General features: G+C 63.6%; 45 protein-coding genes and 1 tRNA gene (1 of these 46 only partly in view). 23 read left to right on the top strand and 23 right to left on the bottom strand.

Annotation, left to right across the window (positions count from 1 at the left end):
• The 3 genes from IFT75_RS19375 to IFT75_RS21515 all read right to left on the bottom strand — a co-directional run.
• Positions 1-143: the 5' portion of a DUF1652 domain-containing protein gene (locus IFT75_RS19375; protein ID WP_122477018.1), read on the bottom strand. 127 nt of this gene lie to the left of the window's left edge; the window shows 143 of its 270 coding nt (coding positions 1-143); its start codon is at positions 141-143; its stop codon lies off the left edge, out of view.
• 138 nt (positions 144-281) lie between these two features.
• Positions 282-503, bottom strand: a complete 222-nt coding sequence (locus tag IFT75_RS19370; protein ID WP_192056321.1) for a DUF6021 family protein — start codon at positions 501-503, stop codon at positions 282-284.
• Positions 503-628: a hypothetical protein gene (locus tag IFT75_RS21515; protein ID WP_274605381.1), complete on the bottom strand. Its 126-nt coding sequence runs from the start codon at positions 626-628 to the stop codon at positions 503-505. Before IFT75_RS21515 ends, IFT75_RS19370 begins: the two co-directional genes overlap by 1 nt.
• A gap of 230 nt (positions 629-858) precedes the next feature.
• Here IFT75_RS21515 and IFT75_RS19365 point away from each other — a divergent pair, with 230 nt between their 5' ends.
• Together IFT75_RS19365 and IFT75_RS19360 are read left to right on the top strand one after the other, a co-directional pair.
• Entirely contained in the window at positions 859-2,145 is a 1,287-nt protein-coding gene (locus tag IFT75_RS19365) for a DUF2254 domain-containing protein (RefSeq protein WP_185793411.1), read from the top strand.
• Positions 2,146-2,266: 121 nt separating this feature from the next.
• Positions 2,267-2,800, top strand: a complete 534-nt coding sequence (locus tag IFT75_RS19360) for a hypothetical protein (protein WP_192056311.1) — start codon at positions 2,267-2,269, stop codon at positions 2,798-2,800.
• Between the two features lie 102 nt (positions 2,801-2,902).
• Here the strand turns inward: IFT75_RS19360 and IFT75_RS19355 are convergent, their stop codons facing one another.
• Positions 2,903-3,151, bottom strand: coding sequence for a CsbD family protein (locus IFT75_RS19355; protein WP_122477013.1), 249 nt, complete (start codon positions 3,149-3,151; stop codon positions 2,903-2,905).
• Between the two features lie 158 nt (positions 3,152-3,309).
• Complete coding sequence (locus IFT75_RS19350; protein WP_192056308.1) at positions 3,310-3,984, bottom strand: glycosyltransferase; 675 nt, start codon at positions 3,982-3,984, stop codon at positions 3,310-3,312.
• Between the two features lie 255 nt (positions 3,985-4,239).
• On the opposite strand from IFT75_RS19350, the gene IFT75_RS19345 reads away from it, so the two are divergent.
• On the top strand, positions 4,240-4,890 hold the full coding sequence (locus tag IFT75_RS19345) for a DUF2238 domain-containing protein (RefSeq protein ID WP_192056306.1): 651 nt from the start codon (positions 4,240-4,242) through the stop codon (positions 4,888-4,890).
• A gap of 288 nt (positions 4,891-5,178) precedes the next feature.
• Here IFT75_RS19345 and IFT75_RS19340 read toward each other — a convergent pair.
• Positions 5,179-5,269 (bottom strand) — tRNA-Ser (locus IFT75_RS19340).
• Between the two features lie 143 nt (positions 5,270-5,412).
• On the opposite strand from IFT75_RS19340, the gene IFT75_RS19335 reads away from it, so the two are divergent.
• Positions 5,413-6,084: a Bax inhibitor-1/YccA family protein gene (locus IFT75_RS19335; RefSeq protein WP_043189407.1), complete on the top strand. Its 672-nt coding sequence runs from the start codon at positions 5,413-5,415 to the stop codon at positions 6,082-6,084.
• 179 nt (positions 6,085-6,263) lie between these two features.
• Positions 6,264-7,628: a nucleobase:cation symporter-2 family protein gene (locus tag IFT75_RS19330; RefSeq protein ID WP_122477008.1), complete on the top strand. Its 1,365-nt coding sequence runs from the start codon at positions 6,264-6,266 to the stop codon at positions 7,626-7,628.
• Between the two features lie 33 nt (positions 7,629-7,661).
• On the opposite strand, the gene IFT75_RS19325 is transcribed toward IFT75_RS19330, so the two are convergent.
• Together IFT75_RS19325 and IFT75_RS19320 are read right to left on the bottom strand one after the other, a co-directional pair.
• Positions 7,662-8,612 carry a site-specific integrase gene (locus tag IFT75_RS19325; RefSeq protein WP_192056304.1) on the bottom strand — a complete coding sequence of 317 codons (951 nt, stop codon included), beginning with the start codon at positions 8,610-8,612 and terminating at the stop codon, positions 7,662-7,664.
• A gap of 52 nt (positions 8,613-8,664) precedes the next feature.
• Complete coding sequence (locus IFT75_RS19320) at positions 8,665-9,072, bottom strand: SRPBCC family protein (protein WP_192056302.1); 408 nt, start codon at positions 9,070-9,072, stop codon at positions 8,665-8,667.
• A 221-nt stretch (positions 9,073-9,293) separates the two neighbouring features.
• Between IFT75_RS19320 and IFT75_RS19315 the strand changes: the two genes are divergently transcribed.
• Positions 9,294-10,493 carry a hypothetical protein gene (locus IFT75_RS19315; protein WP_192056300.1) on the top strand — a complete coding sequence of 400 codons (1,200 nt, stop codon included), beginning with the start codon at positions 9,294-9,296 and terminating at the stop codon, positions 10,491-10,493.
• A gap of 19 nt (positions 10,494-10,512) precedes the next feature.
• Here IFT75_RS19315 and IFT75_RS19310 read toward each other — a convergent pair whose 3' ends face one another.
• A complete protein-coding gene (locus IFT75_RS19310; RefSeq protein ID WP_192056298.1) occupies positions 10,513-11,646 on the bottom strand; it encodes a glycerate kinase in 1,134 nt (377 codons plus the stop codon).
• Positions 11,647-12,106: 460 nt separating this feature from the next.
• On the opposite strand from IFT75_RS19310, the gene IFT75_RS19305 reads away from it, so the two are divergent.
• Positions 12,107-14,371: a heavy metal translocating P-type ATPase gene (locus IFT75_RS19305; RefSeq protein ID WP_192056296.1), complete on the top strand. Its 2,265-nt coding sequence runs from the start codon at positions 12,107-12,109 to the stop codon at positions 14,369-14,371.
• Here IFT75_RS19305 and IFT75_RS19300 read toward each other — a convergent pair.
• From IFT75_RS19300 to IFT75_RS19290, 3 genes are all read right to left on the bottom strand, one after another.
• Positions 14,366-15,334: an XdhC family protein gene (locus IFT75_RS19300; protein WP_192056294.1), complete on the bottom strand. Its 969-nt coding sequence runs from the start codon at positions 15,332-15,334 to the stop codon at positions 14,366-14,368. The two genes, IFT75_RS19305 and IFT75_RS19300, sit on opposite strands and share 6 nt — an antisense overlap.
• Positions 15,335-15,468: 134 nt before the next feature.
• Complete coding sequence (gene uraH / locus IFT75_RS19295) at positions 15,469-15,870, bottom strand: hydroxyisourate hydrolase (RefSeq protein WP_122476996.1); 402 nt, start codon at positions 15,868-15,870, stop codon at positions 15,469-15,471.
• Positions 15,871-15,884: 14 nt separating this feature from the next.
• Complete coding sequence (locus IFT75_RS19290; protein ID WP_192056292.1) at positions 15,885-16,352, bottom strand: heme-binding protein; 468 nt, start codon at positions 16,350-16,352, stop codon at positions 15,885-15,887.
• Between the two features lie 134 nt (positions 16,353-16,486).
• Here IFT75_RS19290 and IFT75_RS19285 point away from each other — a divergent pair, with 134 nt between their 5' ends.
• The 3 genes from IFT75_RS19285 to IFT75_RS19275 all read left to right on the top strand — a co-directional run bounded on the left by IFT75_RS19285 (position 16,487) and on the right by IFT75_RS19275 (position 19,204).
• Entirely contained in the window at positions 16,487-17,161 is a 675-nt protein-coding gene (locus IFT75_RS19285) for a heavy metal response regulator transcription factor (protein ID WP_122476993.1), read from the top strand.
• Complete coding sequence (locus IFT75_RS19280) at positions 17,154-18,545, top strand: heavy metal sensor histidine kinase (RefSeq protein WP_122476991.1); 1,392 nt, start codon at positions 17,154-17,156, stop codon at positions 18,543-18,545. Before IFT75_RS19285 ends, IFT75_RS19280 begins: the two co-directional genes overlap by 8 nt.
• 128 nt (positions 18,546-18,673) lie before the next feature.
• Positions 18,674-19,204: a Dps family protein gene (locus IFT75_RS19275; protein ID WP_122476990.1), complete on the top strand. Its 531-nt coding sequence runs from the start codon at positions 18,674-18,676 to the stop codon at positions 19,202-19,204.
• A 47-nt stretch (positions 19,205-19,251) separates the two neighbouring features.
• Here IFT75_RS19275 and IFT75_RS19270 read toward each other — a convergent pair whose 3' ends face one another.
• From IFT75_RS19270 to IFT75_RS19255, 4 genes are all read right to left on the bottom strand, one after another.
• Positions 19,252-19,728, bottom strand: coding sequence for a copper chaperone PCu(A)C (locus IFT75_RS19270; protein ID WP_192056290.1), 477 nt, complete (start codon positions 19,726-19,728; stop codon positions 19,252-19,254).
• Positions 19,728-20,333 (bottom strand): SCO family protein, encoded by a 606-nt coding sequence (locus IFT75_RS19265; RefSeq protein ID WP_122476986.1) that lies wholly within the window; start codon positions 20,331-20,333, stop codon positions 19,728-19,730. Before IFT75_RS19265 ends, IFT75_RS19270 begins: the two co-directional genes overlap by 1 nt.
• A gap of 341 nt (positions 20,334-20,674) precedes the next feature.
• Positions 20,675-21,583, bottom strand: a complete 909-nt coding sequence (gene glsB / locus IFT75_RS19260; protein ID WP_122476984.1) for a glutaminase B — start codon at positions 21,581-21,583, stop codon at positions 20,675-20,677.
• Positions 21,584-21,800: 217 nt separating this feature from the next.
• Positions 21,801-23,612 (bottom strand): ABC transporter ATP-binding protein, encoded by a 1,812-nt coding sequence (locus IFT75_RS19255; protein WP_192056288.1) that lies wholly within the window; start codon positions 23,610-23,612, stop codon positions 21,801-21,803.
• A gap of 118 nt (positions 23,613-23,730) precedes the next feature.
• Between IFT75_RS19255 and IFT75_RS19250 the strand changes: the two genes are divergently transcribed.
• The 4 genes from IFT75_RS19250 to IFT75_RS19235 all read left to right on the top strand — a co-directional run bounded on the left by IFT75_RS19250 (position 23,731) and on the right by IFT75_RS19235 (position 34,924).
• Positions 23,731-24,804 (top strand): FUSC family protein, encoded by a 1,074-nt coding sequence (locus tag IFT75_RS19250; protein ID WP_192056286.1) that lies wholly within the window; start codon positions 23,731-23,733, stop codon positions 24,802-24,804.
• A 126-nt stretch (positions 24,805-24,930) separates the two neighbouring features.
• Positions 24,931-25,236 (top strand): DUF6482 family protein, encoded by a 306-nt coding sequence (locus IFT75_RS19245; protein WP_192056284.1) that lies wholly within the window; start codon positions 24,931-24,933, stop codon positions 25,234-25,236.
• 92 nt (positions 25,237-25,328) lie between these two features.
• Positions 25,329-33,677: a GH36-type glycosyl hydrolase domain-containing protein gene (locus IFT75_RS19240; RefSeq protein ID WP_192056282.1), complete on the top strand. Its 8,349-nt coding sequence runs from the start codon at positions 25,329-25,331 to the stop codon at positions 33,675-33,677.
• Positions 33,678-33,793: 116 nt separating this feature from the next.
• The gene (locus IFT75_RS19235) at positions 33,794-34,924 is read left to right on the top strand and encodes a lactonase family protein (protein WP_192056280.1); all 1,131 of its coding nucleotides are present in this window, start codon (positions 33,794-33,796) and stop codon (positions 34,922-34,924) included.
• Between the two features lie 22 nt (positions 34,925-34,946).
• Here IFT75_RS19235 and pcsA read toward each other — a convergent pair whose 3' ends face one another.
• Positions 34,947-35,666, bottom strand: coding sequence for a phosphatidylcholine synthase (pcsA, locus tag IFT75_RS19230; protein ID WP_240998720.1), 720 nt, complete (start codon positions 35,664-35,666; stop codon positions 34,947-34,949).
• Positions 35,667-36,072: 406 nt separating this feature from the next.
• Here pcsA and ppnN point away from each other — a divergent pair, with 406 nt between their 5' ends.
• From ppnN to IFT75_RS19190, 8 genes are all read left to right on the top strand, one after another.
• Entirely contained in the window at positions 36,073-37,446 is a 1,374-nt protein-coding gene (ppnN, locus tag IFT75_RS19225; protein WP_122476974.1) for a nucleotide 5'-monophosphate nucleosidase PpnN, read from the top strand.
• 536 nt (positions 37,447-37,982) lie between these two features.
• Positions 37,983-38,741: an enoyl-CoA hydratase/isomerase family protein gene (locus IFT75_RS19220; RefSeq protein ID WP_192056278.1), complete on the top strand. Its 759-nt coding sequence runs from the start codon at positions 37,983-37,985 to the stop codon at positions 38,739-38,741.
• 254 nt (positions 38,742-38,995) lie between these two features.
• On the top strand, positions 38,996-40,060 hold the full coding sequence (locus IFT75_RS19215; protein WP_192056276.1) for an ABC transporter substrate-binding protein: 1,065 nt from the start codon (positions 38,996-38,998) through the stop codon (positions 40,058-40,060).
• Between the two features lie 12 nt (positions 40,061-40,072).
• Entirely contained in the window at positions 40,073-41,137 is a 1,065-nt protein-coding gene (locus IFT75_RS19210; protein ID WP_192056274.1) for an ABC transporter ATP-binding protein, read from the top strand.
• The gene (locus tag IFT75_RS19205; RefSeq protein ID WP_192047159.1) at positions 41,134-42,837 is read left to right on the top strand and encodes an ABC transporter permease subunit; all 1,704 of its coding nucleotides are present in this window, start codon (positions 41,134-41,136) and stop codon (positions 42,835-42,837) included. Before IFT75_RS19210 ends, IFT75_RS19205 begins: the two co-directional genes overlap by 4 nt.
• A gap of 3 nt (positions 42,838-42,840) precedes the next feature.
• A complete protein-coding gene (locus tag IFT75_RS19200; RefSeq protein WP_192056272.1) occupies positions 42,841-44,382 on the top strand; it encodes an AMP-binding protein in 1,542 nt (513 codons plus the stop codon).
• 104 nt (positions 44,383-44,486) lie between these two features.
• Positions 44,487-45,284 (top strand): IclR family transcriptional regulator, encoded by a 798-nt coding sequence (locus IFT75_RS19195; protein WP_197975699.1) that lies wholly within the window; start codon positions 44,487-44,489, stop codon positions 45,282-45,284.
• A 183-nt stretch (positions 45,285-45,467) separates the two neighbouring features.
• Entirely contained in the window at positions 45,468-46,790 is a 1,323-nt protein-coding gene (locus tag IFT75_RS19190; protein ID WP_192056270.1) for a substrate-binding domain-containing protein, read from the top strand.
• A gap of 606 nt (positions 46,791-47,396) precedes the next feature.
• Here IFT75_RS19190 and treS read toward each other — a convergent pair.
• Positions 47,397-49,460: a maltose alpha-D-glucosyltransferase gene (gene treS, locus IFT75_RS19185; RefSeq protein WP_122476963.1), complete on the bottom strand. Its 2,064-nt coding sequence runs from the start codon at positions 49,458-49,460 to the stop codon at positions 47,397-47,399.
• 189 nt (positions 49,461-49,649) lie between these two features.
• Here treS and IFT75_RS19180 point away from each other — a divergent pair, with 189 nt between their 5' ends.
• Positions 49,650-49,808, top strand: a complete 159-nt coding sequence (locus IFT75_RS19180) for a hypothetical protein (protein ID WP_163007479.1) — start codon at positions 49,650-49,652, stop codon at positions 49,806-49,808.
• Between the two features lie 129 nt (positions 49,809-49,937).
• On the opposite strand, the gene IFT75_RS19175 is transcribed toward IFT75_RS19180, so the two are convergent.
• From IFT75_RS19175 to IFT75_RS19155, 5 genes are all read right to left on the bottom strand, one after another.
• Positions 49,938-50,957, bottom strand: coding sequence for a branched-chain amino acid aminotransferase (locus tag IFT75_RS19175; protein ID WP_122476961.1), 1,020 nt, complete (start codon positions 50,955-50,957; stop codon positions 49,938-49,940).
• Positions 50,958-51,049: 92 nt separating this feature from the next.
• Positions 51,050-54,130 carry an error-prone DNA polymerase gene (locus IFT75_RS19170; protein ID WP_192056269.1) on the bottom strand — a complete coding sequence of 1,027 codons (3,081 nt, stop codon included), beginning with the start codon at positions 54,128-54,130 and terminating at the stop codon, positions 51,050-51,052.
• The gene (locus IFT75_RS19165) at positions 54,127-55,542 is read right to left on the bottom strand and encodes a Y-family DNA polymerase (protein WP_192056267.1); all 1,416 of its coding nucleotides are present in this window, start codon (positions 55,540-55,542) and stop codon (positions 54,127-54,129) included. The genes IFT75_RS19170 and IFT75_RS19165 overlap by 4 nt, the downstream gene beginning before the upstream one ends.
• Before the next feature lie 7 nt (positions 55,543-55,549).
• Positions 55,550-56,167, bottom strand: coding sequence for a translesion DNA synthesis-associated protein ImuA (gene imuA / locus IFT75_RS19160; protein ID WP_122476956.1), 618 nt, complete (start codon positions 56,165-56,167; stop codon positions 55,550-55,552).
• Positions 56,168-56,316: 149 nt separating this feature from the next.
• The gene (locus IFT75_RS19155) at positions 56,317-57,660 is read right to left on the bottom strand and encodes a putative bifunctional diguanylate cyclase/phosphodiesterase (RefSeq protein WP_185793437.1); all 1,344 of its coding nucleotides are present in this window, start codon (positions 57,658-57,660) and stop codon (positions 56,317-56,319) included.
• Between the last annotated feature and the right edge of the window lie 11 nt (positions 57,661-57,671).

The raw sequence follows: 57,671 nt of genomic DNA, 5'->3' as shown, positions 1-57,671 counted from the left end.
CCTACCATCAGCAGGTCGACCTGACCACTGGCCGGGTCGGACACCTCGACCGTCATGGTGCCCCCCGGATTCAACGTGCAATGGCATTTGAGGGGCGCGAAGCTGGCTTCGACGATGCGGCGCATTTCAGTGGTGGGAATCATCTAGAGCTTCTCCTGGCGATGTCATGGCTGGAGACGTGTCGCAGCGTGAGTACGGCCACTCGGCAGGGCGGCGCGCTCACGCTTTCAGCGTGGTGCGGCAGGCAGGCACCGAGGGCTGCCTGCACAAGGCTACCAGACTCAGTCCTTGGTGCCATAGGGCGGATATTTATCTGCGTCACGGGTTTTTTCCGACGTGTCGCCTTCGGGCTTCTTGGCGGGCCCGATCGGATCGACCTGCGGGTCGGCAAGGTCGGGAGAGTCCGGGTCGAACCCCAGGTCGTTATCGGGCTTGGTCTCGTTGCTCATAAATCCTCCGGTCTTGAATGGGGGGCCATCGGCGCGATAGCGCTGCTCCAGCATCAGGCGACGCCTGGCGGGATGCCGTCCTTGTTGAAATCCTTCAGCCGTTCCTTTTCTTCCGGGGTGGAATGGGCGGGCGTCTGGTCCTCGGTGTCCTCGGGGGGCGGTTGCTTGTCATCGGCCATGATCGGTTCCTTTCAATGAGGGGCTCTACACTGTGAGCCTGCAGACCGATCCGGGGTTCCGTGCAATCGACCCGGCCGCTGTCGTCATGGCCGATACATCGCGTCGCTCCTTTCGCGGCCGATGACCGCTCCTACGGTGGCATGAAACTTTCGTCAGCTCCAGGCACTCAATGTGCAGCCGCGCTCGCATGGCTGCTGGCGGTCCGACTGACAATCCCGAGGAATACACGATGATCGCTCGCTGGCGCTGGGCCCTGGGTCAGATGACCAAACGCTTGTGGTTCCGCGCAAGCCTGTTCTCCCTGACGGGCATCGCCACGGCGCTGATTGCCATCGTCTTCAAGGACTTCGTGCCCGCCGACCTGCCGACGCGGATCGGTGCCGATTCGGTCGACAAGATCCTCGCGATCATCGCGTCGAGCATGCTTGCGGTCACGACCTTCTCGTTGAGCACCATGGTCAGTGCCTATGGCGCCGCCAGCAGCGGCGTAACACCGCGTGCCACCTCACTGGTGATGGAAGACGCCACGACCCAGAACGCGCTGGCAACGTTCATCGGCTCGTTCCTGTTCAGCCTGGTCGGGATCATTGCCCTGAGCACCGGGGCCTACGGCGCTCAAGGGCGGGTGGTGCTGTTCGCGGTGACCATCGTCATGATCATCCTGATCGTCTATACGCTGCTGCGTTGGATCGACCACCTGTCCAAGCTGGGCCGGGTCGGCGAAACCATCGACCGGGTCGAAGCCGCAGCGTTGCAATCCCTGGAAAACCGCGCGCGCTGGCCGTACATGGGCGCGGCGCCCTACCCGCTCGATCTGATGACTCCGCCAACGGCAGCAACCGTGCGCAGCGAGGACACCGGCTACGTGCAGCACATCGATGTCGCCGCCCTTGGCGCGCTGGCCGAGAAGCACGGGCTGCAGATCTACCTGAGCGTACTGCCAGGCGCTTTCCTTCACCTCGGCGCAGATCTGGCCTGGTTTACCGCGGACAGCGACGGCCAGGCGCAGACCCAGGCAGACCTCGCCGCGGAAATCCGCACCGCTGTCACGATCGGCCTGCGCCGTACCTTCGAACAGGACCCACGTTTCGGCATTTCGGTCCTCGCGGAGATCGCTTCGCGCGCCCTGTCGCCGGCCACCAACGACTCGGGCACGGTGATCGACGTGATTGGCCGCGGAGTCAGGTGCTTCACCGCCTGGCATGTACACAGCACTACCGATTCGACATCCCGCGAGATCGATCCACACTGCCGCCGAGTGCACGTTCGCGGCTTGCAGGTGGCCGATCTGTTCGACGACTTCTTCACCTTCGTGGCGCGCGACGGCGCCGGGCTGCTGGAAGTCGACATTCGCATGATCAAGGCGCTGATCAGCCTGAACGAGATCAGCCCGCAAACCTTCGCCGCCCAGTGCCGGCTGCATGCGACGCGCCTGCTGAAACGCGCCGACAGTGCGCTTACCCTGGATGAAGACAAGCAGCGGCTGCGTGAATTGGCCAAACCTCTGCTGGGCTGAACGCCGAGCAGCGGCGCCCGAAGCGTCCACTGGGGCGATGGCGCTGAACTTGTGCAGCTGTCGACGGGCCTGAGTTGACACCTGCACTTGCAGGCAATCACTGCTCAGACGGAAAACGATGATGAACATAGCCTGCCTGGCCTGGGGATCGCTGGTATGGAAGACGGGGGCTTTACCGGTCTGCAGCCCGTGGCACACCGACGGCCCTGCATTACCCGTCGAGCTTTGCAGGGTCGGCGACGGCGGCGAGCTGGCCACGGCGATCTGCCTGAATGCACCTGCTGTGCCATCTCTCTGGGCGTTGCTGGACACCACCTCGCTTGACGACGCCTGTCAGGCACTGCGCGAACGTGAACAGATACCCCATTCGCGCGATGATGGCATCGGCAGTTTCATCTGCAGCGACCGGTCCACCGGGGTCCTTGCCCAATGGGCGCGTGAGCGAGAACTGGATGCAGTCATCTGGACCGCTTTGCCGCCGCGATTCGCGGGTATAGAGGCACGGATACCCACCATCGACGATGTTCTCGACTATCTGCAAAACTTGACGGGTGAAGTGCGAATACATGCGCGGGAATACATTGAACAACTGCCGCAGCAACTAGATACGCCTTACAGAGACGTCATTCGTCGTTCGCTGGGTTGGGGAGGTTGAAGCAGTAGGGGAAGTGCGCGGGGGTTGCTGCACTTCCCTACCGTTCAATTGGCTGAAGGCCAGCAATCGAACGGTTGGGAAGACACTTTAAGCGCAGCAGAATCAGCGACGCAGGAAACGGCTTACCAGTACGAAAATGGCAGCGCCAATGGCCAACGAGGCACCTGGCTTTTCCTTGACGAAGGCAGACACATTGTTCAGCGCGTCGCCGTAGGTCTTGGTCAGTTGGCCAGCCGCTTCGCGACCTGCGCCTTCTGCCTGCAGGGAATGGTCACCGACCAGTTTGCCCACTACACCTTGAGCCTTGCCGGCGATCTTTTCTGCTACGCCTTCGATTTGTTCGCTTTTCATGTTGAGCCTCACTTTGATCATCGTTTTAGTGACAGTACTTGAAGTATGTAAGCCGGAAGCTTCGTACTTGCTGCCTGAACTTAGGGCGTTGCCGGTTGGAAATAGTTCCGATCTTATTTTCAGTGTTCATGTTGGCAAATTCGGACGCTCGGGCACGCTCAACCAACTGCTTCCAGCGGAGCACCGATCGACAGCGAGCGCAGGTAGTCGCCGAAGCCTTCACGGCAGCGACAATCCAGCCGGGCGCTGGTCGTCACGCAGTTGATCGAAGTCCAGGTAATGGACGCCCCGACCTCTTTCAGGTCGGCCACCAGGTGCACGTCCTCGTGGGCCTTGAGCGGCTTGAACCCGCCAACCCGGCGGTAGGCCTGGGCACTGACCCCGATGTTGGCGCCGTGAACATGCTTGTGACCTTCCACCGGGGTATACAGGGCGTCGTAACGGCTGCGAACTTCCTCGGCATGCAGCGACCAGTCATCCACGCGCACCGTGCCGCAGACCGCGTCAGTGCGAAAGCGCAGCTGATCGACCAGCCAGGTGGGCGGCACGAGGGTATCGGCATCGGTGAACGCCAACCAGCGGGCGCCTTGATCCAACAACAGTTGAGCACCCGCGGCGCGCGTACGACCGACGTTGCAGTGCGCCACGGCCACGCTCTGTACGGGGTAGCGGTTGACCACTTGCTGGGTACCGTCGGAACATTCGTCCAGCACGATAACCACCTTGACCTCTTCGCCCGACAGTCCAGGATGCTCACCGGCAATCAGCAACGACTCGATGCATTGAGCGACCACTGCTTCTTCATTATGAGCTGGGACAATGATTCCGATCATGGACGATACCTGTCGAGGAGATGCCGGCATCCGGCGGCTGTAAGTCTCTTGACCTATCTATCGCGCGTTGGTTGCAGATAGATACGACGGGTGGTAGTTCGGCAAATGTTCATTCCAATTTGCAATTCACTTTCTCCCCTCCAGAGGCCCGACGACCCGGACCTGGCTGTCGATCAGCCAGCGCTGCAAGCCTGAACGAATTAATGCAGGGCATGGTGATCAACTGCAGCAGAGGACTTGGCGAGGAGCGTGACAATGGCAACTCGAAGGACAAGCATAGGCTACTGGCACTGGGTGTTGCTGCTGGCGGTGATCGCCTCGGGCTGGCAGCCGCTGGACCGCCAGACCTGGCTGATCGAAAACATTCTGGTGCTGGTGGGCGCCGTGGCCGTGTGGTTCACCCGTGACCATTTCCAGTGGAGCCGACGCGCGTGGGTGATGGTGATCATCTTTCTATGCCTGCATCAGGTGGGCACGCACTTCACCTACCCCCAGGTTCCCTACAACGAAGCGTTGTACCTGATCAGCGGGGTGGACGTGAATGCAGCGCTGGGCTGGGAGCGCAATCAATATGATCGTTTCGTGCACCTGGCCTACGGCCTGCTGCTCAGCCTGCCCTTGCGGGAAATCGTCAGTGAGAAATGCCAGCTCAAGGGTGCGTGGGCATCATTGATCGCCTGGTCGCTCGTGCTGTCGACCTCAATGCTCTATGAACTGATGGAGTGGGCAGGCGCCGCGTACGTAGGCGGTGGCGACTCGGCCTTCGTAGGTGCCCAGGACGATTTCTGGGATGCCCAGAAAGACATGGCCGTAGCGGCGGCTGCCTCGCTGGTGGTGCTGACCTGCCGCGGCCATGCGCTGCGCGCCGGGGTTTCGGCGCTGCGCGGGCGATTGACACCGCACTGAAACGCCCAGCGGCTCAATGCATCCATACCTCAATGCATCAATACATAGCCAAGCATCTGTTTCGCCAGGCGCCACGGCTGCCAAACCGAAAGGTGATCGAAGATCCTCCCGGAATTTCCCATCACCCCCATGACCGTCACGTACACGACGCCTTTCCTGATCAACCTCGATATCTTTTTCTTGCTGTAACGCAACAATCAGGACACCTGCACAAGTGGGTTTCGCGACATGGCACTTCTGCAACGGCGAAAACGAAAAAGCCCCGCCAATGCGGGGCTTTTCGATGTTTGGCGGGAAACCAGGGATTCGAACCCTGGGAACGCTATTAACGTTCGCCGGTTTTCAAGACCGGTGCATTCAACCACTCTGCCAATTTCCCGAATGTCTTGCTGGTTGCTTTGCGGGCGCCATAATACCGGAATGAAACACGCTGTCAAACTCTGGATAGAGCGGCTGGGCAAGGGTCTGATATGATCTTTGCATCTGAACGTTTCAGACGTGTTCAATCAAAGGAGTCTCGCCATGCGCGAACAGGATTATGCAGTTAATCAAGGCTCGCAGGTGCAGCAGCTAGAAGTTAGCCGCGTCCTGCGCAACACCTACGGCTTGCTGGCACTCACCCTGGCTTTCAGTGGCGTGATGGCCTACGTCGCGCAGCAGATGCGCGTCGGCTACCCGAACATCTTCGTCGTGCTGATCGGTTTCTACGGGCTGTTCTTCCTGACCAACAAGCTGCGTGATTCGGCCTGGGGCCTGGTGTCCACCTTCGCCCTGACCGGCTTCATGGGCTTCCTGCTCGGCCCGATCCTCAACCGTTACCTGGGCATGCAGGGCGGCGCCGAAGTGGTCAGCTCGGCCTTCGCCATGACGGCGCTGGTGTTCGGCGGCCTGTCGGCCTATGTGCTCATCACCCGCAAGGACATGAGCTTCCTGGGCGGCTTCATCACCGCAGGCTTCTTCGTGCTGCTGGGCGCGGTGCTGGCCAGCTTCTTCTTCCAGATCGCCGGTCTGCAGTTGGCGATCAGCGCCGGTTTCGTGCTGTTCTCGTCGGTGTGCATCCTGTTCCAGACCAGCGCGATCATCCATGGTGGCGAACGCAACTACATCATGGCGACCATCAGCCTGTACGTGTCGATCTACAATCTGTTCGTGAGCCTGCTGCAGCTGTTCGGCATCATGGGTCGCGACGACTGATTCACCGTTGCCCTGTCGAAGCCCGCCTCGTGCGGGCTTTTTCTTGCCCCTGGTTCGGGTATCTTCGGCAAAAACCGGTTTGCCCTATGGGCGTCGCGCCGTAGAATCGCGCTCCTTTCGATTGAGCCATCGCGCTCTTTTTGCCGGAGCCTTCGCGCTCTTTCTCAGGAGCCCTTGCCATGAGCACCCCACAGCCACCCAGCGACGAATTGATCCTGGGCCTGGAAGACCGCCCTCGCCCACTGCTGGGCATGCTTGCCGCGCTGCAGCACCTGCTTGCGATCATCGTACCGATCGTCACGCCTGGCCTGCTGATCTGCCAGGCACTGGGCGTCAGCGCCCGTGACACCAACATGATCGTTTCCATGTCGCTGGTCATTTCCGGCATTGCCACCTTCGTCCAGTGTCGGCGCATCGGCCCGTTCGGCGCGGGCCTCTTGATCGTGCAGGGCACCAGTTTCAACTTCGTCGGCCCGCTGATTGCCGGGGGTGCGCTGATGGTGCAACAGGGCACACCGGTGGAAGCTGTGATGGCGGCGATCTTCGGCGTGGTCATCGCAGGGTCGTTCGTGGAAATCGGCATTTCGCGAATCCTGCCCTTCGTCAAACGGCTGATCACGCCGCTGGTCACCGGTATCGTCGTACTGATGATCGGCCTGACCCTGATCAAGGTCGGTCTGATCAGCATGGGTGGCGGCTTCGGCGCCATGGCCAATGGCACGTTCGCCAACGGCGAAAACCTCATGCTCTCCGGCCTGGTACTGGCGATCATCGTGGTGCTCAATCGCATTCCGGTGACCTGGATGCGCAGCGCCGCCATCGTCATCGCTCTGGCCATGGGCTACGCGCTGGCCGGTTACCTGGGCCGACTGGACTTCACCGGCATGCACCAGGCCGCGGTATTTCAGGTGCCCGTACCGCTGCACTTCGGCCTCGGTTTCTCCTGGGCGTTGTTCATTCCAATGCTGGTGATCTACCTGGTGACGTCCCTGGAAGCGATCGGTGACGTGACGGCGACCAGCAAGGTGTCACGCCAGCCCGTAGAGGGCCCGCTGTGGATGCAGCGCATCAAGGGCGGCGTGCTGGTCAACGGGACCAACTCGCTGCTGGCCGGTGTCTTCAATACCTTCCCCAGCTCCATCTTCGCGCAGAACAACGGGGTCATTCAGCTCACCGGCATCGCCAGCCGCCACATCGGCGTGTGGATCGCCGGGATGCTGGTTCTGCTCGGTCTGTTCCCGACGGTTGCCGGGGTGATCCAGGCGGTGCCCGAACCGGTACTGGGCGGAGCTGCCATGGTGATGTTCGGCGCGGTGGCCGCATCGGGCATCAATATCCTTGCCAGCGTCGACCTCGATCGTCGGGCGCTGCTGATCATCGCCGTATCGCTCGCCCTCGGCCTGGGTGTGGCTCAGGTGCCGGAGTTCCTCGCGCACATGCCGGGCGCATTGCGCAACGTGCTGGAGTCGGGTGTAGCCACTGGCGGTATCTGCGCGCTGCTGCTGAACTGGTTTTTGCCAGCCGGGCCTGTGGCTCGTCACTGAGCTGGCCCGAGCCTGCGACAAGGGCCTGCAGGCTCAAAGATCGAAGCGGTCCACGGCGCGGCGACGCTCGTTGTCGTCGCGCATGTCGTAGGCCGCAGTGGTCTGGATATTAGTGTGGTGCGCCAGCTTCTGGGCAATCGACAGGTCGTGCTCTTCGATCACTCGGGTGATGAACGAACGTCGGAAATCATGGGGCATGATCTTCACGCCGACCTGGGTGCCGCGTTGTCGGGCGATGTAGTAGATGGCGTGCTTGGTGATACGCTCGCGGGTGATGTGCGCGCCGCGGCGGATGCGATTGAAAAGAAAGTCGTCATCGGCCTGGCCTGCGGGAAGCTGGCTGCGGCGAAACGCCAGCCAGGTTTGCAGATGGGTAAAAGCCCAGCCCGGCGCGTACTTGATCAACTCCTTGTTGCCCTTTCCGGTCACGCGCAGGCTGCGCTCGCTGAAGTCGACCTGGGCCAGGTCGAGGTTGACCGACTCCGACTTGCGCATGCCAGAACCATACAGGATGGCGATGACGGCGGCGTCGCGCAGTCCCTGCGGCCGTGGATCGTTGGCGCAGACCTCCATCAGGTCGCGGATCAGGCTGCGCTTGAGGTTGCGGCCGTTGCCCAGGCGGGTGCCCTGCATGGGCTTGACCGAGCGAATCTTGAGCAGGTGATCCTGGTCGATCAGGCTCAGCCGCCACGCCTCGTTCATGACCCCGCGCACGGCGTTGACGTAAAGCGAGGTGGTGTTGGGGGCGTAGCCATCTTCGCGCAGGGCGGCCACCAGCGAGGTAACGTGCCCGGGTTCGAGACGGTGCCAGGGCACCTCGCGAATGTCGACGTCCTCGAAGCCCAGCCGGTCCGCGGCATCCTGCAATACGTATTGCATGGTCGTGCGGCTGGACGGCATCAGCCGCGCGAGATATTGCAACAGAGGGTTCTGCAGATCAGACAAACCGGGGAATCCTTGAGTGCCAGGGTAGACGCCCGCCATTCTAGCATCCGCGTCGGTGCCTGACCCGTCCGCCCTTACCCGGCCGGTTCGATCAGAAGTTACCGCGCAGCGCCTGCAGGCCACCTTGATAGACACCGTCGAAAATTTCCACCGCCTCGGCGTCACTCATGCCGACCGGGTTGAAGCGACCGCCCCACTCCACTCGGCTGTTGCCGGCGTCCACCTCGATGACCTTGAGCGTCGCCAGGTAATCGCTCACCGGAAAGGGACCTTCGATGATGGAATAGCTGTAGGTGCGCGCGGCGTTGTCGTAAGTCTCCAGACGCTCGATGATGACGGTACCGTCCACCGTGGTCAGGTGGCGCAGCCGGCCATTTTCCTGGGCTTCGCTGTGCTGGATCATGGGCAGCCAGTCGGCCAGGGAGTTGAACCCGGCCACCAGATTCCAGACCTTATCGGCCGATGCCGGAATGTCGATGCTCGCTTGCGTGCTTGCCATGTCATGGCTCCTGTCGGTGGGCTGAGGCTACAACGGTAGCGGTCGTTCGAGTGCGCGGCAAGCCGTTAGTGCATTCGTTATGCGGCCGACACAGCTAGGGCGATCATGCGCTGGCAGTGGGCGCGGGCGCGGCACCAGCAATGGATACATGCTGCGCAAACGTTGTCCCATGGAGGCCAGCCCAGCCTGGATCCGTTCATTGAAGGGGCGTTTGCAGCGTCATGAGAATCATCGAAAAGACCGGCGCGCCAGTACGCGCCCTGACCCCTGCCGAACAGCAGTTGGTGACCGAATTCGTCGAAGGCCGCAGTGAGGGCCCGAAGCTCCTGCAGGCCAACCAGTGGCTGATGAAGGTCCGCACCCAGGGCCAGTGGCTGGCGTGCGATTGCCGGCCCGGTACGCTGCCGGTGATGAACGTGACGCTCAACAGCAGTACCGGCACGCTGTTTTTGAAGAACAACCCCGGCACGGCCGAGCATGCCGAGGGTTGCCCCTTCATCCATGACGAGCGTGACAATACGCCTGGGCGCGAGGATGAAGGGCCACTGCCGGCCGCCTGGTTGCCCCCCGATGTGCCGCTGAAGCTGATTGGCGATTTTCGCGCCCCGGCCATGCCAGGCACGCCTGGCACCGCCGTGGTGGCAAGTCAGCGACGGGAGCAGCACCGGTTGCTCTCGCTGCTGCTGACGTTCATCGAAGCCTCTGGGCTCAATGTGTACGCCACGCACCTGAAGAAGGATCTGACCCGCCAGTTCGCCGACCTGCGCGAAGTGGCCACACGCTACCCGCTGATCGACAGGGTGCCGGCGAGCAATTATCTGGAAACCCGCATCGACATGAAGCACATGATGATGCTCAAGGCACGCCTGAAGGATTCCACCGCCTTCATTGGGCAGCGCCGCTATGGGCTGCTGCTCGACTGCGTGTCCGACGTAGTCGGGCGCAAGGTGCTGACCGAGCGCAGCACCGCCGGCTTCGACTTCCAGGGCCATCATCTGTTGTGGGGTGGCGCGCGCAGCAGTGGGCCGCTGTTGGCCCTGGCCCTGTATTCACCGGCAACCGCCGGCAGCCAATTCTATGAAATGGTGCATGTGGCGACGGTGCCGGTGCTGACCCGCGGGCATCTGTTCCCGGTGTTCCGCGACGAGGAACGCGAGGCGTTGAAGATGCTGGTGTCGCTGATCGACTGGATGGCCAGCAAAGGCGTCAAGGTCGTGATGCGCCGACCGGTGATCGGCGCCATGGTGATGGACGAACTGGTGCTCAGCTCGGACCTGGACCGGGTCCTCTCGGTTTCGCTGATGAAAGAGCCGCTGGGTCCGGAGCCCAGTTCCGAAACCTTCAAGCGCCTGGCCGACTTCAAGAGCCTGGAGACCTTCCGCAAGTACGTGGCGGGCTTCTTCATGCGCGAGCGCGATTGACCCACGGCGCGCTTGCGTCCTAACCGCGCAGCTGCCAAAGCAGGGCGATATCGCGGGCGCGATCGCTGAGCAGCGCACCGGCCTCGGCACACGCCTGCTCCAGGGTCATCGGACCGGACGCAAGGGAGAACGCGGCATCGATGCCATGGGCGTACAGGTCCTGATAGCCTTCGCCCAGCGTGCCGGCCAGCACCACCACCGGGACACCCGCAGCGCGCGCAACGCGGGCCACGCCGAAGGGCGTCTTGCCGCGCAGGGTCTGGGCATCGAAGCGCCCTTCGCCAGTGATCACCAGGTCGGCGCCGATGACGGCATCGGCCAGGCCCACCAGTTGCGCTACCACTTCGACCCCTGGGCGGAACGAGGCACCGAGAAAGGCCTTGGCCGCGAAGCCCATGCCGCCTGCTGCGCCGCAACCAGGCGCGTCACGGCAGTCCTGGCCCAGCACCGCTACGCAGTGATCGGCGAAGTGGTCCAAAGCCTTGTCCAGGGCCAGCACCTGTTCGTGTGTAGCGCCCTTCTGCGGGCCGAAAATGTGCGAGGCGCCGTGGGGACCGCACAGCGGGTTGTCGACGTCTGCGGCGACTTCGAACTGCACATCGGCCAGACGTGGGTCGAGGCCGCTGGCGTCGACCTTGGCTACTTGTGCCAGCGCCAGGCCGCCACGGGGCAATTCACTGCCCTGAGAATCGGTCAGGCGCAGACCGAGCGCGCGGAGCATGCCAGTGCCGGCATCGTTGGTGGCACTGCCGCCGATGGCGAGAATGATGCGTCGTGCGCCGGCCTCCACGGCTGCAGCGATCAATTGGCCAGTGCCATAGGTGCTGCTGTTGCAGGCATCGCGTTGCTGGCGCTGGAGCAGTTGCAGCCCGCTGGCTTCGGCCATTTCGATGACGGCGGTGCGCTCGTCGGGCAGCCAGCCCCAATGGGCCTGAGTGGCTGCGCCCAAAGGGCCGTCGACGACGAGGCTGCGCAGCTCGCCCTGGCAAGCCGCCATGATGGCTTGCATGGTGCCTTCGCCGCCATCGGCCATCGGCCGCTCGACGAGCTGCGCCTCGGGCAGGGCCTGGCGCAGGCCCCGGGCGATGGCTGAAGCAACGTCGGCGGCGCTCAGGCTGTCTTTGAATGAGTCAGGGGCGATGACGATCTTCATGGCAGTTCTCCAGTTCTTGTGCGCCCATGCTGCCATTTTCACCACCTCCGCGCGACTGCCGTCATTGGCAGGAGCGGTCATCGGCCGGGAGATGCTCTGCGCGGAGTGCCTGATGCACCGCGGTGCCCTTTTCGCGGCCACGGACCGCTCCTACATGGGTCGTAGGAGCGGTCATCGGCCGCGAAAGGCTCTGCGCGGAGTGCCTGATGCACCGCGGTGCCCTTTTCGCGGCCACGGACCGCTCCTACAGGATCGGCAAATGCCCTCTTCGCTGCCACAGACTGCTCCTACATGGGTCGTAGGAGCGGTCATCGGCCGCGAAGGGCTTGGCGCGGTGTGCCTGGTGGAACGCGGTGTGGCCTTCGCGGGCAGAGCCCGCTCCCACATGGGAGTGCGGGCTTGACCTTCCCATGGTGGCAAGGGTCACAGTCCAGGCATGGGACGGAAGGAGGAAAACGTCATGGCAGCAAACGAAGGTCTCGTCGAGCTGGGTATCCACGGCATGACCTGCGCGTCGTGCGTGGGTCGGGTCGAGCGAACCCTGCTCAAGGTGCCAGGTGTGACGGCAGCGGCGGTCAACCTGGCCACCGAGCGCGCTCGCGTGGAAGGCCGCGGCGTGGACGCCCAGGCCCTGATCGCCGCCGTCGACAAGGCCGGCTACAGCGCCAGGCCGCTTGAGCACACTCCAGACGCCATGGCCCAGGCCAATCAGGAAAGCCAGCAAGACGCCGCGCGCCTGCGGCGCGACCTGGGTTGGTCGGTGATGCTCTCGCTGCCCGTGGTGATAGTGGAAATGGGTGCGCACCTGATACCGGGCTTCCACGCCTGGATCCAACTGCACCTGAGCCAGCAGGATAACTGGCTGCTGCAGTTCGCCCTGACCACGTTGGTGCTGATCACCTGCGCCAGGCGCTTCTACCTCAAAGGCACCGTGGCGCTGCTGCGCGGCGCGCCAGACATGAATTCGCTGGTGGCGGTGGGCACCCTCGCCGCCTACGGTTTTTCCCTGGTGTCCACGTTCGCCCCGCAGCTGCTACCCAGCGCTACGGCCACCGTGTATTACGAAGCGGTGTGCGTGATCATCTGCCTGATCCTGCTGGGCCGCACGCTCGAAGCACGCGCCAGGGGCCGCACGTCCCAAGCCATCAAGCGCCTGCTCAGGCTCCAGCCACAGACTGCCTATGTGCAACGCCAGGCGGGCTTGATCGAAATCCCGCTGGAGCAGCTGATACAGGGCGACGTGGTGCAGGTTCGCCCCGGCGAGCGGATTGCCGTCGACGGCACGGTGCTCGCCGGCGACAGCTTCGTCGACGAGTCGATGCTCACCGGCGAGCCCATGCCGGTGCGCAAGCAGCCCGGCGACCAAGTGGTCGGCGGTACCCTCAACCAGAACGGCACGTTGCAGCTTCGAGCCACCGCCTTGGGTAGCGCCAGCATGCTGGCGCGGATCGTCGCCATGGTCGAGCGGGCCCAAGGCAGCAAGTTGCCGATCCAGGCGCTGGTGGACCGGGTGACCGTGTGGTTCGTGCCGGTGGTCATGGCACTGGCACTGGCCACTTTCATCGGCTGGTACTGGCTTGGCCCGACCCCAGCCCTGGGCATGGCCCTGGTGCATGCGGTGGCCGTGCTGATCATCGCCTGTCCGTGTGCGATGGGCTTGGCCACGCCCACCTCGATCATGGTCGGCACCGGCCGTGGCGCCGAGTTGGGTATTCTGTTGCGCAAGGGCGAAGCATTGCAGCAACTGAGCCGCGCGCGAGTCGTGGCACTGGACAAGACCGGCACGCTCACCGAAGGCCAACCGCGTCTGACCGACCTGCAGCTGCTGCCCAACTTCACCCGCGCGCAGCTATTGCCTTTGCTCGCAGCCGTGGAAGCGCTCTCCGAGCACCCGTTGGCACGGGCCATTGTGGCAGCAGCGCAGGACGCTCAGCTCGACTGGCCCCAGGCTCGGGATTTTCAGGCGCACACCGGCCATGGCGTGCGCGCACGGGTCGGCGCGCAGGACGTGGCCATCGGTGCAGAACGCTACATGACGCAACTCGGCGTGGACACGAGCCCGTTCGCCAGCCCGGCACAGACGCTGGCCGAACAGGGCAAGAGCCCGTTGTATGCGGCGGTGGACGGCCAACTGGCCGCGATGATCGCCGTGGCAGATCCGCTCAAGTCGACTACCCCGGCGGCTATCCAGACCTTGCACCGGCTCGGCCTGAAAGTGGCGATGATATCCGGGGACGACCGCCGAACCGCCCAGGCCATCGCCACCCAGTTGGGTATCGATCAGGTGGTGGCGCAGGTTCTGCCAGAAGGCAAGGTGGCCGCCGTCCAGGCGTTACAGCGCGAGTATGGCCTCACGGTCTACGTGGGTGACGGCATCAACGATGCACCGGCGCTGGCCCAGGCCGACGTCGGCATTGCAGTGGGCAGTGGCACGGACATCGCCATCGAAGCCGCGGATGTGGTGCTGATGTCGGACAACCTCGGCGCGGTGGCCACGGCCATCGCCTTGTCTACGGCAACCCTGAACAACATCCGCCAGAACCTGTTCTGGGCCTTCGCCTACAACGCGGCCCTGATTCCACTGGCGGCGGGGCTGCTGTACCCGCTCAACGGGCTGACCCTGTCGCCGCAGGTCGCGGCGGGAGCCATGGCACTTTCATCGCTGTTCGTGCTGGCCAACGCCCTGCGGCTCAAGGGCTTTCAGGCACCTGCCAGGCGATCATAGACGCTGCCGGTCGATTCCGTTGGCCACGCGCAGGATATCCGCCATGACGGCCAAGGCAATCTCGGCGGGCGTCTTGCTGCCCAGGTTCAGGCCGATCGGTGCGTGGATACGCTGCTGGGTGGTCGCGTCCAGCCCACCGATGCGCTCGAGACGCTCGAAGCGCTTTTCGCTGGTGCGCATCGAGCCCATTGCACCGATATAGAAAGCCGGTGTGCGCACCGCCTCGAGCAGGGTCAGGTCATCGAGTCGAGGGTCGTGGGTCAACGCCACCACGGCGGTCGCCGAATGACAGCCGCCCTCGGCGATGAACACCGCAGGCAAGACTTCGTGCACGTGCACGCCGGGCAGGTCGAAACGAGCCAGCACTTCGGGACGCGGCTCGCAGAGGATCACTTCATAGCCAAGGGTCAGGGCGAACCCCGCGCAGAATTCGGCGACCGGCGACAGGCCGGCGAGGATCAGGCGCTGTACGGCGCCGATGCGAATGCAGATTTCTTCGTCGCTGACCCGCACCCGTGCATCGCCCATGTGCCCTGCGCGGATGCTGCGCCTATCGCTGCCAGGCACCACCTGCCGCGCCAACAGTTGGCCGCCGGCGAAAGCCTGTTCGATGTGCGCCAGATGCTCCAGCGTGGCTGCATCAGGCGCGAGGTATTCGACCAACACGTCGAGAACGCCGCCGCAAGGCAGCGCCATGGTCGGCGCCAGGCCGCCGTCGCCGTAGCGCACGACCTGATTGACCGGTGTGAAATAACCGGCAGCGACACGCTCCAGAAAGTCGTCTTCCACACAACCACCGGACAGCGATCCGCAATGTTCGCCATTGTCCAGTGCGACCAGCATCGCCCCCGGCCCGCGTGGAGCCGAACCGTAGGTCGACAGTACCGTGCACAGCCATACGCCCCGGCCCTGGCCGAGCCAGGTCCGGGCCTGCTGTATGACCTGCAGATCAAGCTGCTTCATCTATTGATACCCGCCATCATCCTGCGCAATGTGCCAGCGCCCTGCCCTGCGACGCCCGCTCTGGTGCAACAGACCGCACGTACAGGGCAATAGTTTTCCGCAGACCGTGAAAGGATGACGGCAGGGGCTTGCGACTAGGACCCGCGATAGGTGCTGAAGCCGTAGGGGCTGAGCAGCAAGGGAATGTGATAGTGCTGCTCGGTGTTCTTCACTTCGAAAATCACCGGGATTTCCGGGAAGAAGGTTTCATGCCCGACCTTGCGGTAGTAGTCGCCGGTCTTGAACACCACCCGGTATTCACCCGGCGCAAAAGTGCGCTGTTCCGGGTAGAGGCCGGCGATCCGGCCTTGCTCGTTGGTCACACCCTGCCCCAACGGTTGCCACTGGTTACCCGAATGCTGCTCCAGGGTCACTTCGATACCGGCCGAAGGCACACCCGTTTCCAGGTTCAGTACGTGCACGCTCAGGGGGTTGGCGGCCATCGCGAGGCTGGACAGGGAGGCCAGGCTGGCGGCCAGGACAATTTTCTTCAACATGGTGTATTGCTCCTTCAAGAATGAATGGCCAGACCGACGGATTCGGTGGCTTTGATTGCGCAGGCTTCGTCCTGCTCGGCGCCGCCGGCACCGGCGATGCCGATCGCACCGACCAACTGCTTGCCTTCGTAGACCGGCACGCCGCCGCCCAGCAGCAGCAATTGCCCCAGCGAGGTCAGATTGGCGGCTTCGGGGTTGTTGCGGGCACGCTCGGCGAACAGCCGCGTCGGCGTCTTGGTCGACAGCGCGGTGTAGGCTTTCAACCGCGCGGCCTCGGTGTTGTGCGGGCCAACGCCGTCGCCGCGTTGCTGGACGATGACATTGCCGCCACGGTCCAGCACTGCCACGGCGGCCACGCAGCCGCTGCCATTGGCCAGCCGCTGCGCGGTCGCCAGGTCCAGGTCAGGGTGCTGGGCCAGGGCGGCGTGGGCCTGGGTGGCGAGCAGACAAGCCAGCGTGAATGTCATGCAAAGGGCTTTCATCGAGCATCTCCGTGATCAGTGGCTGGCACCTTAGCAATCCGGTCACGACAGAACCCCGTCGCAGCGATTACAACTTTGTAATAGGCAATCGGCCGCCGGGGGCCTAGCCTATGCGCGGGTACAGGAGCTGAACGATGCGTGTGTTGCTGGTTGAAGACGAAGCGAAAACGGCGAATTTTCTCGCCAAGGGACTGGGTGAGTCCGGCTTTGCCGTGGACGTGGCGCTCAATGGGCTGGATGGGCGCTACCTGATCGAGCAGCAGCCCTATGACCTGGTGATTCTGGACGTCATGCTGCCCGGCCTGAACGGCTGGCAGTTGCTCAAGCTGATTCGTCAGCAAGGCGCGACACCGGTGTTGTTCCTGACCGCCAAGGACGCCATCGAAGACCGTGTGCGTGGGCTGGAGCTGGGCGCCGACGACTACCTGGTGAAGCCGTTCGCCTTCGCCGAACTGCTGGCACGCGTGCGAACGCTGCTGCGCCGGGGCGCGGTGCGCGAGGTCGAGCATTATCAGGTGGCAGACCTGGAGGTGGACGTACTGCGCCGCCGGGTCAGCCGCGGTGGACAGCGCATCAACCTGACCAACAAGGAATTCGCCCTGCTGCACATGCTGATCGGCCGGCCCGGCGAGGCGCTGTCGCGCACGCTGATCGCCTCTCAGGTATGGAACCTGAATTTCGACAGCGACACCAACATGGTGGAAGTGGCGGTCCGACGCTTGCGGGCCAAAGTCGACGACCCGTTCATGCCCAAGCTGATTCACACCGTGCGCGGCGTGGGCTACCGGCTGGAGCACCTGGATGAGTGAACGCCGCCACTCCCTGGCCTGGCGCCTGGCGCTGGCCGTGGCGGTGGTCTGCTCACTGGTGATGAGCGTGGTCGCGGTGTTTCTCTACCGTTCGCTGGCGGCCGAGATCGCCTACCGCGACGACATCGCGCTGCTCGGACGGCTCGAGCAGGTGCGTACCCTGCTGCACGACAGCGACAGCCTGGGCGCACTGCAGCAGCGTCCGCAGCTGTATCAGAACATGCTCGGCAATCAGGAAAGCGTGCTGCGCGTGCGTCGCGCCGATGGCAGTGTGGTGTTCGAGATCAACCCCCACGGCGAAACGTTGGGCGATCCGCCACGCATCGGCCTGGCTCGGCGGCCGAGCCGGGCCGACATTCGCCTGGACCACGGCGCCTCGTTGCTGGCCGGCGACGCTGTCGGCCCGGCCGGCGAAGCCTTGACGGTGATGGTCGGCAAACGCCTGCACGAGCGCGAGGCGATCCTGGCCAGCTACCGACTGCGCCTGTACCTGGCAGTGGCTGCCGGGGCGCTGCTGGCCTGGGTCATCGGCCTGTTGCTGGTGCGTCGCGCCCTGACGCCGTTGCGCGAAATGGCCGACGCGCTGGCGTTGATCGATCTGCGCAATCTGCACCGGCGACTGGCCGATACCGCAGCGCCGGTGGAGCTGCAGGCGCCGATCCAGGCGCTCAACGGCATGCTGGTGCGGCTCGAACAGGGCTTCGAACGGCTGTCGCAGTTCTCCGCAGACCTCGCCCATGAAATCCGCACGCCGCTGCATAACCTGTTGGGCAGCACCGGCCAGGCACTCAACCAGCCTCGTAGCGTGGACGAATACCGGGAACTGCTCGGCTCTAACATCGAAGAGTACGAGCGGCTGAACCGCATGGTGGAAAACCTGCTGTTTCTGGCACGTGCCGACCACGGGCAGCGGCCGGTGCACTTGCAGGCCATTGACCTCACCCACCTGGGCGAAGAACTCTGTGATTATTTCCAGCTGCTCGCTGACGAGCGCGGCGCCGCCCTGCAGCACGCGCTGCACGGCACCCTGCAGACCGACCTGCAATTGCTGCAGCGCGCTCTGGGCAACCTGCTTGCCAACGCGGTCCGCCATGCCCGCCCCGGCACCACGGTGCTGCTCAGCCGCCACGACGAGGCTGGGTTCGTTGGTCTGACGGTGCGTAACGAAGGCGACACCATTGCACCCGAGCATTTGGCGCGACTGTTCGATCGTTTCTTCCGCGTCGACCCGTCGCGCACGGAACCGGGAGACTCGGGTGGCCTGGGCCTGGCAATCGTGCAGTCGATCATGGTTCTGGTGGGCGGCAGCGTCAGTGTCCACAGCGCTGAGGGCGTGACCAGCTTCACTTTAAGTTTTCCCGATAAAGGCGCTTTGGAGTCGTGAGACGCAGGGTCATAGCGACACTTCATCGGTCGGATAGAAAATATCTCTGAGCAATACCGGTTTGTCTGCGGTCGATTTCCATAGTGGTTACAGACCCAATCCCGCAAACCCGTACCAGGAGATTTCAAATGGCCGTTGCCAATGTGAAACAGGAACTCAAGACCGTATCGTCCGTGAAGGCCAAGGCCGAGAAAGGCGAAGGCGCCAGCTTGCAGAACCAGGCCCAGGTCGGTCAGGAACTGGCAGTATTGCTGTCTGACGTGTTCGCGCTGTACATCAAGACCAAAAATTACCACTGGCACATGAAAGGTTCGCACTTCCGCGACTATCATTTGCTGCTGGAAGAGCAAGCGACCCAGATCTACGCCATCACCGACGTGATTGCCGAGCGCGCCCGCAAGATCGGCGAGCCGACCGTACGTTCGCTGGAGCAGATGGTGCAACTCAAGCGCCTGGCCAGCAGCGAAGTGGCTGACCTGTCGCCAGAAGACATGCTGACCGAGTTGCATGACGACAACCAGTCGCTGGCTGCCTACATGCGTACCACCCACGGCGTCACCGACGAAGCCAACGACCTGTCCACTACCAGCCTGCTGGAAGAGTGGATCGACCAGGCCGAAGAACGCGCCTGGTTCCTGGGTCAGACCGTCGGCAAGTAATGCCTATGGTGGGTGTTTGACGCTGGCATCAGCCCCGCGTCATTGCATCAGTGAGCATGAGCGTGGTCGGGGGCATTCAGTGCCCTGGCCACGGCTTCGACTTCCAGAGTTTCCTCCTCCCCTTGTGCGTTCTTGATCTTCAAGGTCAATGGCACCGCGTCGCCCTCCTTCACCTGCGTTATCAAACCCATCAGCATCACGTGATAGCCATTGGCATCGAATACCACGGGCTCGCCCGCAGGCAGGCTGACTTCGTTGATCGGGAGCATGCTCATGACATCGCCGTTCATGGTCGACTGGTGGATTTGCGTGTCTTTGGCGACGGGTGACTGGACGCTGATCAGGGTGCTGTCGGAGTCCGCTGTGAGGGTCATGAACGCACCTGTAGCGGGTTGCCCCGGCACAGTGGCGCGCGCCCAGGCATCTTCGACCGTGGTCTGGGCAATGGCGTAGCCGGTCAGGCTCAGGGCTGCCAGGAGCGTGGCGAGTTGACGGACGGTGTTCTTCTTGGCAACGGGTTTCATCAGCAGACTTCCATTACGGTGAGCAGATCCTCGGCGCACTCTTGTGCGGTGAGGGAATGGGACAACCCCAGGCGCAGCACGCCGCGGGAGTCGAAGACGTAACTGGTCGAGGTGTGGGAGATGGTGTAGGTGTCGCCGATCGGGACCTTTTCGTAGAACACCTTGAACTCCTTGGCGACATCGGCGGTTTGTTCCAGGGTGCCGCGCAGGGCCACGAAGGTGGGGTCGAAAAGCTTGACGTAGGCGTCGAGCACTTCGGGGGTGTCGCGCTCGGGGTCCAGGGTGATGAAGATCACCTGCAGGCGGTCGCCATCACGGCCCATCAGCTTCTTGGCCTGGACGGCCCGCGCAAGCGTGGTCGGGCAGACGGCCGGGCACTGGGTGAAGCCGAAGAAGACCATGGGCATCATGCCGCGGAAGCTGGACAGGGTCTTCTCGTTGCCTTGCGGATCCTTCAGCCGGAACGTGCGGCCGAGGATCTCGTTGCTCAGGTCTTTGCCGTGCTTGAACGACAGCTTGTTGCTGTCGCCACATCCGGCCAGCGCGCCGAGACCGAGGATGCCCATGCCGGCGAGTACTCGACGGCGGGTCGGAAAATCGTTCATGCCATTGTGCCCTCTGGAGAGGGCCGCAGTTTAAAGGCCAACGCCACACTTGGGCACCGCAACCTGTCACATTTTGTTTAATCGCGGCCGATGATCACTCCTATGGATGTACCGAGATTCCACGTAGGAGCGGTCCGTGGCCGCGAATGGGGCGCTGCGGTCGGTCAGGCGCACGGCATCGCGCCCTTCGCGGCCGATGACCGCTCCTACGGAGGTGCCGAGATTCCACGTAGGAGCGGTCCGTGGCCGCGAAAAGGGCAGCGCGGTCATTCAGGCATACCGCGTCACGCCCTTCGCGGCCGGTGACCGCTTCTACGGAGGTGCCGGGATTCCGCGCACTTCTAAAAGACTGACCAGCCGATCCGTTCGCTGAGCAGCTCGAGGGCCGCCATGCCGGCCAGGGAATTTCCGGCAGGATTGAGCTCCGGCGACCAGACGCAGACGGTGAACTGCCCCGGTACCACTGCGACGATGCCGCCACCCACGCCGCTCTTGCCAGGCAAGCCGACGCGGTAGGCGAAGTTGCCGGCCTCGTCATACAAACCGCTGGTGGCCATGATCGAGTTGACCTGCTGGGTTTGGCGCCGACTCAACACCTGCTCGCCACTGTGCTTGCAGTAGCCATCATTGGCCAGGAAGCAGAACGCGCGAGCCAGGTCGACGCAGTCCATGCGCAGTGCGCAGTGGCTGAAATAGCTGCGCAGCACGGCCTCGACATCGTTGTGAAAATTGTCGAACGACTTCATCAGGTAGGCCATGGCAGCGTTGCGCGCGCGGTGCTGGTACTCCGACTCCGCCACCCGACCGTCGACGATCACCTGGGGGTTGCCCGACAGCCGTCGGGCCAGGTCACGCATGGAAAGCGCCGGTGCGGCGAAACGCGACTGGTTGATATCGCAGATCACCAGCGCACCGGCGTTGATGAACGGGTTACGCGGCCGACCGCGCTCGAACTCCAGCTGCACCAGGGAATTGAAGGGTTGTCCGGAGGGTTCGTGGCCCAGGCGCTGCCAGATGTCTTCGCCCGAGTGGCCAATCGCCTGGACCAGACTGAACACCTTGGAGATGCTCTGAATGGAAAACGGGGTATGCGCATCGCCTGCGCTGAACACCTCGCCGTCGTTGCCGTACACGGCGATGCCCAGCTGCGCGGCAGGCACATCGGCCAGTGCCGGGATGTAATCGGCAACCTTGCCTTGTCCGATCAGGGGGCGGACGGCATCCAGTATCTCAACCAAAAGCGCTTGCATCGGGCTACTCGCATCATGGGATCAAGCCATAGACGGCCGCTCTCGCCTACGAATCACAGCCCCCCTGTGGGAGCGGGCTCTGCCCGCGAAGAATGGCACGCGGTGAACCGGTAAAACCGCAGCGCACCTTTCGCGGCCATAGACCGCTCCTACAAGGGATTGCGCTTCCCCTGTAGGAGCGGTCATCGGCCGCGAAGGGCGTTATGCGGTAGGCCTGTCAGCGATAACCCCGCGCCTGCAGGTCGAACAGTTCCGCGTAGCGTCCGCGCTGGGCCATCAATTGTTCATGATCGCCGCGCTCCAGCACCCTGCCCTGTTCCAGCACCACGATATGATCGGCGTTGCGCACGCTTGAAAAGCGATGGGAAATCAGCAGCGTCATGCGGCCCTGGGCGTACTCGCGAAAATGCTCGAACACTGCCGCTTCCGCGCTGGCATCCAGCGCTGCGGTGGGCTCATCGAGTATCAGGATGTCGGCATCGCGGCGCATGTAAGCGCGGGACAGGGCCAACTTCTGCCATTGCCCGCCGGACAGCTCCTGGCCGCCCGCGAACCAGCGTCCCAACTGCGTGGCATAGCCGTGCTCCAGACCTTGGATGAACGGCTCGGCCGTGCCCTGCACCGCTGCCTCGCGCCAGCGCTGCGTGTCGTCGAACGCGCGCGTATCACCGACCCCCAGGTTTTCCCCGACACTGAACTGATAGCGGATGAAATCCTGGAAAATCACGCCGATACGCTGACGCAGCGCGTCTTCCTGCCATTCCTGCAGGTCGCTGCCGTCGAGCAGGATGCGCCCCTGGTCCGGACGGTACAGACGCGTCAGCAGCTTGATCAAGGTGGTCTTGCCCGACCCGTTTTCGCCCACCAGCGCCAGGCTCTTGCCAGGTACCAGATGCAGGTCGATGCCTTGCAACGTCGCGCGGCTCGCGCCGGGATAGCTGAAACCCAGCCCTTCGCAGCGCAGGCCATCGCCGGGCTTCACGCCCTGGGTGATATCGCCTTGCGCAGGCTGCACCGGGTAGGCCAGGTAGTCATACAGGTCAGCCAGGTAGAGGCCGTCCTCATACAAGCCGCCGATCGCCGTGAGGCTGCTGCTCACCGCGCTCTGGCCCTGCTTGAACAACACCAGGTACATGGTCATCTGGCCCAGAGTGATATGGCCGTTCACCGTATCGATGACGATCCAAGCGTAGGCCAGGTAGAACGCCGCCGTACCCAGCAGACCCAGCACGAAGCCCCAGCCGTCACGGCGCAAGGTCAGCCGGCGGTCCTCGCTATACAGTTTGGTGAAGGTGTCGCGGTAGCGCTGCAGCAACAACGGCGCAAAACCGAACAGCTTCACCTCCTTGATATAGCCTTCGTGGGAAAGCAACGTTTCGATGTAGTTCTGCCGACGCGTCTCCGGTGCGCGACGACTGAACAGGCGGAAGGCATCCCCGGAAAAATGCGCTTCGGCAAAGAACACCGGCAACGCGCCGACCACCAGAATCGCCAATGCCCAGGGCGAAAAATGCACCAGCAAGACGCCGAAGCTGACCAGCGAGATCAGATTCTGCACCAGCCCCAGCGACTTGCTCACCAACGCCAGCGGTCGCGTGGACGCTTCGCGGCGCACCCGTACCAGTTTATCGTAGAACTCCGAATCCTCGAATTGCATCAGCGACAGGGTCTGGGCTTTCTCCAGAATCAGCGTATTGACCTTCTGCCCCAGTTGCACCCGCAGCAGCGCCTGCTGCACGGACAGGCCGCGCTGCGCCGCGGCCAGCAATGCCAGCACGCCGGCTTCCATCAGCACGTAGCGCAGCACTGGCCACAGGGGCGCCGCACCGGTTTGCTGGTGCATCTGCATGGCAGCCACCACCGCATCGACGATGCGCTGGCCCAGCCAGGCGGCCAGTGCCGGCAGAATGCCCGCAGCCAGTGTGGCCAGCACCAGCCCCAGCAACAGGCCGGGCGAGGTCGCCCACACCAGCTGCAGGGCGCGCCGGGCCTGGCCCAGAAAAGTCTTGAGGCGGGAAAAGGCAGGCATCGACGAAAGCATTCCTTGAACGAGATAAATGGCCGCGGCCATGACACAATTTAGGTTCCAGCCCAAAGTCGACAACTGCGTGGCGGACTTATTCCAGGCACCCATGGTCATTTAACGGATGAATGCATTCAAATCTATCGCCCTACCCGTCTGGTTGCGTCGCGTCCTGCGGCCATTGCTCGATCCCTACCGCCGTTACCGGCATGCCCGCCTGATCCACGCGGCGCGCATCGTCGCCGCCTTGCTGGTGTCCATCCTGCTGACCAGCGGTTTCAGCCTGCCCCACGGCGAATGGGCCTCGGTCACCCTGCTGATCGTCATTGGCGGCCTGCAGCATCACGGCAACATCGGCAAGAAATCGGTCGAACGTGCCTACGGCACGCTCATCGGTGCCGCGCTCGGGCTGGCGGTGGTGGCCCAGCAGAACTACTTCGAAATGCCCATCGTGACCTACCTGCTGATGTCGGTGGCGTGCGGCTTCTTCGCCTACCACGCCATCGGCAAGGGCGGCTATACCGCGCTGCTCTCGGCCATCACCTTGTTCATCGTCGCCGGCCATGGCGATAACCCGATCACCGATGGCCTGTGGCGCACCGTGGACATTCTCATCGGTATCGCCCTGGCGCTGGCGTTCTCATTCGCCCTACCGCTGTATGCGGTGTATTCGTGGCGCTACAACCTGGCCACCGGACTGCGCGGCTGCGCGACCATCCACAGCCGCATTGTCAGCGGCCAGCCGGTGTCGGCCGACGAGCACTTGAAGCTGATGTCCAAGCTCAACGCGAACATGGTCCAGTTGCGCTCGCTGCTGCCGTCGGTGTCCAAGGAAGTGAAGATTTCCATGACCGAGCTGGACGCGATCCAGGGCCACTTCCGCATGTGCCTGAGCACCCTGGAAATCCTCGCCAACCTGCGCCCCAGCGGCACCGACCGCAATGCCATGGCGCAATTGCAGCAGTGCCTGAGCGGTGAACACCGGCATATTCGTCGACAACTGGTAGGCATGGCCCGCGCGCTGCGCGACGGTGCCACCGAGCGGCTCGAGCGCAACTATGCCAGCGTCGATGCCGACGCGCCCAATGTGGTGCCCGGTGAGCTGATCGGCTATCGCCTGTTGACCCTGCAGTTGGTCAACAACCTCGATGGACTGCAGCAGCTGCTGGCCAAGACCGCCGGGCGCTGGAAGATCTGACCTGGGTTGCCGCCATGGGCGGCACACAGCCACTGGATTGAACTCCGCCGGTGTGGCCCGCCTCAAACCTTGCATGAGGCAAGAGCGATGGCCATTCCGGTCCATCACGCCGTTTCGAGGTCGTGCATGAACATCGATAAATTGAGTAGTCACGTCAACAATGGCGAGGTCAGCGAAGTGAACCTGGTGTCCATGGAAGGTGGCTCGTACGTGCTGCACGCCATCCTGGAAGGCGTGTCGCAGCCGGTGGCCGATGCCAAGGGTGCGACCCTGCACGTGGCCTCGGTGGAGGAAGCGCGCAAGGTGCTGTCCGGTGTCGCCGATATCAAGCTGTTTCTGGTGCAGGGCAATGCCCACGATGAAATGATCGGCAACCCCGAAGGAGGCCACCAGGTCATGCGCGAAGAAATCCCCCTGCGTTCCAGCCTTTAATCCGCTTTTCTCCGCAACGACGGCGAACTGTCCAATGGCACATCCTTGGATGTGCCATGCTGCATGGCCCCTTCGGGTAACGGACAACCGCCATGAACGCGTTTCTGAATACCCCCTTCCGGGCTGCCCTGCGCAGCGATCCCTGGCTTGCCACCGCCCCCGTACGTGAAGAACTGTTCGGTATCGAACGCCTCGAACAGCATGCCCAGAGCCTGGCTGCTGCGCAGACCGTGAGCGCCCGGCCGCTACGGGTGTTGTCGTTGCAACGTCGCCTCAAGGACAACGCTCAGGTGCTGCTGGTGGCCTACCGGGCCAGCGCGGCGGCGGTGGCCGATGGAATCGCCGTGGTGCCCGCCGCCCAGTGGCTGCTGGACAACTACCCTCTGGTCGAAGAGCACGTCCGCGGCGTCCGCGAGGACCTTCCCGCAGGCTATTACCGGCAATTGCCCAAGCTGGCGAGCGGGCCCTTCGCCGGCTACCCAAGGGTGTTCGGCCTGGCGTGGGCGTTCGTCGCGCATACCGACAGCTTCTTCGATCCAGCGACGCTGCAGCGCTTCATCGACGCCTATCAAAAGGTCCAGCCGCTGACCATCGGCGAGTTGTGGGCGGTGGCGATCACCCTGCGGATCGTGCTGATCGAAAATCTGCGACGGCTGACCGATCAGATCACCGCCGCTTACCTCGCTCGCCTGGATGCCGAAGCTCTGGCCGATCGCCTGTTCGCTGCCGGCTGTGCGCAAAGTGCGCTGGACGACGACATCCGCAGCCGCAGCGCCGAGCCGTTGTCGGAACTGTTCGCCGCGCAATTGGCCAAGCGCCTGCGCGACAAGGACCCGATCACCACCCCGGCCCTGGCCTGGCTTGCACAACGCCTGCACGAACAGAACAGCAGCGTCGGCCAGGCCGTCAGTCACGCCCAGCAGCGCCAGGGTGCCTCCAACCTCAGTGTGCGCAACGTGATCACCAGCCTGCGGCAGATTTCGTCACTGGACTGGGCGCAATGGTTCGAAGACGTCAGCCTGGTGGACGCCAGGCTGCGTGCGGGCAGCCGTTTCGCCGCCATGGATTTCACCACACGCAATCTCTACCGCAGTGCCATCGAACAGTTGGCACGCGGTTCCACCTTTTCCGAACTGCAGATTGCCGAGCAGGCCCTGCAGTTGACCAGCGCCAGGCCCGAGCAGGAACGCGAAGCCGATCCTGGCCACGTACTGATCGCCGAAGGCCGACCGCTGTTGGAAGCGGCGATAGATTTCCATCCATCGGTCGGCTTGCGCTGGCTGCGCTGGCAACGGCAGCTAGGCGTTGGCGGCTATGTCGGCCTGCTGCTGGCACTGACCGCCGGGCTGCTGGCCATCCTGGTGGCACTGCTGCCCGCCGCGCCGGCCCTGTGGCTGACGGCATTGGTGGTGCTGGGCGCGCTGCCCGCCTCACAGCTGGCCAGCGCCCTGCTCAACCGCGCGGTGACACGATCCTTCGGCGCCATCGCACTGCCGGGGCTGGACATGCTCGAAGGCGTGCCCAGCCCATGGCGCAGCCTGGTCGCTGTGCCCACCCTGCTGGGCAGCGAGGCAGATCTGCTGGAAGACATCGAGCAACTGGAAGTGCATTACCTGTCGGGCAACTGTGGCGAGCTGTATTTTGCCTTGCTGGTCGATGGTGGTGACGCCGCTGAACAGCACAGGGACGACGATCGGACCCTGCTCGAGGCCGGCCATGCGGCCGTGGCCACACTCAATCGGCGGCACGGTCCGGGCGAGGCCGGCGCGCGATTCATGCTGCTGCACCGCGAGCGCCGCTACAACCCGGCACAGGGATGCTGGATGGGCTGGGAGCGCAAGCGCGGCAAATTGCACGAGCTCAACCGGCTGCTGCGCGGCGATGCGCACACCAGTTTCGGTGAGCAGACCGTGCCGGCAGACGTGCGTCTGGTGATCACCCTGGACGCCGACACACGTCTGCCCCGCGACGCCGCGCAGAGGCTGGTGGGCAAGTTGGCGCACCCGCTCAACCGACCGCGGCTGAGTCGCGACGGACGCAACGTAGTCACCGGCTACGGCATCCTCCAGCCACGGGTCACGCCGAGCCTGCCGCTCGACGCCGAAGGCTCCCTGTACCAGCGGGTGTTCTCCAGCCCAGGCGGGGTGGACCCCTATGCCGCAGCGGTATCGGACGTCTATCAAGACCTGTTCGGCGAGGGTTCCTACACGGGCAAGGGCATCTACGATGTGGATGCCTTCGAGGCCGCCCTGGACGGCCGTGTACCTGACGACAGCATGCTCAGCCATGACTTGTTCGAAGGGATTTACGCGCGGGCCGGGCTGGTCAGCGAGATCGAAGTGGTCGAAGCCTTTCCGGCGCGGGTCGACGTCGCGATGCGTCGGCAGCACCGCTGGACAAGAGGCGACTGGCAGTTGCTGCCATGGCTGTTGAAGGCGCAACTGCCGGCACTTGGTCGCTGGAAAATCATCGACAACCTGCGTCGTTCGCTGGTGGCGCCGGCCACTTTGGGCGCCCTGCTGGTCGCCTGGTGGCTGCCTGGGCCGGCGGCCTGGATCGCAACTTTGGCCGTGCTTGCCTGCAGCGCCCTGCCTGCCGTGTTGGCACTGCTCCTGGCTGCGCCGCGCAAGCGCCCGGCGGTACTCTGGCGCAGCCATGGCCAGCGCCTGACCCATGACCTGCGCCTGGCCAGTTGGCAGTTCGTGCTCGACCTGGCGTGGTTGCCCGACCAGGCCTGGTCGATGGTCGACGCCATCTTCCGTAGTGTGTACCGGGTCTTTCACAGCAAGCGCCTGCTGCTGGAATGGACCACTGCCGCCCAGGCCGGCGCAGCGCCGCGCCCGGGCCTTGGCGCACACGCTCGACGCATGGCCCCGGGACTGCTGCTGGCCTTGGCCGGTTGCGCCGTCGCACTGGCCAAGGCGCCTGGCAATGCCGCGCTGATCGTGCCGTTTGCCCTGCTGTGGCTGACGGCCCCATTCATCGCACAATGGGTCAGCCGCAGCAGCTCGATCACTCCCTGCGCGCCCGTGAACGCCACGCAGGCACAGGACCTGCGGCTGATTGCCCGACGCACTTGGCGCTACTTCGAAACCTTTGTGACGGCCGGTGACAACCACCTGCCGCCCGACAATTTCCAGGAGCAGCCCCACCCGGTGGTTGCCCACCGCACCTCACCGACCAACATGGGCCTGTACCTGCTGGCGGCCGCCAGTGCGCGGGACTTCGGCTGGGCCGGCACCCGCCAGACCTTGCTGCGCCTGGAGGCGAGCCTGGCGGTGATGCAGACGCTGGAACGCTTTCGCGGGCATTTCTACAACTGGTACGACACCCAGGATCTGCGCCCGCTGCCGCCGGTGTACGTGTCGGCGGTCGACAGCGGCAATCTGGCCGGGCATTTGATCGCGTTGGCCAATGCCTGCGAACAGTGGGCCGAGCAAGGTCCGCTGGACCCCTCCTCCGGGCTGCACGACACCCTCCTGCTGGTCATTGAAGAACAAGGGCGCAGCCAGCCGCTGACCCAGATACAGGCGCACCTGCAGACCCCGTTCGACCTCGGTCGACAGGCAGTCGCCAGGCTGTTGGGGGAAATCCCGGCCGACCCTGGTAATGGCGTGTGGCTGCCAGCCTTTAAACAGGCATTCGCGGCTCACCTGGATGACCGCCAACTGCACGGCGACACCTCGGCGCGCCTGCGAGCGTTGGCCGATAACGCGCGGCGCATGGCCATGGACATGGAGTTCGGCTTTCTGCTCAACCGCAAGCGGCAGTTGCTGTCGATCGGCTACCGCGTCGCCGAGCAGCAGCTGGACAGCAACTGCTATGACATGCTGGCTTCCGAGGCACGCCTGGCCAGCTTGTTCGCCATCGCCAAGGGCGATGTCGCCACGCGGCACTGGTTCCGCCTGGGCCGCAGTGCCACACCGTTGGGCAATGGCTCGGCCCTGATCTCCTGGTCCGGGTCGATGTTCGAGTACCTGATGCCGTCCCTGGTGATGCGCGCCCCCGCCGGCAGCCTGCTGACCCAGACACAACGCCTGGTGGTGGAGCGTCAACAGGCCTACGGCAAGTCGCTGGGCATCCCGTGGGGGATTTCCGAATCGGCCTACAATGCGCGCGATCTGGAATTCACCTATCAATACTCCAACTTCGGCGTGCCCGGCCTCGGGCTCAAGCGTGGGCTGGCCGACGACCAGGTCATCGCACCCTATGCCACGGCATTGGCAGCGATGGTCGACGCTCCCGGCGCCTGGGCCAATTTCGCCACACTGCGGGCATTGGGCGCGATCGGCCAGTACGGTTTCTACGAAGCGGTCGACTACACCCCGACACGCTTGCCCGAGGAGACTTCGCAGGCAATCGTGTGCAACTACATGGCTCACCACCAGGGCATGACAGTGGTGGCCATCGCCAACGTGCTGCTCGACGGTGCCATGCGCGAGCGCTTTCACCGCGAACCGATGATCCAGGCCAGCGAGCTGTTGTTGCAAGAGCGCATGCCCGCCAATGTCGCAGCTCTGCAAGCCGCTGCCGAACACGGCCATAACGTCGCCGCAGAGACGCTGGAAGGTCGCACCCAGCGCGCCCTCGATGGCCTGCCGGTGGCAGCGCCGATCACCCATCTGCTCTCCAACGGGCGCTATTGCGTGATGTTGACCGGTCTCGGGACTGGCTACAGTCGCTGGCGCGATCTGGCCGTGACGCGCTGGCGCGAAGATCCGGTACTGGACCCGTGGGGCTCCTTCGTGTTCGTGCGTGATCTGAATCGGGACACCCTGTGGTCCGCTGCCGACACCCGTGCGCACGGTTGCCTGGGCGAGGTCACGTTCGCCGAGGACCATGCCCAGTTCATCAGCCACCGCGACGGTTTGACCAGTACATTGACCGTGCTGGTGTCCGGCGAGGACGACAGCGAAGTGCGCTCACTCACCTTGACCAATCGCAGCGAGCAGACCCGCTCCGTGGAGCTGACCACCTACAGCGAACTGGTACTGGGCGCCGCTTCGGCCGACAGCGCTCACCCGGCCTTTGCCAAGTTGTTCGTGGTTACCGAGTACCTGCCTGAATATGCCGCGTTGGTGGCTACCCGGCGGCCGCGCAGCAGCGAGGAGCCGCAGGTCTGGGCCGCTCACTTCGCAGTACTCGACACGCCGCTGGACGGCCCGGTGCAGTACGAAAGCGACCGCGCCGCCTTTCTCGGCCGCGAGCACACCTTGCTCCAGGCCACCGCCCTGAAGGCCGGCGCAACACTGTCCAACAGCGTCGGCACGGTGCTCGACCCGCTGTTCGCCCTGCGTCACTGCCTCAGCATCGCTCCAGGCCAGAGCGTGGACATCGCCTTCTGGACCGTGGTGGCCGACAGCCGCGAAGCGCTGCTGGGCCTGATCGACAAGCACCATGAGCACAGTGCCTACGAGCGCGCCAAGACCCTGGCCTGGACCCAGGCACAGGTGCAACTGCGCCATCTGGATATCGACGCCGAGGCGGCAGCCGACTTCCAGCGCTTGAGCGCGTCCCTGTTGTACGCTGACGCTCAATGGCGCGCACCAGCGCTGAGCATCCTGCGCGGTGCAGGCAGCCAGGCCGGCCTGTGGCCAATGGGCATCTCGGGTGACCTGCCCGTCGTACTGCTGCAGATCGACGACATCGAAGATCTGCCGCAAGTGCGTGAACTGCTGCTTGCCCACGAATACTGGCGAATGAAGCGCCTGAGCGTGGATCTGGTGATCCTCAACGAGCGTGACGCCAGCTATCAGCAGGACCTGCAGATTGCCGTGGAAACCGCAGTGCGCAGCAGTCAATCGCGACCCGGACCCAGCGCGGTATTGAGCCGCGGTACGGTGTACACGCTGCGGGCCGACCTGTTGCCGGGCGATGCGCGCAGCCTGTTGCTGGCCACCGCGCGCCTGGTGCTGCGCGCCCACAGCGGATGCATCAATGCGCAGATCGGCCTGCGTCCGAGCCAGGGCGTACCTGATCGCAAAGCGCAGTGGCCGCAACGGGCGACGAGCGTTGCCGCTACAGCCGGCGCCCCCGAGGCGGTCGAGGAAGTGCTGGAGTGTTTCAACGGCCTGGGCGGTTTCGCCGATGAAGGCCGCGAGTACGTCACCCTACTCGACCGGGGCGCGTGTACCCCGGCACCCTGGCTGAACGTCATCGCCAATCAGAACTTCGGCTTCCAGGTCTCGACCCAGGGCGCCGGGTACACGTGGGCGCTGAACAGCCGGGAGAACCAGCTCACTCCTTGGGGCAACGACCCGGTGGGCGACGCCAGCGGCGAGGCCCTGTACGTACGCGACAACGCCAATGGCGTCATCACCGGGCCCTGTGCATGGCCCGTGCGTGACGAAGGGCGCTACAGCGCGCGGCACGGGTTCGGCTACAGCCGCTTCGAGCACAGCGCCAACCAGTTGCACATGGGTCTGCTGCAATACGTGCCACTGGAGGACGCCGTCAAGATCAGCCGTCTGAGCGTGCGCAACCTCAGCGACAAACCGCGCCGGCTCAGTGTGTTCAGCTACCTGGAATGGGTGCTGGGTACCTCGCGCGCGGCCACCGCCGCGGGGCTTATCAGCGAAGTGGATGCTCGTACCGGGGCCCTGCTGGCACGCAACCCGTGCGCCATCGCCTTTGCCGGACGCGTAGCATTTTCCGACCTGGCCGGTGGTATCGGCCACTGGACGGCCGACCGCACCGAGTTTCTTGGCCGTCACGGCAGCTACGCCGCCCCGGCTGCGCTCGCCTCTTCGGCGCCGTTGGCCGGCGCCAGCGCCGCCGGGCTCGACCCCTGTGCCGCCCAGCAGCATGAAGTGCTGTTGGCAGCCGGGCAGCAGATCGAACTGGTATGGCTGGTTGGCCAGGCGCCGTCGCTGGAACAAGCCCAGCGTCTGGTGCTCAAGTACCGCCACGAACATCTGGACGGGGTGCTGCAACGCGTGCGCGACAGCTGGGCCGACAGGCTCGAAGCCGTGCAGGTGCGCACCCCGGACCGGGCGCTGGACATCATGCTCAACGGCTGGTTGCTGTACCAGACCATCGTCTGCCGCCTCTGGGCACGCTCGGCGTTCTACCAGGCCAGTGGCGCCTACGGCTTGCGCGATCAGTTGCAGGATGGCTTGGCCTTGAGCCTGGCAGCACCGCACCTGACCCGCGAACATCTGCTGCGCGCTGCAGGTCGGCAGTTCGTCGAAGGCGACCTGCAGCACTGGTGGCTGCCTCATTCCGGTCAGGGGGTGCGCACCCGCATCAGCGACGACCGGGCCTGGTTGGCTTATTGCACTGCCGAGTACGTACGCAGCAGTGGCGATGAAGGGGTGCTCGACGCCCCTGTCGCTTTCCTTGAAGGTGAGCCCCTGGTCAGCGGCGAAACCGATCGCTTCTTCCTGCCGCAAACCGCTGCGTCATCCGCTTCCCTGTACGAGCACTGCGCCCTGGCGCTGGACTGCAGCCTGGAGCAGATGGGCGACATGGGTCTGCCGCTGATCGGCAGCGGCGACTGGAACGATGGCATGAACCGGGTGGGTGAACAGGGTCGCGGCCAGAGTGTCTGGCTGGGCTGGATGCTGCTGGCCAGCCTGGAGCGCTTCATCGCCTTGGCCGCCCGGCGCGACTGCCCGCGGGCACAGCGCTGGCAGCAAGCCTACCTGCAGTTGCAGACCGCGCTGGAAACCCACGCCTGGGATGGCCAGTGGTATCGCCGCGCAACGTTCGACGATGGCACGTGGCTGGGCGCCGACGGCAATCAGGAATGTCGCATCGACTCGATCGCACAGAGCTGGGCGGTACTGTCCGGCGCCGCGCAGCCCGAACGAGCCCAGCAGGCCATGAGCGCAGTCAATGAGCATCTGGTGCGACCGGCAGACGGCATCGCGCTGCTGTTCACTCCGCCGTTCGAGCACTCGCCGCACGATCCCGGCTATTTGATGGCGTACCCACCCGGCCTGCGCGAAAACGGCGGGCAATACAGCCATGCGGCCATGTGGGCAATTCTGGCCTTCGCCAGGCAGCACCGCGGTGATGAGGCACTGGCGTTGATCGACCTGCTCAACCCCATCAACCATGCGTTGGACGCCGCCAGCGTGCAACGCTACAAGGTCGAGCCGTATGTGATCGCCGCGGATGTCTATTCGGTTGCGCCCCATGTCGGGCGTGGCGGTTGGACCTGGTACACCGGCTCGGCCAGCTGGATGTACCGCGCCGGCATCGAGGGCATTCTCGGTGTGCGCCGCGAGGGACAATGGCTGCTGCTCGACCCTCGTATCGCGGCCCGGTGGGCAGGGTTCAGCGTGCAGGTTCGCGTGCCCGGAGGGCACGTGCACATCAGTGTGGAGCGCAGCGACGACGGTGGTCGTGGCTGCCTGCTGGACGGTAAGCCACTGGTGCTGGATGAAGGTGTCGCGCGCATCCCATTGGCACCGCACCTGGTCCACTACACCCTGTAGACGGCGCCTGGCTGGGTACGCTGGCCATCGGCCCAGCGTACCCAGCCGGGGCGCTTTACTTCGTCACCACGCACTCATAGGATGACTGACTACAACAACAAAGCCGAGGTTCTTCCATGCGTAAACATCTGCTTCTTGCCGCCGCCATCGGCTGCGCCGGCGGCCTGGCCCAGGCCAGTACCTTCGCCTATATCTCGAGCCCCGAGGACGGCATGATTTCCCAGTACCGCCTGGACGAAAACACCGGATCGCTGACGCTGGTGCACCAGACTCACGCGGGCGACCAGGTCAATCCCATGGCCCTGAGCCCCGACGGTTCGACCTTGTACGCCGCCCTTCGGGTCAAGCCGTTCCGCGTCATGGCCTATCGCATCGACCCGGCCAGCGGCCAACTGGACGCCGCCGCCGAAGCCCCGCTGGCAGCCAGCCTGGCATACCTGAGCACCGACCGTACCGGCCGCTACCTGATGGGTGCTTCCTATGGCGGCAATGTGCTGACCGTGCAACCCATAGATGCCGAGCACCGGCCCGGCGAAGAGATCAAGGTCTACCCGACCGGCCCCTACGCCCACTCCGTGCGCAGCGACCCCAGCAACCGTTTCGTCTACGCAGGCAATCTGGGCGTGGACCAGGTGTTGCAATTCACGCTGGACGACAGCAGCGGCGCCCTGGAACCCATCGGTAACGGCCATGCCTCGGTCACCGCCGGCAGCGGCCCGCGGCATATCGCGTTCGCGCCAGGCGGCAAGTTTCTCTACGTGGTGGGCGAGCTGAGCGGTACGGTCGACAGCTTTTCCATCGACGCGCAGACCGGGGCCCTGACCAAGGTCGCCCATGTCGAAGGCGTGCCCAAGTCGCTGAGCCTGGCGCACGGCGAGATTCGCAATGCCGGCAACAACGACCTCAAGGATGATCCGACGCCACGTATCTGGGCTGCGGACATTCGCGTATCGCCTGACGGTCAGCTGATCTACATCACTGAACGCACCACCAGTTCGGTCTCGGCGTTCAAGGCCGATCCCGCCAGCGGCACGCTGAGCTTCCAGGGCAACTACCCGCTGCAGGAGAAGCAGCCGCGCAACATCGCCTTCTCGCCCAGCGGACGCTGGTTGCTGGTGACCGGGGAAAAGGCCGACAAGGTGGGCAGCTATGCCGTGGGCGCAGCGGGTGCGCTGACCCGTACGGCAGAAGCGCCTTCTGGCAAAGGCGCCTTGTGGATCGAGATGTTGAACCTGCCGGGCGCTTGACCGGCTGCTGCTTGATCGGCTGCTAGGTGCGCGTGCGGCCGATCCATTCGACCGCCGTACGCCAGAAGCACACACCCAGGAAGTACGCCGACATCAAGCTCCACAGACCCATGGCCACTGGGTTGCTGGCGGGATGGTTGAGGATCAGCACGAAGGTGCACAGCAACCAGATCGACGTCACTGCGATGTTGACCGCCATGAAGCGACGAACCCGGAACGGGTGCAGGAACTTCATCTTGGTGACGGTCAGCAGCGCCAGCCCGACAACGGTGAGCAGCGCGATCCACGGCGACGGCGAGATGATGTACATGCACAGCGCAACCACGTTCCACGCCGCAGGAAAGCCGACGAAGTAGTTGTCCTTGCTCTTCATGTTGACGTTGCAGAAGCAGAACAACGACGACACCAGAATGATGCTGACGGTGATCAGCAAGGTGAATTCGGGCAGTGGAATGTAGCGATAGATGAACAGTGCCGGAATGAACACGTACGTCAGGTAATCGATGACCAGGTCGAGTGTCGAGCCGTCGAAGTGTGGCAGCAACGACTGGGTGTTGAGCTTGCGTGCCAGTGCACCGTCGACGCCGTCGACCACCAGCGCCAGGCCCAGCCACAGCAGGCAGATTTTCGGCTGGCCGTCGAACAGCGCCAGTGTGGCAAGAAAGGCCAGCACCACGCCGGTGGCGGTGAAGCCGTGGGCGCCCCATGCTTTGAGCGTGGCCGAGGGTCTGATCAGTATCACGGGGTGTTCTCCAGGAAGTAGACGGGCCATGACAACCGCTGGCAGGTATCCACAGCATTGACCCGAAAGCGGCACAAGTAAATGAATGGGCCGCAGCTATCGACCGGGCGTGTGGGTGTAAGGTTCACGACTCGGTCAACGTAAGTGTCACAGGTAACCCGGTGCGCTGCCAAGCGATTCACTGCATTGGAGTTTTTGTGGCGACGGACGTTGACCGCCGCGCGGCACCGCGGAGTAAGATGAAGCCGGTGTCCAACTGCCCCAAGATTGGGGCGGAACCGGTTTTTCACCCGCAGGACCAGCAGATTCAGCGCCCGGGCCAGACAGCCTGGCGCCGGTGAAGTCGCTCATTATCCGGATGGCGCGGCCCATGTGGCCGCGCTACGTTGCGTTAAGGGAATATAGAATGGCCCCAAGAAATGTGATCAATGCGTCGGTGAGCCCCAAGGGCAGCCTGGAAACCCTCTCCCAGCGTGAAGTGCAGCAACTCAGTGCCGCCGGTTCAGGCAGCACCTATACCCTGTTTCGCCAGTGCGCCCTGGCCATTCTCAATACCGGCGCCCATGTCGACAACGCCAAGACCATCCTCGACGCCTATCGGGATTTCGAAGTGCGTATCCATCAGCAGGACCGTGGCGTGCGCCTTGAGCTGCTGAACGCCCCGGCGGACGCCTTCGTCGATGGCGAGATGATCGCCAGTACCCGCGAGATGCTCTTCAGCGCACTGCGCGACATCGTCTACACCGAAAGCGAGCTGGACAGCCAGCGCATCGACCTGAGCGATTCCCAGGGCATCACCGACTACGTCTTTCATCTATTGCGCAACGCCCGCACCCTGCGTGCCGGCCTCGAGCCGAAGATGGTGGTGTGCTGGGGTGGGCATTCGATCAACTCGGACGAATACAAATACACCAAGAAAGTCGGCCACGAACTGGGCCTGCGCCGGCTGGACATCTGTACCGGTTGCGGCCCTGGCGTGATGAAGGGGCCGATGAAAGGCGCCACCATTGCCCATGCCAAGCAGCGCATGAGCGGCGGGCGTTACCTGGGCCTGACCGAGCCGGGCATCATCGCCGCGGAAGCGCCGAACCCGATCGTCAACGAGCTGGTCATTCTTCCGGATATCGAGAAGCGTCTGGAAGCGTTCGTACGGGTCGGTCACGGGATCATCATCTTCCCCGGCGGCGCAGGGACGGCCGAAGAGTTTCTGTACCTGCTGGGCATTCTGATGCATCCGGACAACCAGGGCTTGCCGTTCCCGGTGATCCTGACCGGCCCCAAGAGTGCGCAGGCGTACCTGCAGCAGCTGGACCAGTTTGTCGTAGCGACCCTGGGCGAAGCGGCTCGGCAGCATTACCAGATCATCATCGACAACCCGGCCGACGTGGCGCGGGAGATGACCGAATCGCTGAAGCAGGTGAAGCTGTTCCGCCGCGAGCGCAACGACGCCTTCCACTTCAACTGGCTGTTGAAGATCGAGGAAAGCTTCCAGCGGCCGTTCGACCCGACCCACGCCAATATGGCCAATCTTGAACTCAGCCACGCCCTGCCCCCGCATCAACTGGCGGCAAACCTGCGCCGGGCGTTTTCCGGGATCGTGGCGGGCAACGTGAAGGACAAGGGCATTCGTCTGATCGAAGAGCATGGCCCGTACCAGATTCGCGGTGATGCCGCGATCATGGAACCGCTGGACAAACTGCTGCAGGCGTTCGTCGAGCAGAACCGCATGAAACTGCCAGGTGGCGCAGCCTATGTGCCGTGCTACCGCGTCGTGACCTGACCCGCCCCCGTACGGTGGGAGCGGTCATCGGCCGCGAAACCACCACCGCGTAATACCTGACACCCCGCCGCGCCCTTCGCGGCCACAGACCGCTCCTACGATTTGAACCCTGTAGGAGCGGTCATCGGCCGCGAAACCACCCCCGCGCAATACCTGACACCCCGCCGCGCCCTTCGCGGCCACGGACCGCTCCTACGATTTGAACCCTGTAGGAGCGGTCATCGGCCGCGAAACCACCCCCGCGCAATACCTGACACCCCGCCGCGAATCTTTCAGCCGTTTACTCAAGCCCAAGAGCGGTCATCGGCCGCGAAACCACCCCCGCGCAATACCTGACACCCCGCCGCGAATCTTTCAGCCGTTTACTCAAGCCCAAGAGCGGTCATCGGCCGCGAAACCACCCCCGCGCAATACCTGACACCCCGCCGCGAATCTTTCAGCCGTTTACTCAAGCCAAGATTTCCAAACAAACCTGTTGCGCATCCCGCGAGATAATTCTATCGTTATTCCACATCAACTATCGCATTGAGATAAACATGTCAGACATCGTGCTAGAAATCAAAGGGCCTGTCGCTGTCATCACCCTCAATCGTCCGACAGTGCTGAATGCCTGGACCACGCCGATGCGTAACGAAATCATCGAAGCCTTGAACGGCTACAACGCCGACCCGGAAATCAAGGCCGTGATCATGACCGGCGCTGGCGACCGCGCTTTTTCGGCAGGCCAGGATCTTTCCGAAGCCCACGATTTCGACGGTGACCGCGCCGTTGAATGGGTCGGCGAGTGGGAGCGCTACTACGCCACCCTGCGCGGCCTGTCCAAACCACTGATCATCGCCCTCAATGGCACGGCTGCAGGTTCCGCGTTTCAGGTCGCACTGCTGGGCGACATCCGCGTTGGCCACCCAGGCGTGCGCATGGGCCAGCCAGAAATCAACTCCGGCATCCCCAGCACTACCGGTCCGTGGATCATGAACAGCATGCTGGGCATGTCGCGCACCATCGAGCTGACGCTGACCGGCCGTTTGATGGACGCCGATGAATGCAAGCAGATCGGCTTGATCCACCATTTGGTGCCAGCCGATCAAGTGATGAGCAAGGCCCTGGAAATCGCCGAAGAACTGGCCGCCAAGCCCCCGATCGCCATGCGCCTGGACAAACAGCGCTTCCGCGAAATGAGCGAGCCTGGCTTCAAGGACTGCATTGCTGCCGGCCGTCGCCTGCAGAAGGAGGCATACGACTCCGGCGAGCCACAGCGAATGATGGAAGCCTTCTTCAAGGCCCGCGCCAAATAACGCCCTGCCTTGTGAAAGTGAGTTGATTGTGGGAGCGCGGCTCGGCCCGCGAAGGCAGCAACGCGGAGTCACTGATATACCGCGGAGCCCTTTTCGCGGGCAGAGACCCGCTCCCACAGAGCCCGCTCCCGCGGGAAATGATTTCATCGCACCACGCACGGCGGCGGCCATGTACCTACCCCGGCTCTTGCAATGCTTTGACTGCCGACGTCCTGACTACCCAACGATCCATTCGTTTTCTGTAGGAGACTGTCATGCACACACCTTCCAACCCCGGACGCCGTCGATTGCTCAAGGCCGGCGCCACGGTCGCACTGGTCTGCGGCCTGCCCAGCGTGGTCCGCGCCGCCGATAAACAGATCATCGTCTCCGACCCCGGCGGTCCCTACACCGTGGCCTACCGCAAGGCTTTCTACGACCCCTTCGAAAAAGCCACCGGCATCAAAGTCATCAGCGTAGCGCGTGAGTCCCAGCCGGTGGCGCAGTTCTCGGCCATGGTAAAAACCCGCAACTACGTGTGGGACGTCACCACCCTGACCATTTCCGCCGACATCCCCTACCTAGAAGCCCAGGGCTTTCTCGAACCGATCGGGTTGTCGGCGAGCGAATACCCTGACCTGCTTCCCGAAGCCATCACCGCCAACTTCCTCGGTGTCGACGTGTACTCCACTGTGCTGGCCTACCGCACCGACACCTTCAAGGACGGCAACGGCCCGCAGAGCTGGGCAGATTTCTGGAACGTCGAGAAATTTCCCGGCCGCCGCTGCCTGCGCCGCAGCCCGCTGGACACACTGGAACAGGCCCTGCTGGCGGACGGCGTCAGCCTCGACGAGCTGTACCCGATGGACGTCGACCGCGCCTTCAAGAGCCTGGACAAGATCAAACCGCACATCGACCTGTGGTGGACCTCGGGCGCGCAAGCCATGCAAGCCATCCAGAGCGGCGAAGTCGACATGATCTCGGCTTGGAACGGCCGCGCCCAGGCCGCCATCGACAACGGCGCGCCGGTGCAGATCGTCTGGAACCAGGGGCTTTATTCGATCGAAGGCTGGGCCATCCCCAAGGGGACGCCGCACGCGGACATGGCCAAACAGTTCGTGCGCTTCTGCGCCGATGCCAAGCGCCAGGCCGACTTCACCGACACCCTGGCCTACGGCCCGACCAACCGCAAATCCTTCGAGTTCATCCCCGCAGAGCGCGCGGCGCTGCTGCCGACCGCCCCGCAGAACCTGGAAAACATGCGTCTGCCCAGCCCTGCCTGGTGGGCAGAGAACCGCACTGCCGTGACCGAGCGGTTCAACGCCTGGATCTTGTCGTAAGGGAGTCGATGCATGAGCGTGAAACTTGAAACCCGTGGCCTGGGCAAGACCTATGGTCAGTTCGTCGCCCTGCAACCCACCGATATCCAGGTGCGCGAAGGCGAGTTCCTGACCCTGCTCGGGCCTTCGGGCTCAGGCAAGACCACCCTGCTGCAGATGATCTCCGGGTTGGTTCCACCGGACAGCGGGCAATTGCTGATCGATGGCCAGGACGCGACCCACATCGCTCCAGGAAAGCGTGGCATCGGCTTGGTATTCCAGAGCTATGCGTTGTTCCCGCACATGAGCGTGCGTGACAACGTGGCGTACGGGCTGCGCATGCGCAAATACCCCAAGGCCGAGGTCAACCAGGCGGTCGACGACGCTTTGGGCATGGTGCGCATGGAGGATTTCGCCCATCGCTACCCGAACGAACTGTCCGGTGGCCAGCAACAACGGATCGCCCTGGCCCGCTGCTTCGCCTACCGTCCCTCGATCATCCTGCTCGACGAGCCGCTGGGCGCCCTGGACAAGAACCTGCGCGAGCACATGCAGCTGGAAATCCGCCGCATGCACAAGGAACTGGGGGCTACGTTCATCTATGTCACCCACGACCAGGAAGAGGCGCTGACCCTCTCGGATCGCATCTGCCTGATGAACCGCGCGCGCATCGAACAGCTGGCCACCCCAGAAGAGCTCTACGATCGCCCGGCAACACGCTTCGCCGCCGAGTTCATCGGCCACTCCAATCTGCTCCAGGGCCAGCGCGACGGCACCGGCCACCTGCAGGTCGAAGGCCAACGGCTGGACCTGGCAGGCTGCGCCGGGCACCAGGCGCCGAGTGCCGGGACGGAAGCGTTCCTGCTCATCCGGCCCGAAGCCGCGCGCCTGACCGAACCCACTGCCGGCTTGCTGCAGGGCATCGTCGATGAATGCGTATTCCTGGGCAGCGACACCCGCGCCCTGGTCCGCCTGCCTTCGGGCAACCGCTTCAGTGTGCGCTGTTCCCGCGAGCTCAGTCCGCGCGTCGGCGATCCGGTTGGCATCGCCTGGAATCCCACACGGGCCACCCTGCTGCCCGCGCAGGCCACCTCATGAACTGGCGCAAAGGCCTGATTCCGGCCATCCCCGCCCTGCTTTTCCTGGCACTGTTCTTTCTGCTGCCGGTGGCGGAAATGCTCATGGGCAGTTTCCAGAACGCCAGCGGCGAGCTGAGCCTGGGCAATTTCGAACGGATCGCATCGACCCCGGTGTACGCCCGCGTTCTGGGCATTACCTTCTGGATCTCGGCGCTGACGGCCGTGCTGTCGGTGCTGCTCGCGTACCCAGTGGCCTACTTGCTCACTCGACTCTCGCCCATGGGTCGCGAGCGTTGGCTGTTGTGGATCATGCTGCCGTTCTGGACCAGCTACCTGGTCAAGACCTATGCCTGGATGCTGCTGCTGTCACGCAAAGGCCTGCTGACCACGCTTGCCGCTGACGTGCTGGACAACCCGTCCGGCCTGGTGCCCGCACTTTCGGGGGTGTTGATCGGCATGGTCCACTCGATGCTGCCGCTGGCGGTGATTACCCTGCTGCCGATCATGCGCAGCATCGACCAGCGCCTCGCGCCGGCCGCACAGACGCTGGGCGCCAGCGGTTCGATGAGTTTCTTCAGCATCTTCCTGCCGCTCTCGGCCCCCGGCATCGCCGCGGCGGGTCTGCTGGTGTTCATTACCAGCCTGGGTTTCTTCATCGTCCCTGCGCTGCTGGGTTCGCCACGGGAAATGATGGTGGCGCAGCTGGTGATTTCCTCGGTGCTCGACCTGTTCGACATGAACTTCGCCGGCGCTCTTTCGGTGGTGCTGTTGGCCTGCTCGCTGGTGGTGTTCGTGATCTACGACCGCATCGCCGGGCTGTCTTCGCTCGGCGGCGAGGCGCCCAAGGAACGTCAGTCCGGAATGGGCCTGCAGATTCTGATCTGGCTGGGGCACTGCTTTTCGGGCCGGGGCAAGGCGCCGCGGCGCAGTGGCGATGGCGCCTTGCTGACCGGTTACAGCGTGCTGCTGGTCATGCTGCTGATCCTGCCCGTGCTGGTGGTCGTTCCGCTGGCATTCACCAGCAGCCCGTTCATTGCCTTCCCGCCCAAGCTGTTCAGCTTGAAGTGGTTCGAGGAGTTCTTCACTTCCGCGGTGTGGCAGGCCGCCCTGTTCCGCTCGCTGGGCGTCGGTGTGGCCACCGCGCTGCTGGCGCTGGTGTTGGGCTTCGGTGCGACCCTGGCCTTGACGCGGGTAAGCGCCGGGTGGCGCAAAGGCCTGTTCGCGTTGTTCATCGCCCCGCTGATCGTGCCGCGCATCGTGATTGCACTGGGCCTGTTGTACCTGTTTTCCAGGCTTGGCCTGGCGGGCAAGGACATCGGCCTGGTGCTGGGCCACACGGTACTGGCCCTGCCCTACGTGGTGGTCACCCTGTCGGCGGCGTTCAAGCAGTATGACTGGCGCCTCGACGATGCCGCGCGGATTCTCGGCGCCGGCGCGTTCACCCGGCTGCGCACCGTGACCCTGCCTCTCATGTCGGCGAGCCTGGTCTCCGCGTTTCTGCTGGCCTTCATCACCTCGTTCGACGACCTGACCATCGCCATTTTCGTCAGCGGTGGCATCAATACCACGCTGCCCAAGCAGATGTGGGACAGCATCCAGCTGGCGCTCACCCCCACCCTGGCTGCGGTTTCCACCACGTTGCTGGTGTTCATCGTGTTGTTTGCCGTCATCGCCCAATGGGTATCGCGGCGTTCCACTTCCAAACGTCAAGGGCTCTGAACGATGCATCCATACACTCGCTTCTTCCCGCATCGCATCAGCCACGATCAGCTCACCACCGCGCCGCTGATCCATGCCGGCCTGCTGATCGACGACCATGCCGTGCGCGTCACCTTCGAGGGCCGATCGCTCGCTACCCTGGAGTTGCGCCAACGGGTCGCCGCCTTGCAGCAGGTCCTGGCCGAACGCGGCCTGCGCGCCGGACAACGGGTAGCCGTCATGCTGGGCAACAGCGACGACCAGATCGTGTTGATCTACGCGCTGATCCTCAGCGGCCTGGTGTGGATTCCGATCAACACCAAGTTGCGCGGCCCTGGCCTGGACTACCCCTTCGAGCACGCTCGTCCGGACCTGGTGGTCGGCGACGCCGAGTTTGCCGAACGCCTGGCGGACAGCGCTGCCGCCCAGCTCGACTGTGTCGGCATCGACGTGCTGCACGAGCAGGCCCTGGCCTACCCGGCGGCGGACCTGCGGCTCGAACACAGCGCGGCGGATGCCACGCTGTGCGTGATCTACACCTCCGGCACCACCGGCGCGCCCAAGGGCGTGGTGTTCACCCACCGCATGCTGCGCATTGCCAGCGAGGCAGTGCTGCAAGTGGCGGATGTGAAGGCCGGCGACCGCCTGTTGTTGTGGGAGCCGCTGTGCCATATCGGCGGGGCGCAAATGCTCTTGATGCCATTTCTGGCCGAAGTCAGCCTGAACGTGGTGCAACGCTTTTCCGCCAGCAAGTTCTGGGCGCAGTGCGTGCAAGTGCAGGCGACCCAGTTGCATTACCTGGGCGGCATCATCGATATCCTCATGCAGCAGCCGGCCGAGCAGTGGCCTGTCCGACATAGCTTGCGTACCCTTTGGGGTGCGGGTGTGAGCCTGACCAATTGGGCAGCGATCGAGCAACGTTTCGGTTGTCCGCTGCGCGAGTGCTATGGCATGACCGAGTGCTCCAGCTTCGCCACCTTGAACCGTACCGGCAAGCCGGGCTCGATCGGCCGCGCCTTGCCCTGGCTGAGCGTAGAACTGCTGGATAGCGACGGTACGCCGGTCGAAGTGGGGCAACTGGGGGAAATCGTGCTGTCCAGTGAAGTCGAGGGCGTTTTCCTGCCCGGCTATCTGGACAACCCAGAAGCCACCGCCAGCGCCCTGCGCGATGGCCGGCTGTTCACCGGTGACATGGCACGCATGGATGCCGAGGGCGACCTGTTCTTCGTTGGACGCCGCACCGACAGCATGCGCGTGCGTGGCGAGAACGTTTCGGCCTGGGAAGTGGAGCGGGTGTTCAGCGCCCACCCTGCGGTGAAAGCCTGCGCGGCGCTGGGCGTCGAATCGGCGGTGGGCGAGCAGGAGATTCTGCTGTTCGTACAACTGGAGGCCGGCACCACTGCGCACTGGCAGGCCATGCGCGAGTGGGCGGCGCTGCGCTGCGCCTCCTACCAGTTACCACGCTACTACCAACAAGTGGAGCAGTTCGAGCTGACGCCCAGTGAGCGTATCAAGAAGCACCTGTTGCCCAAGGATGTCACCCAAGCCTGGGACAGTCGCGGTTGAACGATGCGCCGCGAGCGGCCTGTGCGGTAACGGTTTAGTGAATAGCGATAGAAAGTGCCGGGTAACTGCCGGATAATCGGTTTTTTCACCAATGTGTTGCGTTCATGGCCAGTACCCCGAAGAAACCCCCTGCCGACCCAACGGCCTCCTCGCTCTACGTGCAGTCCGTCGACAAGGCCATGAAAGTGCTCATGGCCTTCGACGGCAGCCAGCGTCAGTTGTCGCTGTCCGACATCGCCGGGCTGACCGGGATGGACCTCAGCGCCGCACAGCGCTTCACTCATACGCTGGCAACCCTGGGCTACCTGAACAAGGACAGCAGCAAGAAGTACGAGCTGTCGCCGCGGCTGCTGGACTTCACCTACCACTACCTGACGTCCAGCGAACTGGTGACCCGTGCCGCGCCCTACCTGCAGCAGTTGAGCGCGGACACCGAAGAGGCAACCAACCTGACGGTGCTCGACGGCACCGACATCGTCTATGTGCAGCGGATCGTCAGCCGACACGTGTTCAATGCCAGCGTCATCATCGGCACTCGCCTGCCGGCCTGGTGCACCGCGCCGGGCCAGGCGCTGCTGGCGACCTACAGCGACGACGAAGTGAACGCTATCTTCGACCGCAGCCAGTTCGTCCAGCACACGCCGGCGACCATCACCGACCGAGAGCAGATCTGGGCCAGCATCGAGCAGATTCGCCAGCGCCGCTATGCGCATACCGAAGACCAGTTCTTCTATGGCGACGTGTCCACGGCGGCAGCCATCGTCGATGGCAACGGCCGGGGCATCGGCGCGGTGAACCTTGCGGTATCCCGCTCGCGCTGGGTACCGGAACGCGACAGCAAACGCTATGCCGACCTGGTGATCAGCGCGGCGTCGTCGATCTCGATCAAGCGCAAGGTTTGAGTTTCAAGCGAGGACGGCGTCAAGCCCTTCGCGGCCGATGACCGCTCCTGCAGAGGCATCGCGAATTACTGTAGGAGCGGTCATCGGCCGCGAAAGATTCGATGCGGTCTACCCACCACCCCCGTCATCCCCCTGCAACATCACTGTCTTAATCTGCGAGGCTTCCCGATCCGGTGAGCTGCTATGCGCCGTCTGCTTCTCATTCTGTGCATCCTGAGCCTGGGCATGAGCCTGAGTACGGGCGCGCTCGCCGATTCGGCCACCTTGCGCATCCAGGGCTCCAACACCATGGGTACGGAGCTGGTTCCGGCACTCATACGCGGCCTGCTCGAAAGCCGAGGCCTGGCCCCTGTCCAGACACTCGATCCTTCCACGGGCGAGCTGCTTATCACCGCCCATGAGCCGAACGGTACTGCGTTGCGTTTCGAAGTCGGCGCCCACGGCTCCAGCACAGGCTTCGACAGCCTGTTGGCCGGGCAAGCGGATCTGGCCGCCTCCTCCAGGCCCATCAGTGACCAAGAGCGCAGCCGACTGGCACCCCTGGGCGACCTGAGCGGCTTCGGCGCCGAACACGTGATCGGCATCGACGGCGTGGCCGTGATCGTCCATCCCGACAACCCCCTGCGGCAGCTGACCACTCGCCAGCTTGCCCAGGTATTCAGCGGCGAAATCAACGACTGGAACGTACTAGGTGGCCGTGGCCCGATCCATGTGCTGGCCCGCGATGACCGCTCGGGCACATGGGAGACATTTCGCGACCAGGTACTGACCCCACATGCCGGGCGCCTGACGGCCCATGCGGTCAGGCTGGAGTCCAGCGAGCAGCTGTCGGATCGGGTCAGCGCCGATCGATACGCCATTGGCTTCATCGGCCTGGCCTCGATACGTGGTGCCCGCGCGCTGGCCATCGCAGATGGCGACAGCCAGTTCATGGCGCCTACGGTCAGCCTGATTGCAACCCAGGACTATCCCCTGAACCGCCGGCTGTACCTGTACAGCCCACCAATGCGCCCCTCGCCATGGGCCGACGCATTGATTGCTTTCGCGCAGAGCGAACCGGGACAGGCAGTCGTTGCCCAGCAAGGCTTCGTGGCGCAAACGGTGCAAGCCATGAGTGTCCCCGCCTCGCCCGACATGCCCATGCTGTACCAGCAATTGGCCCGTGAGGGCCGGCGTCTGTCGGTGAGTTTCCGCTTTGCCGAAGGCAGCGCCACGTTGGATAACAAGGCAATGGCCGATGTGGTGAGGGTGCAGGATTACCTGCGCAGCCATCACCTGCTGCAGAACAAGACCACACTGGTGGGGTTCGGTGATGCCAAGGACGATTCCGCCCGCGCGGTGTTGCTGTCCCGGCTACGCGCCATGGCGGTTCGCCGTGAACTGGCCAGGGCGGACGTGCTCTTCCGCGATATCCAGGGCTTTGGCGCGCAACTGCCGGTGGCGACCAACGCGGTCGATGAAGGGCGGATCAAGAACCGTCGAGTGGAAGTCTGGGTTAACCCATAGCTCGGGGCACCGTGATTGATGCCGACGGCAGACACAAAGTGTTACCGGTGATGCCTACGCGGGAACGAATACGGGTAACAAGGGAACAGATCTGCGTCACTCTGCCGCACGCAGCATTCTCAGTAAATTCAAGTCATTGATTTAAAACGATTTGTGAAAGTTGGCACGCGCCCTGCTATGTCATACGTACAACAATAACAACAACGCGATAAACCAATAAGAACAAGATGAAACGACTCTGACATAACAAGAACAAACGCGACAGAGGCGTAGCTAACAGATTTTTTTGGAGAGGAAATGCTTTTCAGGGGCTAGCCCCGCAGCCAGGTAGAGAACAACAAAACTACGTTCAGTAGCTACCCACTGGTTGGATCGACGATAAAAGCAGATCAGCGCTCAAAAAAATACGTTTGCTCTTGACCCCGCTTGGGGGTCGCACAACAAGCGGCAAGGGCCACGGCTGACAAATACAACAACAGGTCGCCCCTCAATAATAAAAAAGAGCATGCAACAAACCCTTGAGGGGAGCCCAGGCTCCCCTCAGTGCTTTCTGCGATCTGGCTTTGCAGGCCCTGGCGCGTATCAAACACCAAGGCCTGCAACCGGTCAGATGGGCGAGGCACTCACCACACGCAGAGCCAGACCCTCGTACGGATCCAGGGTAATTGTGAATTCACCGGCTTCGGTCAAATCACCCTCAACCCGCTCGTTGATGATGTCCACCACAGGTCCCGCAGCGATACCCGGCAGATGCAACGTCTCCACGATCGGTTCATTGCTGAAGTTCAAGGCGGTGATCTGGGTACCCTTGCCGGCGGGCAACTCGTGCACCATCAGCAACAGACCCGGGTGCTGAACATCCGGAATCAGGATTTGCTTGCTGGCGGCGATGTCATACGCACGCCGTACCGCCAGAATCTTCTTCAACTGCGAAGCGAAGCTGTCCGGGCGTTGCAACTGATCTACCAGGTTGCCGTAAAGCGTCTTCGGACGCGGCATGTTGCCCGCAGAAAATTCAGCCTCGGGATCGAGCCCTACCAGGTCGTAGGCGCCGCGATGGATCCAGCGCGTGTCACCGTCTTCCATCAAGTGCGCGACCTGCTCGGCCGGCAAGGTCAGCGCGCCGACCAGATCCCAGCCCGACAGCGCGAAAACGCCAGGTTGCATGGCGTTGTACATCACCAGGAGCAGATGAATGTGCTGGATCTGCTTGATGTCCTGATCGGTGATCGCCTCCAGGTCGCGGATGCCCAGTGCCGCCGTGATGATACTGGCGGTGGTGCAGGACACCCCATTGGTGACGAATTTCAGGTTGTAGGGTGCATGCTCGCCGGCCAGGCGCTCGTACATTTCCTCGCGGATGTGCTCGCGCAGAATGTTGCCGGGGAAAGTCTGCCCCTGGTACAGATAGGTGTCGTGGGCGTGCAGCGTCCAGAAGTGCACCAGTTCGAGGGTCAGCTCGTCGTGGTTCTGCAAGGCGTGGATCAACGAGGCCGGGTCGATACCGAATGCGTGAACCTGACGCAGCATGAGGCGCAGGAACTCGGTATTGCCCAGCAGCAACGCGTGTTGATAGGCCGGCCGAGTGATGAAGTCATAGGACAGGTCCGCGCCGCCATGGGACATCGAGGCGATGTCGTCAATGGTGAGGTTCAGTTCCTGGAAGCTGAAACCACCGGCCTTGCGAATGGCGCCACCCAACAGCTGGTTGCCGTTCACCGACAACGGGTGGCTTTCCGACCAGGCCGGGCCTTCGGCACGACGCTCGACGCCGAGGAAACCGTTGGCGTCCAGACGCAGGATGCGCGCACCCATGACGTCGATGGAATGCAGGGCATCACCAATGATCATCTGCTGGGCGGCGAAGGTCGGGTCCAGCCAGTTCAGTGATGGCTGGCCTTCCTTGAAGTAGTGCAGGTAGACCCAGCGTCGCGCCTTGCCGTCCACGCCAACCACCACTGGGGTTGCACTCCAGTCGGTTTCCTTGACGCCGGGTTCGAAGAAGATCACACGTTGCAATTGACCAACGATGTAGTGCTTGTCCTTGAGGATGTCGCAGACTTCCGGGGTCAGGTTGATCGCGTCGCGCCCGGCCGGCACTTCAGGCAACAGCCCCCAGTCTTCTTCCTTGATCTCGACCATGTGGTAGAGGCCTGGATAATCCGCGTGGGCCATTTCGGCCAGGCGGAAATCCGCGCCCTTGCCGGTGTGCGAAGGGATCGCGTCGTCGATGACCACAGCATTGTGCGCTGCAGCCATGCGGCTGAGCTGGATCATGTCGGCTTCGGTACCCAGTTCGGGGTCGATGTCGAAGCTCATGCGGTCGAAGTTGCCGTCGACGCTGGGGGTGCGATCACGTCCACGCAGACCGCCGGACAGTTTCAGCGGGCCGTTGTGAATACCTTGGATGCCGATCTCGGACAACGCATGCCACAGGGTCTCATCGCCAAGGGCCTGCAGTACCGAGCCCTCTTCGCGTGTAACGATGGAAGCCGGGTAGGCCGTGAACCAGACCGAAGCAATGGCTGATGCATCCCGAGGCCTGGCCTGGGCGTAGGGTCGTTGCCACAGCCGCGCTTGTCCGGCATACAGCTTGGCGCGCTGTTTGGCGGTATGCAGCATGGACTGGTCGACCAGCCACTGGATGTAATCCTTGTCCGGCGTCGTCATCGTTACTTGCCCTCGAAAAGTGTCCTACAGTATGAGTACGACGGAGGATTATCGTTGCATCCGTCGAGGATTTCCCTGAAGGCGCCACGCTGACCTGATCCGATGAACGGTATAAAGCATTGTGCCATCAGGCCGATACAGCAATTGGCAGGGGATCATCCCTGCGCGGGCGATCAACAGGAGAGACCCATGATTACCTTTCTGCTGGGCTGGTGCGCACTGTCCGTACTCGGGACCTTCGTTTTCGTGGGGCTGATACGGGCAGACAAGCGACGAGAAGTACAGGCCATGGAAAATGCGCGCACGCAGTTCCAACGCATTTCTTTTCAGACGCAGCTGGCGAGCTGAAATCGCAAGGTTTGACCTGAGGCATGCAGAGTCGACGCGCGATGCTCGACACTGATGAAGATGCCGCTCGAACGAGCGGCTACGGGATGCGGGGCAAGCAGGCCGCCAAGTGCCGGCCTGCCCTGAAAATCAGACTTTGACGATCCAACCCTGTGGAGCTTCCACGTCTCCGGACTGGATACCGGTCAACTCCTTGTAGAGGCGTTGGGTGAATGGGCCCACTTCTTCCTGGCTGAAGAACACGTGCAGCTTGTCCTGGTATTCGATTCCCCCGATCGGGGTAATCACTGCCGCGGTGCCGCAGGCGCCGGCCTCCTTGAACTGATCGAGCTGATCGATCAGCACATCACCTTCGATCACTTTCAAGCCCAGGCGCGATTGCGCCAGTTCGATCAACGACAGACGAGTGATGCCAGGCAGCACCGATGGCGATTTCGGGGTCACGAATTCGTCGTTGCGGGTGATCGCGAAAAAGTTCGCCGAACCCACTTCTTCGATCTTGGTGTGGGTCTGGGGGTCCAGGTAGATGCAATCGGCAAAGTTGGCCTTCTTCGCATTGGAACCCGGCATCAGGCTGGCAGCGTAGTTGCCGCCCACCTTGGCGGCACCGGTACCGTTGGGCGCGGCGCGGTCGTAGCCGGAAATGACGAAATTGTGCGGCTTCATGCCGCCTTTGAAGTAGGGGCCGACCGGGATGCAGAAAATCGAGAAAATGAACTCGGGCGCTGTACGCACGCCGATGTTGTCACCTACGCCGATCACGAACGGACGCAGGTAGAGGGCGCCGCCTGAACCATAGGGCGGAATGAAGCGCTCGTTGGCGGCGACCACCTGTCGGCAGGCGTCGATGAACACGTCGGTGGGCACTTGTGGCATCAACAGGCGACCACAGCTGCGCTGCATGCGCAGGGCGTTCTGGTCGGGGCGAAACAGATTGATCGAACCATCCTTGCAACGGTAGGCCTTGAGGCCCTCGAAGCACTGCTGCCCATAATGAAGCGCGGTCGAGCCTTCACTGATGTGCAGCACATTGTCTTCGGTCAGGTTGCCCTGGTCCCATTCACCGTCGCGCCAATGCGACAGGTAGCGCAGATCGGTCTTGATGTAGTCGAAACCCAATTTGTCCCAGTTGATGCTTTCGTGACCCATGACACCCTCTACCCTTTGGCGATCGCCTGAACAGCACAGGCTTTTACGAATGGACACAACAATACTGCATTTGCCTGGCCCGCGCAGCCTGGCTAGTGGAAATCGCGGCTGCGTACATCCAGCCCATGGAGCATGGCGCTGACATCGGCCATATGCCCGGCAATGACGTGGCGCACGCCGTCCTTGTGCTCGAACCGGCCCTTGACCTGCATCATCTGCGAACCCACCAGCACCCGCCGCTGGCGCTCGGCCAGATCCCGCCAGACCACCACGTTGATCATGCCGAATTCGTCTTCCAGGGTGACGAAGGTCACCCCGCTGGCGGTCGACGGCCGTTGCCGGCCCGTCACCAGCCCGGCCACGGTCACCGGACGGCCGTGGGCCAGGCTTTGCAGGTCATGAGAACTGCGGCAGCGCAATGCTTGCAGACGCTCGCGCAGCATGGCCAACGGATGCGGACCGAGGGTTGTGCCCAGGCTGGCATAGTCGGCGTAGAGGTCTTCGCCGACAGTGGGGACCGGCAAGGCCACGGGCTCTTCGCGCAGGCCGGGCACTTCGGCGAACAACGGCAACTGTTGCTCGACGCTGGCGACATCCCAGCGGGCCTGATGGCGATGCCCCACCAGGCCGAGCAAGGCATTGGCATCGGCCAGCTGTTCCAGGCTGCGGTTGTCCAGCGCACAGCGCCGGGCCAGGTCGGTCACGTCGCGGAACGGGCCGCCAAGGCGAGCCTGCTGCACGGCGCGACCGGCCTCTTCGCGCAGGCCCTTGACCATCCGCAACCCCAAGCGTATGGCCGGTTGCCCACCTTCGCCGGGCTGCAGGCTGCAGTCCCAGTCGCTGTGGCACACGTCGACGGCGAAGATCTGCAGATGATGGCGACGTGCATCCTGGAGGATCTGGTCGGGACTGTAGAAGCCCATGGGCCAGCTGTTGATCAGCGCGCAGGCGAAGGCTGCCGGCTCATGGCACTTGAGCCAGCAACTGGCGTAGGTCAACAAGGCGAAGCTGGCCGCATGGGACTCGGGAAAACCGTAGCTGCCGAAACCCTTGATCTGCTCGAAGATGCGTTCGGCGAACTCACGGGTGTAACCGTTCTTGAGCATGCCTTCGGTGAGGCGGAGCTGATGCGGTTCCAGACCGCCGTGGCGCTTCCAGGCGGCCATCGAGCGACGTAACTGGTCCGCCTCCCCTGGCGTGTAGCCAGCGGCGACGATCGCCAATTCCATCACCTGCTCCTGAAACAGCGGCACGCCCAGCGTGCGTTCGAAGACTTTCTTCAGCGCCTCGGAGGGATAGCTCACGGCTTCCTCGCCGTTGCGCCGGCGCAGATACGGGTGAACCATGTCACCGACGATCGGCCCCGGCCGTACGATGGCGACTTCGATCACCAGGTCGTAGAACGTCTTGGGTTTGAGCCGCGGGAGCATTGCCATCTGCGCCCGGGATTCGATCTGGAACACGCCGATGGTGTCGGCGCGGCTGATCATGGCGTAAGTCTGCGGGCACTCCTTGGGCAAGGTCGAAAGGGTCAGTTCGCGGCCACGGTAGCCGCGTACCAGATCGAAACAGCGGCGGATCGCGCTCAGCATGCCCAGCGCCAGAATGTCGACTTTCAACAGGCCCACGGCGTCCAGGTCATCCTTGTCCCACTGGATCACCGTGCGCTCGGCCATGGCGGCGTTCTCGACCGGAACCAGGGTGTGCAACGGGTGTTCGGAAATGACGAAGCCCCCCGGATGCTGGGACAGGTGACGAGGGAAACCGATCAGCTGCTCGGTCAGCGCCATCACCCGCTTGAGCACCGGGCTCTGGGTTTCGAAGCCGGCCTCCACCAACCGCTCGAGTGGTGGCAGGTGGTCGCTCCAGCGCCCGAAGCAATCGGCCAAGGCGGTGATCTGATCTGCTGGCAGGCCCAATGCCCGTGCCACATCACGCACCGCGCCCGCCCCTCGATAGCTGCTGGCGACAGCGGTCAGGGCGGCACGCTCGCGACCGTAGCGACGGAACACGTATTGCAGGACTTCCTCGCGCCGCTCGTGTTCGAAATCCACATCGATGTCCGGTGGCTCGTTGCGTTCCTTGGAGATGAAGCGCTCGAACAGCATGTGTGTTTCACGCGGGTCGAGCTCGGTGATGCCCAGGGCGAAACACACCACCGAGTTGGCGGCCGAGCCGCGTCCCTGGCAGAGAATGTGCCGCTCGCGGGCGAAACGGACGATGTCGTGGACGGTCAGGAAATAGCTTTCATAGCCCAGCTCGATGATCAGTTGCAGTTCCTTGTCGAGCAACGCCTGCACCTCGGGGTCCACTCCAGACGGCCAGCGCCAGCGCGCGCCCTGGGCACTCAGGTGGCGCAGCCAGGCACCGGCGTCGTAGCCACGCGGCACCAGCTCGCACGGATATTGATAGCGCAGCTGGCCCAGGTCGAAGCTGCAACGCCGGGCTATATTCAAGGTTTCCTGCAGCAGCGCGACGGGGTAGATGTCGGCCAGTTGAGACAGCCCGCGCAGATGGCGTTCGCCGTTGGCGAACAGCACATGCCCCGCTTCGGCCACCGGCACGTGATGGCGTATGGCAGTGATGGTGTCCTGCAGGGCACGCCTGCCGCGGGCATGCATGTGCACGTCGCCGCAGGCCACGGCCGGCAGGCCCAGGGTCTTGGCCAGGCCCAGCAGATTCTGCAGGCGCCGCTGGTCATTGGCGCCGCGGTGCAACTGCACGGCCACCCACAGGCGCTCGGCAAAACGCACCTTGAGCCAATGGCCGTGGGCCAGATCGTGGGGTTCATCGGCTATCCACAATGCCAGCAAGCCGTCGCGTTCGACCTCGTCGAGGTCATCACGCAGCAACCGGTACTGGCCCTTGCTCGCGCGCCGTCGAGCCAGGGTGATCAAGCGGCACAGGGCCTGGTAGCCCTGGAGATTCTGCGCCAGCAACACCAGCTTGGGGCCTTGTTCGATGCGCATTTCACTGCCGACGATCAACGTCATCGAATGGGCCTGGGCAGCCTGCCAGGCGCGCACGATACCGGCCATGGTGCATTCATCGGTGATCGCCAACGCTCGATAGCCCAGCGCCGCAGCCTTGGAGAACAGTTCCTGGGCGCTGGACGCGCCGCGCTGGAAGCTGAAGTTGGAAAGGCAATGCAGCTCGGCGTAGCCCTGGCTCATGCGAACCAACCCTGCAACAGCAACTGAGGGTCATCGCCCACTGCTCGGTAGGCCCACCCCCTTCGCCCTGTTGAGGTTTCGACCAGATAGTAGTCGCGGCGCACATCGCCACCGTCCCACCACCCCGATTCGATGCGTTCAGGCCCTGCCAGCACACGCAGGCCATGGGCGGGCAAAGGCTCGGCCTGTTCGAGCAACCAGCCTGGACGGGCTGCGCCCAGGTCTGGAGAGGCCGGCACCCAAGCACCATCGTTGCGCCAGGCCCGCTCGGGGCGATGGTCAGCGTGGGCGCGCAGATCCTGCAAAGCATCGTCGCCGAGGCGTGCTCGCAGGCGTTCGCGCAACTGCTCCCAGGGCTGGGTCTGTTGCGGTCGCTGGTCGAACAGCTCCTTGCAGGCAGGTACGAAGCGCGGCAGATCGAGCGCGCTCAACCGTACCACCTGCACAGGCCGGGGCACCTGCAGATGCTCGAAGCGCCCGCGGGCCAGTTCGAACAACAGCGCGGCGTCGCGCTCGGCAGCGAGCAAGCCAACTTCGACCAGGGTGTCCTCGCCCTCGGCATGTTTGAGATGCAGGGTGAAACGCTGCACCCCAACATCCCGCCCGGCCAGATACACCGCCAGGTCGTTGATCAGGCGCCGCAGGGGAAACAGCAGCGCCTGATGGGATTCCACATCGAAGTTGAGTTCGATGTGTTGATCGAATACATCTGCAGGAATGAAGAATTCCAGGGCCAGGGGCCGGTACCCGAGCAGGGTGTCCAGATGACTGAGCACTTGGGCCGAAAAGCGCCTGGCAAGTTGCGCCCTGGGCAGCGCCAACACCTGGCCCAGATGGCGCATACCCATGCGCTTGAGCGCGATGGCATCGGCGGCGGCGAGCCCGACCCGCTCCACCGGCAAGCGCTGGAGAACATCGGCCAGCGTCGATTGATCCTCGACGCTGAGACCGTCATAGGCGTTGGCCAGCATGCGTGCCGCAGCCGGGTTGGGGGCCAGGGTGATGCGATGGCGGAAGCCCAGGGCATCGAGTTCGCTGCGCAACCGCGCCTCGAACTGCGGCCATGGCCCGAACAGTCCAAGGGTCGACTGCACTTCGAGCAACAGGACCCGGGGGTAATGCACGCTGACCTGGGAACTGAACCGATAGGCCCACGCAGCCAGGAAACGCTGCCAGTGTTCGATCTGGGCCGGGTCGTAGGGTGCGGTGGCGAAATCACGGCTGAGCATGTAGGCGGCGGTGAGTGACTGCCCCGGTTTCAGGCCCAGTTCACGTGCCGCCGGATTGACTGCTTGCAGCACGCGTCGCTGCAGCGGGCCGGTGACCAGGGCAAGCGGTTGCTGTGGGTCTTCGCGTTGGCGCAGCACGGCGTCGAGCGCCAGTTGCGGCAGCAGAATGCAGGCCCACAGCATGGCAATCTCAAACGTAACTGACGAAGGTGACGGGCATCGCGGGCGGTATCCCGCCGCGACATTTGAGTACCTGCACCTGCCCTGCAGGCGCATGCAGCGACAGCCGCAGCGCTGCCGGTGACGGGTTGAGCGCCGCCCGCTGTTCGCGCAAGGCAAAGCCCAGGGTCTCGCCGGTTTCTGCCGCCACCTGCAGGCGTCGCAAGGCCTTGTCATCAGGGTTCTGCGGCCAGCAGAGTACCGCTGCGCAGCTGCCGGAACGCAGGCATTGCTCGGCAGCCCACAAGGCATCCTTGCCTTGGGCCTTGAGCACGCAAAGATGCTGCAAACGAACACCCGCCGCCATCCAGGCATGAGGATAGGGAATGAACGGGGGCGCTATCAGTACGATTCGTTCGCCCGCCTGGCTCAAGCGCGCCAGGGTCGGCCAGAGCAACTGCAATTCGCCACTGCCGTTGGCGGCTAGCAGGATTTCACTGAGTGCCGCCGGAGGCCACCCACCGTTGGGGAGCACGGCATCGAGGGCAGCATGCCCGGTGGGCTGCAAGCCGCTGGGAGCGGTTTCCTGACGTCCGCGCCAGATGCGGCGTTGGTCGATCAGGCCTTCAAGGCTGACCACGGCGCCCATCACTGCCCTGCCCTCGAGGCCAGGTTGCTGGGGGAATGAAAATAGGTGAGTGGGAGTGATCTGTTCATGGCTGCATTTTTACTACTGTATGCATGAACAGTAAAGCGTCTATTTTCAGTTCTCGCCACCAAGGGCGCCAACGGTGCCGATCAGGCGGGTGTTGCCACCAGCAATTTGCGCAATGGGAAGCGCGATGCGCCGCTCCAACCGAGAAATTCCTGTTCCGGCATGGGCCGGGCGAAAAAGTAGCCCTGGGCTTCATCACAGCCCAGGGCGCGGATCATCTGCATGCACTTGAAGGTCTCGACGCCTTCGGCCACGGTGCGGTAGCCCAGCTTGCGCGCCAGTTCCAGCACCGTCTGCACGATCAGTTGATGCCGCGGGCTGTGCTCCATGCCAGTGATCATCGACTTGTCGAGTTTCACCACGTTGGCAGGTATTTCGTGCAGGTAGGAGAAATTGCTGTAGCCGGTGCCGAAATCATCGATCGCTACATCCACGCCCAATTCGCGGATGGCGGCCAGCTGTGTCAGCACCAGTGGGTTGGAACGCAGCCACTCGCCTTCGGTAATCTCGACCTCGAGGCGCTCGGGGTGAATGCCGTAGGTGCGACAGGCCGCGCTGATGACCTGAGTGATGTCGTGGCCGTCGAAATCCAGCGCGGAAAGATTCAGCGACAGTTTGGTCAGCACCGTTGCAGGCCATTGGGCCAGCTTGGCCAAGGCTGCGTCGATGACCCAGCGCGTCACACTATGGATCAACGCACTCTTTTCCAGCACCGGAATGAACTCGGCGGGCGAAACCGGACCCAACCGTGGATGCTCCCAGCGCAGCAATGCTTCGGCACTGACCTGATCACCCTCGGGCAAGGCGAAGCGGGGCTGGAACACCAATCGCAGTTGCCCGTCGCGCAGCGCCTGGGTCACATCGGACGCCAGTCGGAAGGACCTGCGATAGGCGTTGTCGCGCACGGGGTCGTACCACGCCCACGCCTGACCGCCGAGCAACGCCAGTTCGGCCGCGTACATGGCTTTGCGCAGTGCATCGCGGACCGCTTCGAAGCTGATCTGAAATGGCGTGACGCCAGCGCGCACGGTGGGTCGAACCGGCATGCCTTCTATCTGGGTGGGACAGCGCAAGGCGTGTACCAGCATGTCGAGATAGCCGCCGACATCGGCTTGCTCGGCGTCCAGCACGAAGGCGAAACGCTTGCGGCCGATGTGGTAGACCGGGCCCTGCCCCGCGCGCAGGCGCAGCAGCCGACGGGCTATGCAGCACAACAGGTTCTCGAATGGGACCATGCCCAGGGCCAGCGTCATGTCATGGGCCCAGGCGGTATCCACGGCATCGATCAGTACCAGGTGGCGGGACGCTCCCGGATGCTGCAGCAACAGATGGCCAAGGTCGGTGAGAAATTGTCGCCGGTCGGGCAACAGGGTCAGCCGGTCACAGGACACTAGAGCCTGGGCAGAAGCATGAACGGGATCGGACATGACACTTTCCT

It is taken from the genome of Pseudomonas sp. CFBP 8758 (assembly GCF_014841725.1).
Classification (GTDB): domain Bacteria; phylum Pseudomonadota; class Gammaproteobacteria; order Pseudomonadales; family Pseudomonadaceae; genus Aquipseudomonas; species Aquipseudomonas baltica.
This window is presented reverse-complemented; position numbering and strand designations above follow the sequence as displayed.

Coding starts and splice junctions, on each gene's coding strand:
- IFT75_RS19370 (WP_192056321.1), bottom strand. CDS start 503: ATGCTGGAGCAGCGCTATCGCGCCGATGGCCCCCCATTCAAGACCGGA.
- IFT75_RS21515 (WP_274605381.1), bottom strand. CDS start 628: ATGGCCGATGACAAGCAACCGCCCCCCGAGGACACCGAGGACCAGACG.
- IFT75_RS19365 (WP_185793411.1), top strand. CDS start 859: ATGATCGCTCGCTGGCGCTGGGCCCTGGGTCAGATGACCAAACGCTTG.
- IFT75_RS19360 (WP_192056311.1), top strand. CDS start 2,267: ATGAACATAGCCTGCCTGGCCTGGGGATCGCTGGTATGGAAGACGGGG.
- IFT75_RS19355 (WP_122477013.1), bottom strand. CDS start 3,151: ATGAAAAGCGAACAAATCGAAGGCGTAGCAGAAAAGATCGCCGGCAAG.
- IFT75_RS19350 (WP_192056308.1), bottom strand. CDS start 3,984: ATGATCGGAATCATTGTCCCAGCTCATAATGAAGAAGCAGTGGTCGCT.
- IFT75_RS19345 (WP_192056306.1), top strand. CDS start 4,240: ATGGCAACTCGAAGGACAAGCATAGGCTACTGGCACTGGGTGTTGCTG.
- IFT75_RS19335 (WP_043189407.1), top strand. CDS start 5,413: ATGCGCGAACAGGATTATGCAGTTAATCAAGGCTCGCAGGTGCAGCAG.
- IFT75_RS19330 (WP_122477008.1), top strand. CDS start 6,264: ATGAGCACCCCACAGCCACCCAGCGACGAATTGATCCTGGGCCTGGAA.
- IFT75_RS19325 (WP_192056304.1), bottom strand. CDS start 8,612: ATGGCGGGCGTCTACCCTGGCACTCAAGGATTCCCCGGTTTGTCTGAT.
- IFT75_RS19320 (WP_192056302.1), bottom strand. CDS start 9,072: ATGGCAAGCACGCAAGCGAGCATCGACATTCCGGCATCGGCCGATAAG.
- IFT75_RS19315 (WP_192056300.1), top strand. CDS start 9,294: ATGAGAATCATCGAAAAGACCGGCGCGCCAGTACGCGCCCTGACCCCT.
- IFT75_RS19310 (WP_192056298.1), bottom strand. CDS start 11,646: ATGAAGATCGTCATCGCCCCTGACTCATTCAAAGACAGCCTGAGCGCC.
- IFT75_RS19305 (WP_192056296.1), top strand. CDS start 12,107: ATGGCAGCAAACGAAGGTCTCGTCGAGCTGGGTATCCACGGCATGACC.
- IFT75_RS19300 (WP_192056294.1), bottom strand. CDS start 15,334: ATGAAGCAGCTTGATCTGCAGGTCATACAGCAGGCCCGGACCTGGCTC.
- uraH (WP_122476996.1), bottom strand. CDS start 15,870: ATGTTGAAGAAAATTGTCCTGGCCGCCAGCCTGGCCTCCCTGTCCAGC.
- IFT75_RS19290 (WP_192056292.1), bottom strand. CDS start 16,352: ATGAAAGCCCTTTGCATGACATTCACGCTGGCTTGTCTGCTCGCCACC.
- IFT75_RS19285 (WP_122476993.1), top strand. CDS start 16,487: ATGCGTGTGTTGCTGGTTGAAGACGAAGCGAAAACGGCGAATTTTCTC.
- IFT75_RS19280 (WP_122476991.1), top strand. CDS start 17,154: ATGAGTGAACGCCGCCACTCCCTGGCCTGGCGCCTGGCGCTGGCCGTG.
- IFT75_RS19275 (WP_122476990.1), top strand. CDS start 18,674: ATGGCCGTTGCCAATGTGAAACAGGAACTCAAGACCGTATCGTCCGTG.
- IFT75_RS19270 (WP_192056290.1), bottom strand. CDS start 19,728: ATGAAACCCGTTGCCAAGAAGAACACCGTCCGTCAACTCGCCACGCTC.
- IFT75_RS19265 (WP_122476986.1), bottom strand. CDS start 20,333: ATGAACGATTTTCCGACCCGCCGTCGAGTACTCGCCGGCATGGGCATC.
- glsB (WP_122476984.1), bottom strand. CDS start 21,583: ATGCAAGCGCTTTTGGTTGAGATACTGGATGCCGTCCGCCCCCTGATC.
- IFT75_RS19255 (WP_192056288.1), bottom strand. CDS start 23,612: ATGCCTGCCTTTTCCCGCCTCAAGACTTTTCTGGGCCAGGCCCGGCGC.
- IFT75_RS19250 (WP_192056286.1), top strand. CDS start 23,731: ATGAATGCATTCAAATCTATCGCCCTACCCGTCTGGTTGCGTCGCGTC.
- IFT75_RS19245 (WP_192056284.1), top strand. CDS start 24,931: ATGAACATCGATAAATTGAGTAGTCACGTCAACAATGGCGAGGTCAGC.
- IFT75_RS19240 (WP_192056282.1), top strand. CDS start 25,329: ATGAACGCGTTTCTGAATACCCCCTTCCGGGCTGCCCTGCGCAGCGAT.
- IFT75_RS19235 (WP_192056280.1), top strand. CDS start 33,794: ATGCGTAAACATCTGCTTCTTGCCGCCGCCATCGGCTGCGCCGGCGGC.
- ppnN (WP_122476974.1), top strand. CDS start 36,073: ATGGCCCCAAGAAATGTGATCAATGCGTCGGTGAGCCCCAAGGGCAGC.
- IFT75_RS19220 (WP_192056278.1), top strand. CDS start 37,983: ATGTCAGACATCGTGCTAGAAATCAAAGGGCCTGTCGCTGTCATCACC.
- IFT75_RS19215 (WP_192056276.1), top strand. CDS start 38,996: ATGCACACACCTTCCAACCCCGGACGCCGTCGATTGCTCAAGGCCGGC.
- IFT75_RS19210 (WP_192056274.1), top strand. CDS start 40,073: ATGAGCGTGAAACTTGAAACCCGTGGCCTGGGCAAGACCTATGGTCAG.
- IFT75_RS19205 (WP_192047159.1), top strand. CDS start 41,134: ATGAACTGGCGCAAAGGCCTGATTCCGGCCATCCCCGCCCTGCTTTTC.
- IFT75_RS19200 (WP_192056272.1), top strand. CDS start 42,841: ATGCATCCATACACTCGCTTCTTCCCGCATCGCATCAGCCACGATCAG.
- IFT75_RS19195 (WP_197975699.1), top strand. CDS start 44,487: ATGGCCAGTACCCCGAAGAAACCCCCTGCCGACCCAACGGCCTCCTCG.
- IFT75_RS19190 (WP_192056270.1), top strand. CDS start 45,468: ATGCGCCGTCTGCTTCTCATTCTGTGCATCCTGAGCCTGGGCATGAGC.
- treS (WP_122476963.1), bottom strand. CDS start 49,460: ATGACGACGCCGGACAAGGATTACATCCAGTGGCTGGTCGACCAGTCC.
- IFT75_RS19180 (WP_163007479.1), top strand. CDS start 49,650: ATGATTACCTTTCTGCTGGGCTGGTGCGCACTGTCCGTACTCGGGACC.
- IFT75_RS19175 (WP_122476961.1), bottom strand. CDS start 50,957: ATGGGTCACGAAAGCATCAACTGGGACAAATTGGGTTTCGACTACATC.
- IFT75_RS19170 (WP_192056269.1), bottom strand. CDS start 54,130: ATGAGCCAGGGCTACGCCGAGCTGCATTGCCTTTCCAACTTCAGCTTC.
- IFT75_RS19165 (WP_192056267.1), bottom strand. CDS start 55,542: ATGCTGTGGGCCTGCATTCTGCTGCCGCAACTGGCGCTCGACGCCGTG.
- imuA (WP_122476956.1), bottom strand. CDS start 56,167: ATGGGCGCCGTGGTCAGCCTTGAAGGCCTGATCGACCAACGCCGCATC.
- IFT75_RS19155 (WP_185793437.1), bottom strand. CDS start 57,660: ATGTCCGATCCCGTTCATGCTTCTGCCCAGGCTCTAGTGTCCTGTGAC.